Here is a 57,406-nt window from a genome sequence, read left to right as displayed (position 1 = left end):
TTTCGTTTTTAACAGCTTCTCTTTGCCAACTTCAAATTTTACCATCTGTAAATCAGCACCTGCCAGCTGAATATTACTTGGAACCAAATCAATAGGAGGAAAGTCTAATTTTTTTACGACATCTTTGACATGGAATTTCTCCATGATCAAATTATAAACAGAAAGCTTATTTCCCTTAGCACTGCCTCCCACTCCTTGAGTTGCATTTCCCTGTGGATCAAAATCAACCAGCAGCACTTTCTTTCCTAAATATCCCAAGCCTGCCGCTAGATTGATACTTGTCGTTGTTTTACCCACGCCGCCTTTCTGATTTGAAACTGCGATAATTTTTCCCATATGATCACCCTATTCCTTTGGAAAATGGATCGTCATCGTATATCCATCTTCATCTTCATACTCACTTAATTTAGCTTTGATCCCTGCCCGCTGAATCATAGCATAAGCCTGCCGTACAGTATTCAGCGCAATCTTAATTTCTCTTGTAAAACCTTTTAATTTTACTTTATCCTTTTTTTCCTGTTTGATCAGATTTTCAGTCTGTGAAACATTCAATCCTTTTTTTACGATCTTATCCAGCATTTCCTGCTGTTTCTTTTCATCCATGCCGACTAAAGAACGAGCATGACGTTCAGTAATGATTTTACTGCTGACGGCATTCTGAACATTTTCAGAAAGATTCAAAAGACGAATTTTATTAGCAATCGAACTTTGACTTTTCCCTAATTTCATAGCTAATTCACTCTGTGTACAGCCAGTGACCTTCATGATCTGTACAAAAGCCTTTGCCTCTTCAATCGCACTTAGATCTTCACGCTGGATATTTTCTACTAACGCCAAAGCGGCCATTTGTGATTCCTGCACATCCATGACATTCGCTGGAATCTCTGTCATGCCGATCATCTGACAAGCCCGATAACGCCGCTCTCCGGCAACAATTTCATAATAACCATCTTTTTCTTTTAATGTTACCGGCTGTATCAGACCATTTTCACGTATTGACTGTGCCAGATCCATCAGACTTTCTTCATTAAATTCAATTCTTGGCTGATATGGATTGGCTACGATCTTTTCAATAGGCACCATCAATATCTCTTTCATACTACTCACCTCTTAATGGATTCTTCTTCATTTTAGAAAATGTACGGGGATATTTTTTAGGTGTAGGTTTTACTTTTACACATTCAATATTGATACGGCTCATCCCCTCAAGTGAAGTTTCAAATATATTTTTTACTTCACAGCCTAAAAGAGTCAACGCTTTTTGACTTTCTTGTAATTCATCTCTGCCGTTAGCCCCTTTCATTACCACAAAGCTTCCCCCTAATTTAACTAATGGAATACAAAGTTCACATAATAAAGGCATATTAGCTACGGCCCTTGCTGTTACATAATCAAACGTTTCCCTCAATTCATGACATTCTTCTGCACGTGCATGAAGCAATACTGCTTCAATTCCTAAAGCATGACATAACTCATTTAAAAAAGTCACTCGTTTTCCTAATGTTTCTATAATTGTTACATCCAGTTCTGGATTCATGATCTTCAAAGGAATACTTGGAAAACCTGCACCGCTTCCAACATCACATAAACTTCCTTTAAAATTTATATCAAAACTTGGAATCAGTGAATCATAAAAATGTTTCATATAGATTCCTTCTTCATCTGTAATACTGGTTAAATTCATTTTTTGATTCCACTCAGTCAGCATAGAAGCATAAATTTCAAACTGTTTTCTCTGAATATCATTCAGGTTTATCTGATGTTCCTTTAATTTTTTCTCAAAGCGGTCAACTATTTCCATATATTCCTCCAGTCACCCTATTATACCAAAATTCCTACCACATCAAAATAGAAAAGTGATGATTTTACTGAAATCAAGTTTTTCTTCTTTTCATAAATATTTCATAAGAAACGTTATATTTCATAAAATATACGTTAAAATGAATTGATTTTTACAAAAAAACTGTTTATTTTACTTTTATTTTACATAATACTGATAACTATTTTAAATAAATTTGATAAAACATGACTGAAGGAATGATAAATTATGGATATATTTGACTTTTTAACAATGCTTGGAGGCTTGTCACTATTTTTATTTGGTATGAACATCATGGGACAGGCACTAGAGAGAAGAGCCGGAAGCAATCTTCGCTCACTTCTTGGAAAGCTGACTTCGAATCGAATCATCGGACTTTTGACAGGACTTGGTATTACTGCTGTCATTCAGAGTTCATCAGCAACCACTGTCATGGTCGTTGGTTTTGTCAATTCTGGTTTGATGACCTTAAAACAAGCGATCAATGTGATCATGGGAGCCAATATCGGTACAACGGTCACTGCATGGCTGTTAAGTCTTACTGGTATTGACAGTACTAATTTCTTTGTACAAATGCTGAAGCCTTCTTCATTTACACCTATTCTGGCTGTAATTGGTGTCATTTATTATATGTTCAGCAAAAATACGAAGAAAAATGATACCGGTCTGATCTTGCTTGGATTTGCGACACTTATGTTTGGTATGGAAACGATGTCTGGAGCCGTTAGCGGATTAGCAGATGTTGAAGCTTTCCGAAATCTGTTCATCGCTTTCCAAAATCCAATTTTAGGAATGCTGGCTGGGGCCATCCTGACAGGAATTATTCAATCCAGTTCTGCTTCAGTAGGTATACTACAAGCTTTAGCTGTTACCGGACAAGTTTCCTATGGAGCTGCTATTCCAATCATCATGGGACAGAATATCGGTACCTGCGTAACGGCACTGCTCTCTTCGGTTGGAACCAATAAGAATGCCAAACGAGCTGCTTTGGTTCACCTTTCCTTTAATGTTATCGGAACGATCGTATGGCTAAGTGTCTTCTGTATTATCAAGGTTTTATTCAACCCTGTATTGTTAAGTCAGCCGGCATCACTGGTAGGTATTGCCATAGCACATTCTGCTTTCAATATCTTATGTACGATGTTAATGCTGCCGTTATCTAGCTTCTTAGAAAAACTTGTCATTTTCCTTGTACCTGATTCTAAGGATGCCGAAGATGATCAGCTTGTTGAATTAGATGAACGTTTGCTTACTACGCCGCCTATCGCTTTGAAAAGATGCCGTGAAGTGGCTGCTGATATGTTTACATGCTCAGCGAAAGCATTAAAGAATAGTCTAAAGAGCTTAGATAAATACTCTTCAAAGCTTGCGGAAAATATACGTGAAAAAGAAGAACGTGTAGATTATTATAAAGATATTCTAAGTTCTTACTTAGTAAAGCTTAGCACCCATCAGATCAGCGAAGCTGACAGTGCAGAAGCCGCTAAGCTTCTCAAGATCATTAGCGATTTTGAACGTATTTCAAACCTGGCTGTCAATCTTTTAGAATCAGCAGAAGAATTAAAAAACAAAGATCTTCATCTTAGTAAATCTGCTGAGAACGAAATGAATCTTTTAATTCAGGCTATTGAAGAAATCTTAAATCTGACACAAACTGCATTCATGAAAAACGATCTCGACGCCGCTGAAATGGTTGAACCGCTGATGCAGGCAATCGATACACTTAAAGAAGAGCTGCGCACTCGTCATATCCAGCGTTTACAGCGTGAAGAATGCAGCATAGAAGCCGGTTTCGTCTGGACAGATGTTCTTACCAATCTAGAACGTATTTCCAGACACTGCTCAAGCATTGCCCGCAATGTGATTGATATTTCACTTGAAGATATCAACCTTCATGAATATCTACGCAATATGCGAAACAATAATGAAACTTTCAAAGAAAACTATCTTCTATATCTAAATAAATATTCCCCAGAAAGTGTAGAAACACAAACAGCTTAAAAGATATGTCAAACGACATATCTTTTTCATTTCATATATTATCCATAACTAACTATCAAAAGTTCCAATATAGAAAAAATGCATCTTTCGATGCATTTTCATTAAGCCTTGTCATTAGAACCAAATTCTACGATCTTAGCTTTTACTAATTCTTTGATTGCTTCAGTTCCTGGAGCTAACAATTTACGAGGGTCAAATCCTTTACCAACCTGATCCTTACCTTCTTCGATGTATTTACGAGTAGCTTCTGCGAAAGCGATCTGGCACTCTGTATTTACATTGATCTTGCTAACACCTAATGAAATAGCCTTAGCGATCTGATCAGCAGGAATACCAGAACCACCATGTAATACAAGTGGTTTACCATTTGTCTTAGCCTGAATCTGTGCTAACACATCAAAATTCAAACCAGCCCAGTTTGCAGGATATTTACCGTGGATATTTCCGATACCAGCAGCTAAGAAATCAACACCTAATGCCGCAATCTTAGCACATTCTTCTGGATCAGCAACTTCACCTGTTCCAATAACACCATCTTCTTCACCACCGATAGCACCTACTTCACACTCTACTGAGATACCTTTTGAGTGAGCTAATTCAATGATTTCTTTTGACTTAGCAACATTTTCTTCAAAATCATATTTTGATCCATCAAACATAACTGATGAGAAACCAGCTTCAATACAAGCCTTTGCACCATCAAATGAACCATGATCCAAGTGTAAAGCAACTGGAACTGTAATTCCTAAATAATCGATCAATTCTTTGACCATAGCAGCTACTGTCTTGTAACCACCCATGTATTTTCCAGCACCTTCACTTACACCTAAAATTACTGGTGAATTTGTTTCCTGTGCTGCCTGTAAGATTGCTTTTGTCCATTCAAGGTTATTAATATTGAATGCTCCTACAGCGTAATGACCAGCATGGGCCTTTTCTAACATTTCTGTTGCACTAACTAATGCCATAATTTCTTCCTCCTCTATTTTACGCACTTTTATTATACTCAATTTCCTTGCAAAGTTAAAGCAAGAAATTTAAAAAGTATCTTAATTTATAAGAAAATTGAAATATAGAATAAAGTGAATCACACTCATTCCAATATAAGTCATAAAATAACTTTGATTCTTTTTATATTGCTCAATGAATCGATAATATAAAAATGGTAATAAAAGATAAGACACCCTCAATAAACGTAATATCGTTCCCACGGTACTATCATTCGATACTTCACCAGATGCTATCAAAATAAATATAAATAAAATTATATTACATAAATAAAACAAAAAAACATTCTTTCTTTCAGTAAAATTACTCAATGCAATATAAGGATAAACAAGAATCACCAGCAATGATACCAAATAAATAAATAGATAAAATAATGCTCCAGCTTCACCATTAGCCATACCTTTCCTCCTTTCAATCAAACGATGATGACTTACTCTTAAAAATTATTTCATTATATTAAAGCTATCTTTTTACACACTTTCATTATACTCAATTTCCTTGCAAAGTTAAAGCAAGAAATAAGAAAAGCAGAGCTCTAACTACTCTGCTTATATACTTACTCATTAATATTTATCTTCTTCTTTTTCGTTTGTTTCTTCTTCCTCGTCATCTAAATCGAATTCATCTTCTTCATCGCTGTCATCATCCAAAAATTCTGCAGTATCAATGACCGTTTCACTAAAAGTATGACGACTTCTCAAATCCCATTTGTTTTCACCCATGTTTACGAAGCGGCTGTCTAAACATAAATCAGAATAGAACTGCGCAATCATATCTTCCTGTTGGGAAGGACTTAAAGCTTCGATCTGTGAAATCTCCTCCCATAGCTTTAAAAAAGGTGTGGGTTTCTTTTTCTTTGTCAGTAGGTTATACGCAATATCAAGCTTTGATGCTTTCATGTAAATCCTCCTCCCTTCCATTAACTTTTCTATATATACAACGCTTTACATGTGTTGTCAAGAGTTTCTTTTCGTAATAAGAATATGTGCCAAATTTCAAACTATACCACTTTTTTGATTTTAATGCTCATTCGATAAGATTCAATCACTTCTTCTTCATGCATGACATCATAAATCAACACGATCGATTCTTTTTTTTGATCATAATGACGAGTATAAAGATCAATCTCCATCATTCCATATTCACTTTCAATCTGTCCTTTTGTCTTTTGTTTTAAAACAAAATTCAATGTTGATTTATTCTCAGCATTACGGCTTATCGTACAGTTACTTTCATTTCCTTTTATTTCTACCTTACCATTAAATGGCTTTTTTTCTTCAAAAGAAAAATGAAAATCATACACATTTCTTTCCAGTTCCAGAATTTCATTACATAAAAGAGCCTCTTCTTTAGTATTTAAATTTTTTTGTTTCACTAAGACCTTATATTTCATGAATATCATTATAGCGATTCTTTTTCTGAATACAATATTTTTGATTAAGAATTTCTTTTTTTTCACATAATAATGATGAGGTGTTTTATGAAAAGAGCTATAAAATGGTTTTTGGGTGGATGCAGTTTTCTTTTTTTCATTCTTTTGTTATTTTTTTGCTGTGCTAAAATCATCCCTTTAGATCTAACATCTAAAAAAGAAAAGATTACGCTTTATGATATGAATCAGGAAGTATTTTATGAATCTAATTTTAATGAACAGTTAATATGGAAATCTTTGAATGATTTTCCTGATGAATTACTTGAATTTATTATCCAGATCGAAGATAAACGTTTCTACAGTCATTTAGGTTTCGATCCAATTCGCATTGCGAAAGCGATGATCACAAACTTAAAAGCCAATAAGATCATAGAAGGAGGAAGTTCTCTTTCTCAACAGATGGCAAAAAATCTTTTTCTAACGAATCAGCAGACATATTCAAGAAAGGTGCAAGAGCTTTTTTATGCTGCCCAGATGGAAATGCAGTATAGTAAAGAAGAAATATTGGAAAGCTATCTTAATACATTATACTTTGGGCATAGTATTTATGGTTTTCATGAAGCCAGTGAGTTTTATTTTAATCAGCCATTACAAGACTGTTCACAGGCCCAGATGGTCATGCTGATAGGAATTATCAATGGTCCATCCTTGTATTCACCGTTTATTGATTTAAAAGCTTCAACAGATAGAACCCATCTTTTATTAACTTATCTTAAAGATGAAGGAATTTTAAGCAAAGAAGAATATGAGAAAGCAATAAATGAAAAAATTGCATTAGCAGAAGAGAAATATGAAGATGAAGATGCCTCCTATTATATCCAGGCAGTCTTAGATGAAATGAATCATTTAAAAATCGATACTTCATCCGGTGTTGCTGTATATACTGCTTATGATCCTAAGGCACAGCAAGCACTCAGCACCTCTTTGCGTTTACATGCCAGCAATGATACCTGTGAGAGCAGTGGTATTATTTTAGATCCCGCAACAGGATCGATCGTAGCTATCAGTGGCGGTAAAAATTACACGACAAGCGAATATATCCGTCCTCTTTATTCGAAACGTCAAGTAGGTTCTACGATCAAACCATTATTGTATTACAATGCCCTTCGTGCCGGTTTTACACCCTCTACGCTTTTTATGTCATCACCGACGACCTTTCAAATTGATGAAAATACGACCTATGCTCCTATCAACTATGATAACCGATATCCTAATCGTGAAATTTCAATGATCAATGCAATTGCTGTTTCTGATAATATTTATGCGATGAAAACCCATTTATTCTTAGGAATGGATGTTCTAAGCGATTCTCTCAAAGCTTTTCATATTCAGGCAGAACCGCTTCCTTCATTAGCTCTGGGTACGGTTGAGATGTCCCTTATGGAACTAACATCTATTTATAATACCTTTGCTTCTATGGGATATTACACAAAGCCATCTTTTATTAAAGCTATTTATCAGGATCAAAACATATTGTATGAAAATGAATATACAAAATCGATCTATCTGGACAGTGATACCGTTCTTATTTTAAATCAGCTGTTAACAAGCACCTTTGATATAAAAAATAAAACGGTTACGATGCCAACACTTGTTAATACGGCACCGATGGTTAAAGTGGCTGCGAAATCAGGTACCAGTGATTTTGATAGTTTGATCGTTGGTTATAACCCCGACTATACGATTGGTATCTGGAGCGGTTTTGATGATGCACGTATATTAAAAGAGGAATATTTTCAAATATCAAAGAAAATATTCCAGAATACATTTAACGAACTTTATAAAGATGAAACAGTATCAGGCTGGTATCAAAAAAGCAAGAACATTGAAACTCGCACAGTAAATCCCATTACGGGTAAAGAATCACTTTTAGGAAGCGAATACTGGTATTTAAAATAGCCTTTATCTACATTCAAAGTCTATTTTCCCCTTTCCATCTTCTACCTGTAACTTCATGATAGCTCCATTGATCATCATCATTCTGGGACTTGTATGGCCAATATCACAATTTAATACATATGGGATATCTTCTAAGGCTAATTTCAAAGCATCCTGATAGCTCATACCTGTATGGCTGCTTTCAAAACAGGTCCGTCCGAATAAAACAGCTTTTGCATATTTAAAATAGTTTGCATATTTCATTTGAAGCAAAGTCAAATAAGTATCTTCAGCACTCATCCCATAGTTATCAAAATACCAGATAAAACCATCTTCTTTATATTTCTCTATGAAAGATGCAGTAGCATCATATTGCGTTCCTATAAGATTTTTAATAACTTCTAAACAGCCTCCGATACATCTTCCAAAAGTATGTATCTTATGTTCATGGATCCATGTAACCTTTTGATCAAAGATCAATTTATCTTCCTGGTAGTTTTTTTGTGACTGATACATCTCATAGCTTTTTTGTGTCTTTAGATGTCCTTGCATGATTTCCAGACATCTGTCTACATATTCATGATCGATATCAAAAGATGAACCATTCATACCATAGATACTTGCGATATCATATTTTGTCGTCAGGATATAAAGGATAGAAGTTGGATCAGAGTATCCTACATACCATTTTGGATGCCAAGAAATAAGATTCCAGTCAATATATGGCAATATTTCATAGAGAAAATCACCACCGCTCGCACAAAAGACCATCGATACTTCATCATCTGTAAACAGTGATTCCAGTTCCTGGGCTCGAATAGACGCTAAAGCTGATCGATAATCGCTATTACGTACACTGGAAGTTTCTTTAATCTTAAAAATTTTTGAAAGACGTTTTATAGATCTTTTATATTCATCCAGTTTTAATCCTGCGCCTTTGCTGGGAGCACTGATCCCGATGGTTTCATTTGGTTTTATAAATTTAGGATAGTACATAGATCCTCCTTTATTTTATCGGAAAGAAAGCTTTCTTATCCTCTTTTAGCTTTCCATGTACGATTGCCGAAACAATATCACTTACGACTGATAATTCCTTGATTTCACCATCTTCTTTTAAGATCCATATATTATGTCCTTCTCCGCTTTTATAAGGCTGATATGGGCGCTGTTTCGCCTCATCATGAATCACATAATATTCTGGATCATATCCAAGCTGGAGCACTCTTTTTTTGATTCTTTCCAAATCACTTTCATCAGATATCGTTTCATATTCAAATAAGTCACGATTTAATAGACGACGTGCTAAATCAGCTGCAATCGGATCATCTGATTCACTCAATAGTGTAAAGCCATATAAAGCTGCTGATTCATCCATCTTAAAATGATCTTCTACCGTATCCTGCTGTTTCAAAAAAGGCTGAAACATCCGAATATGATCTAATTTAAAAGGATCACGCTCATACAAATCTTTCAAACGTTTAAAAATGCTATGTAAGATAGCTTCATAACTCCGTGTTACCGGATGAAAATAAACCTGCCAGTACATATGATAGCGGGCCATGATATAATCTTCTACCGTATGAATACCACTCTCTTTCATTACGATCTTACTCTCTTTCACTCTCATGGTACGTAAGATTCTTTCTAAATCAAAATTACCATAGCTTGTACCTGTAAAATATGCATCTCTTAATAAATAATCCATACGATCTGCATCTAACTGTCCGCTAACGATCTGATTTAATAAATCATTGGGATGAGAATAATCAATGATTGAAGCAACTTTATTTGGGAAATCATTGGAAACATTACTTAATATACGATGTATTTGAGTATCCTCTAAAATGATCCTGCGTGTATAGGTTTCATGGGAAGTAGGCGTAATTGCCTCAAATGCATGAGAAAAGGGTCCGTGTCCCACATCATGAAGCAAAGCAGCACACATGACCGTTACCTTATCTTCTTCACTCAGCTCTTTCAATCCGCTGACCTCATTCACCATTCGTCTTGTAATCTCATAAACTCCTAAAGAATGAGCAAAACGTGAATGCTCTGCTGTATGATAAACCATATAGGTACCACCCAGCTGATGGATCCTTCTAAGACGCTGAAACTCTCTGGCATTGATACAATCCCATATCACTTGATACTCTACATGAATATATCCATGTACCGGATCACGCATAACTTTCACTTCATTTGTTTTCGCAAACATGACCTCACCTCACTTGAATATCTTCAATTGCCGCTTCGACACTTTCTACGATATGATCAGCTTCTTTTTTAATTGCTTCATTCGCACTTTCAACCGTATAACTTTCAAATTGACGAAGCATTCCTACATCATTATAAGAATCTCCTATGACAAATACCTCATCAGCCTGTGTATGTATGGCAATCACTTCAACTGCATGTTCTTTACTGGCGTGTTCTCCTACGATATCAATATAACTTTTATTAACATAAATACTACATCCAAGCTTCATTCCCTTAAGCTTTTCAGATAAAAGAAGAGCCTTTTCTTCACTTTCACAACTAATCGAACACATATAGATATCATCCTCAATTTCATGATAATCTTCTACTACGTTTCGTTTTAAAGAGCGATTATTCATCATATACAGCCAGTCATGAATATCAAAGTGAAAACTCTTATGAAATACCTTTGTTAAAGAAAGAATGCTCATTTGAGAAACATTTTCTTGTACCAGAGTTTCATATAGTCTATCTAAATCAATTTTTAAAGGGTCTTTATAAAGAAGCTGTCCTTTTGAATCAAGAACTCTTCCACCATTATAAACCGCTAAATAATCAGGCTGAAAACCAGTATTTTCAAATTTATGCATGACAGAGGCTGCATCTCTGCCCGTAACGATTGCAATAACATTCTTTTTTTGAAACGTACGTGCAGCTATTAAATTTTTTAAAAACAGCTTCCTATTTTTGAAATAAAATGTTCCATCAAAATCAGAGGCCAAAAGCTTCATGATCATACTCCTTTATTTTTCTACCAAAACACTGGCAATTGCCAAAACACCTTCTTCATGTCCGACAAATCCCATTTTTTCACCACGAGTCGCCTTAACACTGACACAATCCAGATCACATTCACAGACATGAGCAATATTCTCTCTCATCTTTTGAATATGTGGCGCCATTTTAGGTTTTTCAATATTAATCGTTGAATCAATATTCACCAAATGATACCCTTTCTCTTTCATCATTTCCACACACCCTTTTAAAATGAGCATAGAATCCATTCCTTCTGTACAGACAGCCGTATCAGGAAAATGTTTTCCAAGATCACCTAATGCTAAGGCACCTAAGATTGCTTCTGCTATTGCATGAAGCAAAGCATCAGCATCACTGTGCCCATAGCATCCTTTATCATGTTCAATTTCTACACCGCCTAAGATCAGCTTACGTCCTTCTGTCAATGGGTGTATATCCATCGCATTTCCTATTCTTATCATAAACTCTCCTCTTGAATGGTTTTATTATAACACTTTTTCTATTAAATTACTTTTTTTCGTATTTAACATTTTCAAATTAAAAAAAGAATATCAATTCAACTTTATGACTACTCTAATTGACATATTGTAAACTATATTTTCTTGCAAACAAATCTTACAAATTCTATACTACAAGTAGATGAAGGGAGCAATGATCTATGTCATTAGGAAAAAACATTTACACATTAAGAAAAGAAAAAGGCTATTCTCAAGAGGAACTTGCTCATAAATGCAACGTATCCCGTCAGGCTGTCAGCAAATGGGAAGCTGATGAAGTTATGCCAGACACCAATAATCTTTTAGCCCTCAGCAAGATCTTCCAGATCACAATTGATGAATTATTAGAAAATGAAGTTCATACGGCTAAACCTGATACATTTGATAAAAGTGTTCGTCTTGTCAGGAAACATTGGGCGAAAATTGGTTATTATTTAATATACACTGGTATTGGTGCTCTTGTTTTCTATTTTTTATCAAAAGCAATGATGTCATCATTCTTAGGACCCGAATTGATGTATGGTGACTTATTCGCAGATATCCCAAATCCGACATTAGATTTTTTTAACATTATGTCAGCCTTTGTACTTATCTTTGGTATCGGTTTGTTAGTAGCAGGATTCATTCTTGTTGTCTATGATTATCAAAAAAATAAAAAGAAATAGGGTAGAGGAATAAATTAAATTTATTGCCCCTCCCGTTGAACCGTACGTACGGGTCTCGTATACGGCTCTACATTTATATCGGTATCACAAACTCTTAAGATAGTAATCAAGGGGATGCACCAGACCAGGTCTATCCCCTTTCTTAATGTCTAGAACTTTTGGGGATAATGTGAAATTTACGACATTCATCGCACTTCTTCTATACCACCCTAATCTTGTGTTTGCGCATTTGAAGATATCCTCTTTACTAAATTTACACTTATATGTAATATTTAGATTCATTAGATTCTTATAAATCGTTTTTGGTTTCTTCCATTGTTTTATGATGACGCATCTTATCTTATGGCGTAACCATTGTCCGAACTTATCAAGGAATGTTTTAATGCTACCTATCTTGAAATAGTTGATCCATCCTCTCACAATCTGATTTACTTTCGTAAATGTTTTTGCTAACGGTCTGGAAACGGCATGTTTTCTTTTTAAAACCTTTTTGATTTTAGAATACAGTCGTTTCTTTCTATCTTCTGTAGGCTTACATTTCCATCTTTGTCCATTCTTATGAAAGGTAAATCCCAGGAATTGCCCTTTTGTTGGTCGGATTACTTTTGTTTTTGTTGCGCTAACTTTCAAGAATAATTTCCTCTCTAGCCATGATGTCACTGACTTCATCACTCGATTTGCACTCATCTCGCTTTTAACGAAAATGATGCAGTCATCTGCGTATCTTGCAAATCTGAGATTTCTAAGTTCCAGTTCTTTATCAAACTTATCTAGGTAGATATTGGTGTTCCTACCGTTGTGCTTTTGACTAGTCCATTATCTAATACTCCTGCTCTTAGATATGCCCGTACTAAATGCAGTGTTGTTGCGTCATTGACATTCTCTCTTAAGATTGAAATCAATTTATCATGATTTACCGTATCAAAGAACTTCTCGATATCTAAATCAATTATCCATTCATACCCTTCATTCAAGTTGTTTATTACTTCCTCCATTGCCATATGCGCACTTCGCTTTGGACGAAATCCATAGCTATGTTCACTGAATATTGGCTCATAGATTGTATTAAGAACCTGTGCCACGGCTTGCTGGATGACTCGGTCTACTACCGTCGGAATTCCCAAAGGTCTTTGTTTCCCATTCGGTTTTGGAATATAGACTCTTTTGACCGGCATGGGTCGATATTGCTTGTCCATTATCTTTGAAATCAGTTCTTCCCGATATTGTTCAAACCATTGCTCGACCTCCTGTACCGTCATTTTATCCACCCCAGGTGCTCCTTTGTTCTGTTTGACCTTCCTGATTGCCATTTCTAAATTCTCCTCACTGAGTATCTTTTCCATCAATTTCATTTGCTGCTCCTCCTCCATTCGTAAATTCATTTGGAACCATCCCCACTACCTTTGCCATCTATGGTTACGTTCCATAGTTCCAGACTATTCTCGTTTTCGGACTATCCAAACATTGCTTATAGCGATTCGCACTCTATAAACGTTTCAGCCCTTCGGTACTTCTACCTTAATACGGCTTCATCTGACTTCTTGTGGTAAACCTTTTAGAGAGTGGTACCATTGCTGATTTTAAAGCTTACCGGACTTCACCGTCCACAAGACCTCCCAGGGTAAGGCATATATCTTTCTCCTCATAACCTCCTGATTTACTGTCTTGGTTTTACGTTTACCTTTCGGACTTCGGTTTGTAATGCAACCTTATCCACCATTTAGCCTCATTAGGTTTCTATTCGTAGGCTCGTAAGATTTGCTACACCACTTCCTTCACCCATGGCATCACTGCCAACGGCTTGTGGTTCACTACACTTGGCGGTAACTACCCGTGACCGGACTCTCACCGGCTAGATATATGCCATACCTGGCACACACCTTAAAAATAGTGCCAGCTTTTTGCTGACACTATTTTTTATTCAACATTTATTTCTTTCGCATCTGAATCAATGACCATATCTTCAACTTTAGATTTAAATTCTTTTACCTTCTTATTTAAAATAAAAATCGTAATCAGATCACTGACACCGTTCACGATCAATGAGATACCTACAAACACGATTACTGACAAATAAACTGTAAATGGATAAAAAACCATCAAAAGTCCAAAAACAAGAGTAACCAATGCCCCTATCATCACAAGCCACCATCGATCATATCCCATTCTTTTTAAATCCCATGCATTTTGTATTTTCACAATACTATCGATCATGACCACAACACCTAATACTACCGGTAATGTTTCAATAAGTATCTCAGGTACTATGATTACATAGATACCAATTGCTAAACCAATGATCCCTTGTACTAGATCATAGCGATAAGTAACAAAGGGTGATTTTGTTCTTTGATATAAAACAAGATGAAAAATACCATATATAATGGTAAGTCCACCAATCAAATAACAGATGGCGTATCCGCTTCCTTCTGGAAAAAGCACAAGTATTATACCTAATATCAGATAAAACACGGCAAGCAAAATCATATTCTTCTTTAATTCCTTGATCATATCTAACATAGTATCACCTCTATTTTATTATATCCATTTTCTTTCATCTTTACCAATTTCTTTATACATTTTTACTGTTTTGGTGAAATAATGTTTTACATAAACTATAAAAAGAGATATTTCATTTGAAACGAATGAAATATCTCTTGCTTGTTTATCTTTATTTAGTTGCACCACAAATAGAACAGGTTTCAACTGTAATCGTTACAGTACGCATCTCAGTCTTCTCATAAGGCTCGCAAGGAACCTCTTCATACAGACCTGAAATAATGGAATGATCATTTAAATAAGTCGCATTACCATTACTGTCATATCCTTGAAAGAGCGGATTATCTTCAGGCCTATCATAAGGATTATAAAGTGGATACAGTTGTCCATCAGCACTGTGCGTCCATTCATTAAAACGGTTTGGATCTCGTGTTTCTTCCCATGTTTTTGTATTATACCAGTAGATACGATAAAGTGTATACTCCTTTGTTTCGGTACCCACGATTACAGTTACTGGTTCCTGTACAGTTTCAGTGTGACTGACCCATACATGTTCGTGAGAAGGTTTAGAACTGGAAGAACTGTTACTATTTGAATTGCCACTACTAGAATTATTAGTATTAGAATTACTGTTACTAGAAGAATTATTGTTAGTTTCACTTTGGTTTTCTTCTGACGTCTTATCTGTTGTGTCGTTTGTAGTAGTTTCGTCCCCTACTTCTGCTTCTTCTTCATTATCTGTAACAGTTACAACAGTACTGACTTTAATTATGATCGAATCTTTTTCCGTATCAAAAGGAACTTCTATATTTTCATCTTTTACAAACGTTTGTAGTTTTTCTTTATCAAATGTAATTGTGTAAATGACTTCATATTCTCCCTCTTTATTATAATCAACCTGACTATCATCAACATCAATACTTTTTACATAATCATCATTGAAAGAAACTAAATCTTTTAAATCAATTTCTGTACCTTTCACAACTTTCATATCTTGAATACCTGTAATGAGTCCGTTATCTTCAAGTATCCCAATGTCTTCAACCTTGACTTCCTGTTCTACAACATTATCTTCTGCATGTGGATTTGTTTTTGTAACTACAAAATAAATGCTTCCTGCAACAACTACTACAGCTAAAGCAGCAACAACCATTACAAGTATCTTATTCTTTTTAATAAAATCTTTTACTTTTGACATAATACTCAGCCCCTTTAAAAATCTTACTTATTGTATTCTATCACAATGTATTTTTATAAGCAAGAAGCCGGGTCTATCATAGTAATTCTACCAAAAACGTAATACATTAAATCTTACGATTGATATGAAAAGCTGAAAGTTTTATTTTACTTTCATCTTTTCATTAATCTCTACTGTTTTACCTATATTTAATGTAAATGTGAGCTGATCCGTATTCTCTACGGTTTCTTTACTAAAGTGGAATTCATTATAAACGATCTTTTCTTCCTTTGGATAATGGGTCATCCAATAAGTAGTGGTGCTATCATCTTCAGCAAAAAGTAATTGATTACTATCTTCTCTAGGAGTGATCTTCAAGTTAGCTGTGGAGATGGCGGTCATGATGAACGTGGTCGCAGCGAATAACAGCATCAATCCGGTGTCACTGGAACGACTGCGGGGAGAATGTGTCAAGGAAGTCAAAAGGCTGAATGGCTCCTTCTCTTTTGATGATGCGGTGAGCTGGCAGAAAGGATGGGAAGAAAACGAGTAGCAATTGAAAACGAATTGCAATCCCCGGTTCCTCTTGATATAATAATAGTTAGATATTACTAACTCGTTTGCATATTAGGAGGATAGATAGCCATGTCCGAATTTGGTATAGTAGAAGATACAATGTTTATTCCTATGGTGGGAAGGATTTACGCCACCGAAAAGTTTCCGGGTATTTTATATGATAAAAAAGCACTTTCATTAAAAGAAAAGTTGCCATCCGCACTGTTGGAAACAGGAAATCAAAGTCAATACACGCTTCTGGCTTCTGCATCCCGTTCCGCTAATATGGATCGGCATATCCAGAACTTCCTGAAACGTAAACCGGATGGTGTTGTTATACAGTTGGGCTGCGGACTGGAGACAACGTATGATCGCAATGAAAATGGACAAACCCAATGGTATGCTGTAGACCTGCCGAATGTAATCGAATACCGGCGCAGTTTGCTCCCGGAACCTGAGAAGGAAACTTATCTTTCAGGAGATGCTTTTTCAGACGGATGGCTCAGGCAGATCCGCAGGAACATGCCTGATACGCCTCTTCTGGTTACTGCAGGAGGTCTGTTCCATTACTTTCAAGAGGAAAAAGTTCTTGGCCTTTTGCAGATGCTGAAAGGTTTCGGGAATATAGAGCTTGTGTTTGATACGGTAAATAAAAGCGGCATGAAAATGTTGCAGAAGAAATATATGAAGCAGATGGGGCATGAAAATGCCCGAATGTTTTTTTATGTGAATTCGGCTGAAGATCTGGTTACCACCTTGGGTGGCGGTGTCAAAGTACTGGCGGATGAACCGTATTACAAGTTTATCAAACGAGATGGATTAAAAATCATTACAAAAATCAGTATGGATGTCTCAGATCGATTTGGAATGCTCAAAATGCTCCACCTGGAGTGGAGGTGAAGTGAATATGACGGTCATGATAGAAAGTTTAATCGGAATCCTGTTATTCACAATCCTGATTGTTCCGCTGACATTGAAGAATCCCCTTACCTCGGTGGGAGATTATCCCCCGGCCATACGGGAGAAATGTATGGAATTAGGATTGATCGAAAAAAGAGAGCAACGCTTTACCAGGGCAGATATCATCCGGAAGGGGATCGCCCTGCTTGTTTTTGTGTTCATCTTCGCTGTTATCCTGAAACGGTTTAATGGAGCGGATACATTCTGGAAAGGGTTTCGGGATTCCTACCTGATCTGGCTGATCATTGATTGGTATGATGCCCTTGTACTTGACTGCATCTGGTTTTGCCATTCGAAAAAAGTCAGGATACCAGGCACAGAGGATATGGAAGAATATAAGGATTACTGTTTTCATATTAAGCAGTCCTGTATTGGTATGCTTCTTGGCTTGCACGCCTGTCTTGCAGTGGGAGTGATTACAGCAATCCTCTGATCAGCCATCAAATGATATAAAACAGAATATGATTCGCATTCAGTAGGAAATCTCTTACTATGTCTCCTGCTCTTCCTTTACTCTAAAATGGAAGGAGGTTTCTCATGACCCGCCATGTCACTATCAAATGATTAACAGGTAAAAAATGAATTGCAATCCTGCATGTCTCCTGATATAATATTAGTTAGTTATGACTAACTTATTTGCGCATAGGAGGGTACATCCATGTTTACTGTTCGTCCATATAAGGAAAAAGATGCTGCGGCCTGCGGGGATTGCTTCTACGAAGGATTCTTTTCATGCTCTGTGGATCAGAACGATAAAATACTTTTGCGTGACTACGCACAGATCCTGATTGAAAAATGCAATTTCACCTATGTTGCGGAAACGGAGGATCATCAGGTCGTAGGATTCATCTGTGGAAAATATGATAAGCGTTTCAGCAAGGCTCTGGCAGCTCAGTATGAGACAAAAAAGCACTATGGCCGTTGGTGTAAAATGTTTCTCAAGTTCTATCTGAAAAGATATAAAATGTCAGCACCATTCCAGAAGCAGTTTGATGCCTTTTTCCGTCAGCTACAGGAAAGGGATAAGGAAACCGTTGGGAAATGCGATCTGGAACTCGTTGCCCTTTCGTCCAGAAGGAATTACAGAAAGGGGTTGGGAACCGCATTGGTCACACAATTTTTGAATCGGGCAAAAGCTGATGGAGCAGATCGTGTGCGGCTTTTTACGAACACTCTTGCATCGTGGGAGTTTTATGAAAAACGTGGATTTAAGAAAGTGGCAGAGAAGCCCTTTCAGGATGGCTCCGGCAATCAGTCCCTCGTTTATGAGTACGTTTTGAAGGAGCATGAATATGAAAAACACCATCTGTGAAAAACTGATGTGGTCAGCGATGACACCTGCTATTTTCAAATATATCGCAGCCAATTGCAAAAATACGGATACATTCAGGGTGAAGAAGAAATCACGTAAAAACTTTAAAGATATGTTGGCGAGGACACCCGACATAGGCGGTTTTACGAAAAATCCTCTGCGAATCTGTCTTTCCGGCGGAATTGTCTGGATGGCAGTTTATAAGGCAATGGATGGGGCGATGAGCCATGAGCAGTTCGGGGAAATGGTGACAGCCACGATGCAGGCGTCGCTCATTAAAAAAGCTTTCGGGAGTAAAAATCCATTTGATATGGAATATCAAAAAAAGAAAGTCAAGAAGGACAGAATTGCAAATGCCATATCCGACAGTGAATTCAACTGGATGACGGAGACGATTCCCGGAAGGGATGCAGACGAATACACCATCAACTATCACAGGTGCGGCCTGTGTGCGCTTGGAAAACAGGAGCATTTGGAAGAACTGATACCCTATATGTGTGCCATGGATTTTATTTCTGCTGATCTCATGGGCGGCGTGTTATACAGGACAGGTACACTTGCAGAGGGCGCAGAAAAGTGTGATTTCTATGTTTGCAAAAAGGACTCTAAATGGGATAAAGAAAGAAAATACGGACAGCAATCCAAGCTGCAAAAACAGGGAGAGTTGGGAAAGTGGAATATGTGACGGTTGCACAGGAGGGGTTCTATGGACTTTATCATGTCCCTGTTAAGGATCATGATCCCAAAAAGGTCGTCATCGTAGTAGGCGGCAGCGAAGGGAATGAAAATATCCCGATGAATGTGGGTGCTATGTTTGCCAGGTGCGGCATCGCCGCGTTAGGTATTTGTTACTGGAACGTAGACGGGCTGCCGAAAGAACTGGTTCGGGTGCCTGTCGATCCATTTGAAAAAGCGATCCTGTGGCTGAAAAACAAAGGATATGAAAAGATTATCATGTATGGCATTTCAAAAGGCGCTGAACTGGTATTGCTTTGCGCTTCTCTTATGCCGGATATCTGCGGCGTTGTTGCCCTCTCCCCGATCCACTGTATATGGGGAGGCATGTACGGGAATAAAAGCATGGCATCGAAAACTTTTTCATCTGCCTCCGAATTCACATACAGGGGAAAAGATTTTCCGTGTATGACAGCGCATCTGAAATATGGGCCGGCAATCCGGAACCTCATCCTCCATCAGCAGTTCGAGTTATCCTACATCTACGAAGAACCGCTGAAACATTTTGATGAGGATACAGCCATTCATGTGGAGAACATTCAGGGAAACATTTTATTTATTTACGCAAAGGAAGATCTCATGTGGCCCAGCAAAGAGGCAGTGGCATATATGGTAAACCGCCTGGAAAAACACCGGTTTGCTTTCCGGGTAGATGTCTTGGAATATGAAAAAGCAAGCCACATTCTTGTTCCATTAAATCCACCTAAGCTGAAAATGTTTAAAATTGAGAGACAATATCCGGAGGACTGCAGGCATAGCCGTGAAGACGCTTTTCATAAAACGATAAAATGGATATCGGAGGTGTAGCGAATATGGCGGTCATGATAGAAAGTCTGATTGGTATCTTATTATTCACAATCCTGATTGTTCCGCTGACACTGAAAAATCCCTTTGCCTCGGTAGGCGACTATCCTCCGGCCATAAGGGAGAAATGTATGGAATTAGGATTGATCGAAAAAAGAGAACAACGCTTCACCAGGGCAGATATCCTCCGAAAGGGGATTGCCCTGCTTGCTTTTGTGTTCACCTTCGCTGTTGTCCTGAAACATGCATTTTCTTAACTAGTTTAAATAAATTGCCAGTGAATTAAAACTATTTTATAAATAATTTAGAATGATCTCAATTAATCATCTACATGAATACTTAAACTTTTTATTTCTTATTATCAAAACATTATTTAGTGTTTTTCTAATTGAAATTATATCACATTTTATATATAAAAAGTCTAATTTTTTCTGTTTTATAGCTATAAAAATCTGCTCAAAATCTCGTTATTGTCTAAGTTATTTATTGAGAATAACCTTTTTTGTTGGAATGATTTTTAGGTTATTCAGTTCAAACACTTTTTTAAATATAGGACCAATTAGTGCGGATACACGATTTAGTGTTATGCTATGAAAATCATTGTCATACTTGTCAACTCTTCTTTTTCTTCCTTATGAAATGCATCATATCTTAATGATGCACTTCACTTATCCACACACTATTTCGAGTTACAAAAAAACTGAAAATAAAACTTATTGTTCTATCTTCAGCTTTTCATTTTCTTCATCATATTTACTTAAGATGACCTTGTGTTCTTTTAGTGATGCTTGTACATCAATAATACGCTGGTTCAATGATCCTTTGAATTTGAGCTGATAATGTTTTTGTTCATGAATAAAGCGTCCATCAACGAGTACATCTACATATTGAAGCAGTTCGAAACAATCTTTTTTTTCAAGCAATTCTTCATAAAGATAACCACTATAAGCCCAGATATTTAACTTCTTTTTCTTGGCTGCCTTGGCAATTTCTATAAGAGGCAAAGGCTGTTCAAAAGGTTCTCCTCCTGAAAAAGTGATTCCTTGTTGTAACTTAATATCATCTAATAACGCAATGATCGTTTCTATGTCTTCTTCAAAGCCACCCTTGTAATCATGGGTTTGTGGATTGTGACAAAAAGGACAGTGATGTGGACAACCCTGTGTCCAGACAACAATTCTTAATCCCGGTCCATCGACGATACTGTCGATATTACACTTGCTCGCTAATCTTATTTTCATCTTAGACATGTTTTACACGATCGTGTTCTTCCGCTTTTTTAGCGTCATTAAAGCGATCGATTGTTCCTACGAGATAGCCTGTAATACGACGAATCTTATCAAATTTTACTTCGCCCTTCGTTTCATCACGACCACATTTTGGACAGCGATGCCCTTCAATAACACCTGAATAACCACATACTGGATCACGATCCACCGGATGGTTGATGCTGCCATAACCTACACCGCTTTCCTTCATACAGCGCACAACTGCTTCAAAAGCTTCCAGATTATTGCATGGATCTCCATCCATTTCCACATAAGAGATGTGACCGCCATTGGTAAGTTCATGATATGGTGCTTCAATTTTAATCTTATCAAAAGCACTGATATGATAATAAACAGGCACATGGAAACTATTCGTATAATATTCACGATCCGTTACACCTTCAATGATACCAAAACGTTTTTTATCCATTCGTGTAAAACGTCCTGCCAGTCCTTCTGCAGGTGTCGCAATCAATGAGAAATTCAAATGATCGATATTCATCTGCTGATCCATACGTTCACGCATATGAGAGATGATCTTTAAGCCTAATTTCTGTGCTTCTTCACTTTCTCCATGGTGTACACCGATACAAGCTTTCAGACATTCCGCAAGACCAATAAAACCTAAAGTCAATGTTCCTTGTTTCACAACATCTTCTAAAGTATCATTCCAGCCTAGCTTATCTGAACCTCTCCATACACCTTGTCCCATAAGGAACGGAAAATTCTTGACTCTTTTATTTGACTGAATTACCAGTCTTTCTTTTAATTGCGCAATCACTGCATCAATTTTAGAATCTAATTCCGCAAAGAAACCTACTTCATCAAACTTTCCTAAAGTTACCACTCCATGCTTGATACCAATACGTGGCAAATTGATAGATGTAAAGGAACAATTTCCTCTGCCTGTAACGGTTGATTCACCATTGATATTACCCACAACTCGTGTACGGCATCCCATATAAGTAGCTTCTGAATCTACATTTCCTGGAATGTAATACTGTTTATTGAAAGGTGCATCTAAAAATGAGAAATTTGGGAAAAGACGTTTTGCGGAACAACGCATGCTTAACTTGAAAAGATCATAGTTAGGATCTTCTTCATTATAGCTGACACCTTCTTTTACTTTAAAGATAAGAATTGGGAAAATAGGTGTTTCACCATTTCCAAGTCCTGCTTCCTGTGCTAATATCAGATTTTTTGAAACCATTCTTCCTTCTTCTGAAGTATCTGTACCAAAATTAATGCTTGAAAAAGGTACCTGTGCACCAGCACGTGAATGCATCGTATTTAGATTATGAATAAAACCTTCCATTGACTGATAAGTCTTTCTATCTGTTTCACGATAGGTTTCATCATAAGCAAATTTTTCTATCTTTTTGATATCATCTTCAGATAACTGATATTTATTTCTTAATAATTCTTGTTGTTCATCCAAATATTCCTGAGGCATCTGGATCTTTGGATAAACACCCTTATTATTTTCAATTGCTTTTAGATCTTCTAAAACATTCACATCTAAGCCTTTCATCAGTTCAACGGCTTTTTTCATGTTTTGATAATATGTTTTCTTAAATGTTTTTTCAACACCTGGCGCTAAATAATAATCAAAAGCAGGAACACTTTGTCCACCGTGCTGGTCATTTTGATTGCTTTGAATCGCAATAGCCGCTAAGGCTCCATAAGACATGATATCCTGTGGTTCTCTTAAAAAACCATGTCCTGTAGAAAAACCTCCCTGGAAAAGCTTTGAAAGATCAATTTGACAACAAGTCAATGTTCCCATGTTCATAAAATCCATATCATGTACATGAATATCTCCATTTTCATGAAGCAGGGCATGTTCAGGATTCATCACCTGACTCATACAAAATTCTTTTGAAACCGCACTTCCATACTGAAGCATCGTTCCCATTGCAGTATTACCATCAATATTCGCATTATCACGCTTAAGATCGCTTTCGTTTGAATCAGAAAAAGTAATTTCCTTGATCGATCTCATCAGACGGGTTTTCATATTACGGATATTTGTTCTTTCGGCACGATACAAAATATATTTTTCACTCGTTTTCGCATGACCTGTTTCGATCAATACTTTTACGACTGCATCCTGTACTTGTTCTACAGAAGGAATCGCATCTTTGTATTCTCTATTTAAAAGAGATACAACTCGATCTGTCAGATATTCCGCAGTACTGTAATCTGCTTCTGTTCCTTCTTCTTTTGCCACCTGTGTAGCCGCTAAAAAAATGGCCCGTGTGATACGTTCAGGAATGAAATGATCTTCACGTCCATCTCTTTTTCTGATTTTAGTAATCATATTTAAAGCCTCCCAATTTCTTCCCTAAAATGTTCTTATCGATTTTATTATAGACTTTTTAAAAATCATTTACAATGTGTTTGACTATGAAAGTAGTTTACATTTCAATGGTCATTTTTTGATACTAAAAAAGACCGAAATTGGGGCACCCTCCGTAAGGAAGGTGCCCCAAGGTGGCTCTTGTATCTAAACTGAATAATTGATTTCGTTAAGCGGTGTAGCCATTGGCTATGCCGTTTTTGCTTTGCGTTCCGCCATATGCTTTTGGAACGCTTCTTCCATTTCTTCGGGAGTGAGTTCTCGGAGTATGCCAACGCCGCTGTAGTAAATATCAATGAGCTGAACTCTTTTGCCGTCAAGGTATCTTGGAGCGTGTACCACGATTTTATCAATGAACTCGTGTACCAACTCAGACGTTAGTTCCTTGATTTCGGTTATCCTCTTGACCTTATCAATAAACCTCTGTAAACTCTCGGCCTTGTCCGTTTCGGTTTCAAGATAGGTTTCCATATCAGGAAGTGCAGTTTTTAGTTCCCGTTGTTCTTCCTCGTAGGACATTGACAAGGTGGCATAGCGTTCATCGGATATTTTACCGATAGCGTTATCTTCGTAGAGTTTCTGTATAAGACCGTCAATCTCTGCGATACGCTTCTTTGCCTTGCTAAGCTCTCGGCGTTTCTCCACAAGTTCTCTTTTCTTATCCTCGCTGTAACATTCCATCTGTTTGCGGGCAAATTCCTTTTCAAAGGCTTGCACGTTCAGTAGGATACGTCGCATACTTTCCAATACATTTTCCATTACCACTTTTTCACGAATATAGTGGGCGGAACATTCATCGGAATTTTTGCGGAACGAGGAACAGAAGAAATATGCTTGCTCCCGTTTGTAATTATTTGTTACGCTGTAATACAATTTTTCTCCGCAATCTGCACAGTAGAGAAGTCCCGAAAACCAACTGACGATTCCGCTTTTAGTAGGTCTGCGGCGGTGCTGCCGAAGTTCCTGCACCAATTCAAACACTTCTCGGTCTACGATTGCCGGATGAGTGTTCGGGAAGATTTTCCATTCTTCCTGCAGTCTTTCAATCTTGGTTTTGTTCTTAAAGGACTTTGTTGTGCTTCGGAAATTGACCGTATCTCCGCAATACTCTTGCTTTGAAAGAATATTCGCAACGGTATCTGCACACCAATTATACGGAACGGCGGGCGGTTTACTGCAATTCCTGCCGATACTAATCCAATATTCCGTAGGTGTCAGCACCTTTGCGGCTTTGAGCCGCTTTGCGATCTGTGTCGGTCCAAGTCCTTCAACACATAGGGCGAAGATTTGTCTTACGGTCTTTGCCGCTTCTTCATCAACAATCCATTCCTTTGTATTTTCGGGATTTTTCATATACCCAAAAGGCGGATTTGTTGTAAGCGGTACACCCGCCATCCTCTGTATCATCGGTAAGCCTGCACAGATCGGGATGCATTTTAGCATAGGCGGTCAATCTGTTTTTGAGATCGGTATTGTACGTGCTTACCGTTATCCATCGGCTCGCTTCATCAAAGAATATCTCTGTTGTTTTCTGCGACTTTTAAGTCCTGTTTTCATCACTTCACGCTCCTTTCAAAAAATAGCTTAATTTTTCTTGTGTTTTCTAAGTAGGGCATTTTTTACCGATTTTTCACAGTTCAAGACTTGTGAAAAATACGGAATTTTTAATAGAAACACCCCGAACGATGCGGACATCGTCAAAACCTTTTCTGTTTGGAAAAGCACCGACTTTTACAGTTCAAGAGCCATTTTGCCGTTCTACCCGAATGTCGTTCCTGCCCCTGCGTTTTCAGCGGCGTTGTTTCGCTCATATCATCGCAAAATCATATCCCATTCGGACGGTTATTCAGTTGTTAAGTACAAGCGGCTTAATTTGCCCCTCAATAAGTAGCCAGCGAGAAGGGCTAAAAATCCAACCTTTTCAAAAACTTTTCTATCTAACGTCAAAAATCTTCGATTTTATGCATAGTTTTTTGAAAAAAGGCAAAACAAAAAAGCCACTACACAGACATCAAGAATCGGCGGGAGCTTTGCTCTCGCTTCAAAATGATGTTCTATGTAACGGCTTTGAAATTCAAAGACGGGACTGTTATCGCACCCATTCACTCGCTAACAGTACCAAAACGCATAGAGTGGTGGGTGACGGTATTTTCTCTTAGCATACCGACGGCATTGGGTGGCTTTGCTACATCTCAATCTTACATCGTATTCAATTGTAAACCCTCATTTAAAGGGATTATATTTTACTGTACGGAACGTATGTTTGTCAATGCTTTTTTGAAAAAACATCGAAATTAGTAAAGTGAAAAGTTAAATTCTACTTTAATATAGGAAGAGATGAATTTAATCTTTCACAAAATTCATGTTGAATTTACTCTTTCAATATGTCATATTGAAAATGACCGGAAGCAGCCAGAATCACAAAGAAAGGAGGCCCTTATGGCTGCCACAAATAAAAATAAACATATGACCGAAAATGAAAGAAAAATTATTGAATCAAGTATTCGTAATGGTGCCACCCATACGGCCATTGCACAAGTCATCGGTAAAGACAAGTCTACCATAGGAAAGGAAATCAGGCTTCATCGGGTCCTGACTTATAAATGCAATCTTCCTCTGGAATGTGTGAACCGATCCAAATGCTCTCATAATCACAGCTGTAAATTGGAATGCCCTGATTATATCCGGTTTAAATGCTCACGAAGAGACAGAAGTCCCGGGGCCTGCAATGGCTGTTCAAAATTTCATTCCTGCAGATTCAATAAATATGTCTATCAGCCCGAAACAGCTCACAGAGAGTACAGGAATACGCTTGTCGATTCAAGAGTGGGCGTGAACCTGACAACAGAGGAGGCAAAAAAGATGGGCGGAATTGTCAAACCGCTTCTTGATCAGGGCCAGTCCCCTTATCAAATCATTCAGGCTCATCCGGAATTAGGAATTACTGAAAGAACCCTCTATACTTATATCGAAACAGGCGTATTCAGTATTGTCGGAATCAGTGTTATGGACCTAAGACGCCAGGTATCCAGAAAAAAATTCAAGTCTAAGAAAGCCGCTTTAAAAAAGCGTGAAGACAGAAGATTCCTGAAAGGGAGAACCTATAAGGATTACTGTAACTATCTCTCCGAGAATGAGGACGCCAGAATCGTACAGATGGATACGGTATACAACGATATATCAAATGGTCCATTTATTCAGACATTCAAATTTGTGAAATACGGCTTCCTGTTCGGCATCCTTCACGAAGAGAAAACAGAGGAAGCGATGGTTTCAGGCGTGAATGCTTTAGAAAATCTTTTAGGCAGCGAACTTTTCCATGAAGAAGTTGAAATTCTTCTGACAGACCGCGGAAGCGAAATGGCCGATGCAGAAGGAATTGAAAAAAAAGAAAACGGAGCAAGAAGAACCCGTGTCTATTACTGTGATCCGATGCAGTCCACACAAAAGGCAACCCTGGAAAACAATCATATTGAACTGCGCTACATTTTTCCAAAAGAAACAGATTTAAGAGCTCTGGGGCTAACATCTCAGAAAGCCTTGAATACTGCACTGTCGCATATTAACTCGATGTCAAAAGAAAAGCTCAACGGAAAGTCACCCATTGAGCTGATGGAATTTCTTCATCCTGAACTCATGAAGAAATTCAACGATTTTGGAATTACCAGAATCGAAAAAGATAACATTATTCTAAAGCCCTACTTATTGAAAAAATAATGAATTAAAAACCAGCTGCTTCACGGTCTTTCAAACAAAACATAGTAGAATTTAGTCTTTCCAGCCAAAAAAATTTCTAAATTCTCCTATCCTTTATTGCGGCCTTTTTATGTTATCGTCAATAATATTATATACCTGAAACAGTAATTCCTACAATAACAAAAAGCAAATAACTATCCGTCTGTCCTGATAACTATTTCATTTTAGAAATGATGAACGACTAATTTCCACATTTTTTTGTCGCTTTTTAAAGTAGAATTTAACTTTTCACTTCACGAAACATCGAAATTTATTGAAAAATTGTTGACATTTACGTATAATGAGTATATAATAATACGATTTAGATTCAGTAAAATCTATTTGGGCGGCTTGGGATAAAAGGAGATATTATGATTATGCATGATTTCGAGTATGTTCCAAAAGAAGAATGGGAACCAATTAGAGATGAACTTTTGGAAATTATCCACAGATTACAGAAAGAAGTAAGAGATGATTTTACTTTTCAATATCATTTTGTGGGCAGTAGCAAACGAAAAATGATAACCCGTGACCAAAACTCTAACATTGGTTTTGATTTCGATGTGAATATTGAAGTAAATGACCCCGACGAAGACTATTCTGCCGAAGATATACGAAACATTCTTCATAAAGGTCTTGATAGAGTTACTAATCCCTATGGATATTCCATTTTCGGATATGATTACACCGAAGATTCCACTCGTGTTCTCACCATAAAAGTAAAGGATAGAGCCAACTCTTGTATATTGCATAGTTGTGACTTTTGCATTATATATGAATGCGGCGATGGACGGCAACAATATATTCGCTATAACAAAGAACAGCGCAGTTATTCGTGGGAATACCAGCCAAAAGGATATTATGATCTCCCTATCAAAATTGAGTGGATTAAAAAGCATAAACTGTGGCAGCAAGTCAGAGATAATTATATAGACAAAAAGAATACAAACACCGATGATAATAAAAAATCCAGATCAATTTTTGCTGAAACGATTCATCAAGTCTGTCAGCAAAATGGATATTATCGATAACAAAAGCGGAGAGTAAATTTTTATGTATTGTAAAAATTGTGGTAGAAATGTAGACGATACCTCATTATATTGTAATAACTGTGGGGCACGGATTGATAATAAGTCCGATGCAAATGTTTCTGAAGATAGTTCAAGTTTTGGGTTCGCTATCTTGGGATTTTTTATTCCGATTGTTGGTTTAATCCTCTTTCTCATATATGAAGGAAAGAAACCTAAACGAGCTAAATCGGCAGGCAAAGGTGCTTTGATTGGCTTTATAACCAAAATCGTTTTATCCATTATTCTTTTGATTCTGTATGTTGTTTTTGCTGCTACGCTTTTCACTAACATATCAGATGATATTGAATCTAATATACCTGCAATTGGTGATGTATTTAGAGAAGAAACGACAGACGAAATTTTAGAAAAATATGTTGATGTTTCTTTTGGAGAATTCAAGGTAACTAATAATGGATACTTCTCCGAAACGTCCCTTGATATCACAGTAAAAAACAAAGCTGAAAAACAATGCACTTATTACATAACGATTGAAGCAGTAGATACAAACGGTGCAAGAATTGAAACAGATATGATTTACGCTGATAGATTAGGTGCCGGACAAGAGATATATTTGAAAGCCTTTGAATATGTAGATCAAGAAAAATTAAATCAATTCAAAAATGCAACATTCAGAGTTTTAGAAATAAACAAATATGATTATTAATTTTTCAAGCGAGATACTATATGGGTAAGCATTTTTTTGATTTCGAGGACGGCGATTTTGCTCATTCTATCTCTGACAATATGGCAATAGATTCTGACGGAGATTTATTGATGAGGATGGGAGATAATATGGCAATCGACATGGATTCAGGCGAATTGCATATTATATCCGGTTGTTCTAATGATGAAGATGATGATGATCAAAACAGCGGCGGCAGAGAGGTATAAATCTCCCTGCCGCCGCACTTCGATTACTTATAAATTATATCATTATTTACGATTTCAGTAGCTCTACTGCGGATATTATTCATCCGAGCAACCCACTCCATTTGGTTGTCTGCTTTGAGTTGTTCGGTAACACCCTCACGCTCTGCCATTTGTTTTACAAGCCGAAAAAGCATATCTTCAGCTTGTTTATCAATGTCTGCAAGATAGGCGTTTAACTTACCGCTTGTCAGCAGATTAGTGTATCTCACCTTGTGGTGTTGCTTGATGTACCGTAGGTGTCGCTGCCCCCATACACCAATAGGTTGTTCTTCTTGTTCGGCAGGCAAGAGATTAGGTAAATAATAATCTCCAACCTTTGTATATGTACCGCCCATTTGCTCAAATATAGTCTTTTTCATAATCTTAATCCTCCGTATATCTAATCTTAAATCTCTTTTGTTTTGCGTTAATGACTTTTAGCAGGACTTCGGCAACTGCATCGGTATATCGCCCTTTTTTTATGAGAGCATTCCGTTTGTCATTAAGAGCGTTGATGATAATTCCTCTTTCGTATTCGTCAAATACTATGTAATATTTTTTCATTATCATCACTCCTTCAAGAGATCCTCGAACGGAGCATCCGTTCCGATAAAGGTGTCATATGTAAATTTCGCACCTAACCGAAAACCAATTATGAAGCTGTCTAATGTTGATTCGCCGTTTACGACACTCCAAGCGTTTGCAAAATCAAGAAATAACTTCTTATTTTCATCATCTAATGCAGCCGTCAGCTTTTCCTCGTTGTTCATCAGAATTTCCATCTGCTTCTGAACATCCTTGTTTTGCTTTGTGCTACGTGCCTGTGGATCAAGATTTCCGTAGAAAAATTCTTCAATAAAGTTTGCCATTGTGTAATCCTCCGTTATGAATTGAATTATCCTTACAATTCAATCATTCTGGCTGACTACAAAAGCCAAAGGGAGACAACTTCCTTACGAAGTGTCTCCCTTGATTCGATCTTCTTTATTTATATTCGATGAGCACTTCCTACGACCTGCATTTTTTCCATGACATATTGTTTCACATATTCACGGCCTCTTGCACCATATTTTTTAGGATCGATCGTATCTGGATTTTCTGCTAATACTTCTTTGACTCCTCTTGTATAAGCAATTCTTAAATCGGTTGCGTAATTGACTTTACAAATTCCACGTTGAACACATTCTTTCACGACTTTATCATCAACACCACTCGTACCATGAAGCACCAAAGGAATATCTACGACTTCACGTATTGCACTTAATCGGTTTAGATCAAGTTTTGGGGCATGCTTATACACACCATGAGCTGTTCCTATGGCGACAGCTAAGGAATCACAGCCACTGCGTTCTACAAATTCTTTTGCTTTTGATGGATCAGTATAACCACCTTCGCCATTATCTAAGCTGTCTTCTTTACCGCCTACGGTACCTAATTCTGCCTCTACACTAATATTAGCTGCATGTGCTGCTTTTATTACTGCTGATGTCAAAGCAATATTTTCTTCAAAAGGCTTTTGAGAGCCATCGATCATGATCGATGTATATCCACATCTGAATGTCTGCATTGCTAATTCAAAACTATTGCCATGATCCAGATGAATGGCTATCGGAACTTCAGCTTTATTTGCTAATGCCTTGACATTGGCTAGATATAACTCAGGACTTGCATACTTTAAAGTAGAGGGCGTCGTCTGAATGATGATCGGTGAGCGCATCTCTTCAGCGGCTGCAATAACAGCTTGTACCATTTCCATATTTTCAACATTGAAGGCACCAACTGCATAATGATTTTTTTGTGCTTCAAGAAGCATTTTTTTCGTTGTTACTAACATAACACCACTCCATTTCAGCTTTTATCAGCCGTTCTCATTATAACGCAGTCACTTCAATTGTTCAACGAAGATACTAAAAGGATTTATGCGGCCCCTTGAGCGCCATCAACTGCATAAACAGAACCGCTCACATAGCTTGCCTCATCGCTTGCTAGGAAAAGGGCAACATTTGCCACTTCATCAGGCTTTCCAAAACGTTTGAACGGTATACTTGATGCAATTCCTTCTTCATGCTTTTTCGCATCTTCTAAAGAAAGATTTGTTACATTCCAGATATCCGTACGAATTGCACCAGGAGCAATGGCATTCACACGCACTCCCTTTTCAGCTAGTTCTATCGCCCAAACACGTGTAAAGTTTTCAACTGCTGCTTTTGCACCTACATACATCGATAAATTGGCAGCACGATGAGTAGCTCCAACACTAGAAAGGTTTATGATGCTGCCTTTTGCTTCTATAATCATTGGTAAAGCATGAATCGTCATATTTACAAGCGCACGAACATCCAGACTAAAAGCTTTATCATAGTCTTCAATCGTAATTTCGGTAATTGGCTGAACCGGACACCATCCGGCATTATTGATCAAAATATCTAAATGACCATATTTCTCTTTTACAGTTTCCATTACATGTTCAACGACTTCATCTTTTGTAATATCCCCTGCTACATAGCTGATTTTGTCATCTAAAGCTGCTATTTCTTTTAAAACCGCTTCTCTTCTTCCAACAATTACAACATGAGCTCCTTCTTTCGCATAACGCACAGCGATAGCTTTTCCAATACCTGAACCGCCACCGGTAACAATTGCAACTTTTCCATCAAGTTTCATCTTTGCTCCTCCTCTCGATACTTAAATTATAAAAAGAAGGGAATATTCATAGAAGTTTCAATTTGTTATTCAGTGTATACCAATAAGTAAATAGTTTTTTTATCAAATAACAAAAAATGATATTGTAACCAAAATTATATGCGCTCCTTATCGGCATACCCGCTTGCCTACTCTCTACACGGTTCCACTGACACCTTCACATCTTCTTTTTTTGCTTCTCTTTGAATAGGACATTGGCGAAACGTTCCAATGTCGCTTTTCCCAGATTCTGATCACTTCTTTCCATTCCCTTTCATCCTCTGCCTATCAATCTAAAGTGAAATTTCCTAATATATAAAAAACTCAAGCTCCTGAATTTAAATTCAAGCTTGAGTTTTTTACATTCAACCACAATTTAATGATTATAATTTCATGAATTTTTCAACATCCAGCACGAAGATCGTAGCACCGCCCACCTGTACTTCAACAGGGAATGAAGCAAATCTTCCGATATCATAAGAAGAAGTTGCAGGTACGACTTCTGTTCTTCTTGATGAATATTCACCAATGACTTCAATGGCTTTATCCACTTTTTCATTTTCACAACCAATCAAAAGCGTTGTGTTGCCAGCTCTTAAAAATCCTCCTGTAGTTGCAAGACGAGTCACTGAGTACCCTTCTTTTGTCAAGGCGCTTGATGCAGTAGGTGCATCATCATTTGACATGATAGCTAAAATAAGTTTCATTATATCACCTCTCTATATATGTATTATATCATAATTTTCTTTTCACCATGTGAATAAATTGTCATTTGTCATACATTAAATCTAAAATGCATAACATCGCCATCTTGTACCAGATAGTCTTTTCCCTCTATTCTAAGCTTTCCAGCCTCTTTAATCGCAACTTCGCTTTCATAGTGATCAATATCTTCAAAACGATAAACTTCTGCCTTAATAAAGCCTCTTTGGAAATCACTATGAATGATTCCTGCACATTCCGGGGCACTCATTCCTTTTTTAAAGGTCCAAGCACGGCATTCATCTTCTCCGGCTGTTAAGAAGGTACATAAACCAAGAATGTTGTAAGCTGCCTTTACGACCTTATCCAAACCACTCTCTTCAATACCAAGATCCTGTAAGAACATTTCTTTGTCTTCTTTATCCATTCCAGAGAGTTCCTCTTCAATTTTAGCGCTGATCGGAATAACAAGATTGTTTTCACTTTTAGCGTATTCACATACCTTTTGATAATATGCATTACTTTCAGGATCACCAATTTCATCTTCGCTCATATTCGCAACATAAATCATTGGTTTTAAAGTTAATAAAGAAAAGTTTTTTACCAATAGATATTCATCGTTATCCAGCTCAACACTTCTTGCAGCCTTTCCTTCTAAAAGTACGGCCTGTAATTTCTTTAATACATCCAGTTCTGCCATAGCATCTTTATCTCGTGTCGTCAAAGCTTTTCTTTCTACCTTGCCAATACGATTTTCCACTGTCTGTAAATCAGCTAATGTTAGCTCAAGATTAATGATCTCAATATCACGAATAGGGTCTACACTGCCTTCTACATGCGTAATATCAGCATCATCAAAGCATCGTACTACATGAGCGATCGCATCACATGTACGAATGTTACTTAAAAACTGATTTCCCAGACCTTCTCCTTTACTAGCTCCCTTTACAAGACCAGCAATATCCGTAAATTCAAATGTTGTATAAATCTTCTTTTTCGGATGAAAGATTTCCGCAAGACGATCAATACGTGCATCCGGTACCTCTACGACACCGACATTTGGCTGAATCGTTGCGAAAGGATAATTCGCAGCTTCAACCTGACTTTTTGTAATTGCATTAAATAACGTAGACTTTCCCACATTTGGTAAGCCTACAATTCCCGCTGTTAACGGCATACTTCCTCACCTCAGATTTCTTCAATTAGTTTAATCGTTTCCTCTTCATTATTCAAGAGAACTTTGACTTCTTTGTACAACTTTCTTACATTTTTTCTCAAATTCACTTCTTGGAAATAACACACTTGCTCCACATCCCTGACATTTGATACGAATATCGGCACCCATGCGAATAATTTTCCAATACTTACTTTTATGACACGGATGTTCTTTTTTCATCTCTACAATATCATTTAAATCGTATTCCATGTTTACCCCTTTCTTTGATAAGCAAAAATTAGATTTCGCATTAACATTGAATTAGTGACTACACCCACACCTTTTGGCACAGGTGATATTTTACCGACTTGATCAATGACATCATCAAAATCAACATCACCGCACATCTTTCCATTTTCATCATAGTTGATACCTACATCAATAACTACAGCACCTTTTTTTAACCAATTCTTTTTAATCATCTTAGGAACACCTGCAGCCGCAATAACAACATCTGCATGGGAACATATCTTTTCAATATTCAAGCTTTTTGAATGTACTACCGTAACACTGGCATGCTCATTTAGACACAATTGAGCCACTGGTCTGCCAATCACATTACTGCGGCCCACTACGACTACTTCTTTACCATCCAGATTCATACCACTCTCATGAATAAATTCCATGGCGCTTAATGCTGTACATGGCACAAAAGCTTCCTGGCCTTGATAAAAAAGACCTGTATTCAACGGATGAAGACCATCTACATCTTTCAAAGGATCAATTTCTAAAACGATCTTTTCTCGATTCATATGTGATGGAAGCGGCATTTGTAACAGGATACCATCAATGCTGATCATTTTATTATAGCCATGAATCGTTCTTATCAATTCAAAATCACTGATAGAAGCATCTAAAACGACTGTTTCCAGTTCAACCTTGACTTTTTCACACTTTTTTCGAAGACCTTTCATATAAGCAACACTAGCCGGATGATTGCCAATGGCAATGCATACAAGTTTTGGAATCCTTCTGCCTTTATTGCGGCACTCTTCCACAAATTCAATGGTTCGCTGATCCAGTCTTTCCGCAATTTCTTTTCCATATATACATTTATTTTCCATTGAATAACACCTCACTGTCCAGCATGATCGTAATTGGACCATCATTCAATAACTCTATCTTCATATCTGCACCAAAGATTCCTTCTTCTACACGAAGCCCTCTTTTTCTCAATGCCTCATTAAAGAAGTCATATAAATCATTTGCTTTTTGCTTATCAGCACTCATCTCAAAACCGGGACGTCTTCCTTTCACACAATCCGCATACAAGGTAAACTGTGAAATAGATAGGATATCTCCATGTACATCATCAATGGATAGATTCATTTTTCCATTCTCATCATCATTGATTCGCAAATGATAAATTTTATCGGCCATTTTGTCCGCTATCTTTTCATCATCCGTATGGGTAATGCCAACAAGAAGCATATATCCTCGTTCAATTTTACCTGTTATCTGATTGTCTACCCGACAGCTTGCATAAGCCACTCTCTGTAACAATACTCTCATGATATCACCTTTATCATTATACATGAAATTAAGCTTGAAAGAAACCGCTCACTACTTAAAAAGATAGATAAATTGTGTTAGAATAAACGCATGGAACCTTTAGCATACAGAATGCGTCCTGAACACTTAGATGAAGTGATCGGACAAAAACATTTAATTGGGAAAAATGGAATTTTAAGAAAATGCGTTGAACATAAAAAACTGTTTTCAATGATCTTATATGGTCCTGCCGGTTGCGGCAAAACTACCTTAGCTCGTGTGATCGCTAACGAATGCGAGCTCCCTTTTCGTTTATTTAATGCAGTTACCGGCAATAAAAAAGAATTAGACCAGTTATTTGAAGAAAGCCGCTTTTTCCCAGGATTAGTCGTTATCATAGATGAAGTACATCGTTTAAATAAAGATAAACAGGATTTACTTCTTCCCCATGTGGAAAGTGGTGCCATCACACTCATTGGCGCTACAACAGGAAATCCCTTATTTGTCATCAATCCGGCCATTCGTTCACGCTGCCATCTTTTAGAAGTAAAAAGTAATTCCGAAGAAGATATCATCACCGCTATCCATCATGCCATCCAAAGTGAGAAAGGCTTAAAAAAAGAAGTCACAATCGATGATGAAGCAGCACATATCATTGCCCGTCATGTAAATGGTGATATCCGCTATGCTTTAAACATATTGGAAGTATGTGCCCTTGCTTGTGAGAATCATACGATTACCAGCGAAACGATCCAGCAATTTACGCAGATTCCTAATTTTGCGATCGATAAAAATGATGATGGTCATTATGATACTTTAAGTGCTTTTCAGAAATCAATCCGTGGCAGTGATGTCAACGCTGCCCTTTACTATCTTGGACGTCTTATATTAGCAAATGATATGGATTCGATAGAAAGAAGACTCATCACTACCGCTTATGAAGATATCGGACTTGGAAATCCTGCAGCTGTCGCCCGTTGTGTTACTGCTGTGGATGCCGCTAAAAGAGTCGGCTTTCCAGAAGCACGGATCATCTTAAGCCAGGCTGTGATCGATCTTACCTTATCACCAAAATCAAAATCTGCCGAAGCTGCGATTGACAGTGCCTTGGCTTCATTAAAGAAACAAACCTTGCCAATCCCGGATTATTTACGTTTCACCCCTGTTAACATGCATGAAGAAATGAAATATGATTATGGGCGCAGTGATATATGGCCAAAGTTGCAGTATCTGCCTGATAAAATCAAAGATGCAAAGTTTTATATACCTGAAAACACCAGTACTTATGAAAAAACATTGGCCTCTAATTATGAAAAAATAAATCAAACCAAACGTACAAATCGCATAGATTTATTAAAAAAGAAATAAAATAATTGAAGGAGTTATAGTTATGATTGTCAATATCGTTCATTCTAAAAACAGTTATAGCGTAGATGTAGAAAAAGGAATTCGTGCTGAACAGCTTTATCTTAGTTTAAACGAAAAAAGAGAAAATAAAGTTTTGCTTTGTAAAGTAGATAACAGTTATCGTGACTTAAATCATAAAATAAATCAATCCTGCAGCATCGAATTCCTTGATATGAGTGATAATTACGCTTGGCTTGTCTATCAAAACAGTCTGATCCTTCTTTATGAAAAAGCTGTTTATGATATTCTTGGAAATGTCCAAGTCAATGTATCAAACTCTTTAAATAAAGGTTTATATACAACTATCAAAGGAAATGTTTCAGCTGATGATATCGCTAAAATTGAAAAAAGAATGAAAGAGTTAGTTAACGCTCAATTACCTATTATAAAAGAGCGTATTCAGCGCAAGGAATTATTGAAGCTTTCAAGCTATTTCAACAGTAGAGATCGAAGCCGCTTAATTCTTTCTTCTGAAAGTATTCAAGCTGTGGAAGTTTATTCACTTGACTCTTATAAAGAACTTTTTTATGGGCTGCTTGTGCCAAATACTTCTTACTTACAATATTTTGAACTAAAAAAATATCGGAATGGCATTTTGCTTCGTTATCCACACATCAGCCAGCCAAATGAAATGCCTCCTTATGAAGATCAAAAGCTTCTCTATGATGCTTTTTCAGAAGCAACCATATGGGAAAAATTAATGAATGTCAGCTATGTAGCGGATTTGAACGAAAAAATCAAAAATAATGATTATCAAGATCTGATCATGCTTCAGGAAGCTCTCCATGAAAAGAAAATCTCTGATATTGCCAATCAGATCAAACAAGAAAACAAACGTATTATCCTCATATGTGGTCCTTCATCATCCGGAAAGACTTCTTTCGCAAAGCGCCTTTGTATCCAAATGAGAGTCATTGGTTTAAGACCACTTTATTTAGGAACAGATGATTACTTTGTAGAAAGAAGTGAAACTGTCTTAGATGAAAATGGAGAAAAAGATTATGAAAGTATTCGAGCTGTTGATATTGACCTTTTCAATCAACAAATCAATGAGCTTCTCAACGGTCAGAAAGTTGATATACCGACCTTTGATTTCATAAATGGTACGAAAGTTTTTGGACAACGAATCGTTTCTATCGATAAAAATCAGCCTATCGTCATCGAAGGGATCCATGCACTCAATCAGATATTAACAAGAGATATCGATGATGCCGAAAAATTTAAGATTTATATCAGTCCATTGACTTCACTCAATATTGATCATATCAACCGTATTCCTACAACCGATGCGAGAATGTTAAGAAGACTGGTCCGTGACCACCAATTTAGAGGTCGCCCAGCCAGTCAGACGATTTGTGATTGGCCAAAAGTACGTAAAGGTGAAGATCAGAACATCTTCCCTTTCATCGATCAGGCTGACATCTTCTTTAATACCAATTATATTTATGAACTGGCAGTTTTAAAAAAATATGCAGAACCTCTTTTAGAAAGTGTTCAACCTGAAGAAAAAGAATATGCAGAAGCTCAAAGAATGCTTTCTTTCTTAAGATTTTTTGAAAAGATCGAAGATGATTCCGCTATTGCCAATCAATCGATCTTACGAGAATTTATTGGTGGAAGTATTCTATTATCATAATAGCTATGCCTTACTGATTTCTCTTAATGTTGTAATCAAAAGAAGAAGCATAAGTAAAAGCAAAATATTAGTTAATGAAATATTAGCTAAGCTAGAAATCATCATAACCAATGAAAATAGCATACATTCACATTTGATAAGACTTAAAGAAAGCTGACCGATCTTTTTGTAGGAAATGTAAGTCAGCAACAAAAAAATGATGATTCCAGGCAGCAGAAAAAAAACTGCTGCATTTTTTTGTGGCTGAGCATAAGCAATCCCCGCCATTACAGCCAAAAGCACCCCGCTTATAGTTTCATATACCTCATTTCTTTTCATGATCTTCACTCCTTTTCAGCGTTTTTTTCATGACACCTAAAAAGCCTTTGCTCGTATAATCCAATACACCTCTTTGATAAACAAGAGGTCCTTTTGATAAGATCAGTGCCATAAAGATACAGGAAATCAATGCGGATAATGACAATTCAATAAAACTTACATTTTGAATTAATAAACGACACGGCATAAAAAGCATATTTAAAAATGGAAAAAACGATAGGATAAAGCCAATCCCCTCACTCATTTGGTAAGGTGTATTAACAGATAAAGCAAAATAATAAATTCCTAAAAGAATCAGATAAAAGGGTCCTTGAACATTGCCTGCTTCTTCTATATTGGCAATAAAACTAGAAATCACTACTAAAACCATTTGTAGAAGTAAAATTCCCATCATTAGAAAAAATAAGATAAACAGGATCTTTACAATAAAATCAAATTCAATGGGAATACTGCTTAAAAATTCTAAGATCGTCTCTTGTTCGATCATAAACAAACCTAACTGACGAATTAAAAGAATCAATCCTCTTCCCTCATCAAAAAGAATACGTAAAAAGCCACCAGAGATAATATAACTTCCTAAAAGGAAGGCCTGTATCAAAATTGCCAGCCACCCAACAGCCATCTTTGATAAAAAATGGGTTTTTGCACTCACACTCGTAAGTATAAGCTCTAATTGACGTGTGCTTTTTTCATAAATCACTTCATTAGCAACCGATGTTGAAAAGGAAAGCATCGTAAAATAAATAGAAGTAATAACCATAAATATTAAATTCTGTTTATCACTATTCATCTGAATGCTTTCATATTCAACAACATTCTCAATCATATAAGACTGATTCATAGCTTCCATTTCTTCAATGCTTAACGATTCACTAAGCATCAGATTACGATGAACATCACCAACTAATGATTCTACAAGAGCCATCATTTCTTGGGGTACCTCATACTGACTTGCTAATTTATACCCCTCTTCATAATATAAAACATACGCCTTTGAATCTTTATCCAAGATTTCTTCACTTGACCTATTATCTGCGATAAAATCAAGCCCGCTTTCCACATTCAATAAAGCATTCTCAATCTTTTCATCAACATTCAAATAAATTCTCTGAACATCCAGCAATGATGGATTTACAAGTTCTATCAGCTTATCTGCAAATAAAACACCACATACCACTAAGCACAGCAATACATTCAACAAGATAGCAGCACTATTCCAAAAGCGCCTTTTTAGTGAAAACTTAACGAGTTCTTTCATGTAATGCCTCCCGTATCATCATTTGTAGAGAAACCATTTCTAGTGAAAAGCTGCTCACCTTTTCTCTCATCAATTTACGTACATATTGATTGGCAACATTCTCATTCTCAAGTTTTATATGATATTGATGACCAATCTTTTCCACACTGATCACACCGTCATCTTTTTCATCTATGATATCTTCATCTAAAACTAAAATACGTTGTGGATATTTCTTTTTTAAGTTCTTTAAATTTCCTTTGAAACAAGTATCACCTCGATCAAGATATACAACATCATCTACCAGATCTTCAATATTATTGTACTGATGAGAACTAATAAGTATAATGCGGCCTTCTTTTTTTAATTTCTCACATAGTCTTTTAAATAATCCAACATTTTCAAGATCAAGTCCATTCAAAGGTTCATCGAAGATTAAGATCTTAGGCTGATGAATCAGGGCACATGCCAGCTGCACCAGCTGCATATTTCCCTTTGATAATGAGCGTACCTTCGCATTACGATAACGTTCGATATGTAAATACGCTAACCAGTAATCCATCTGTGCCTCAATTTCTTCATTACCTATTTTTTTCAATCTTGCCAGATATGAAATCTGATCCTTCACCTTCAGATCACGAAGCATACTTTTCTCTTCAGGAAGATAACCAAAAAGACATTTATCTGAAAAATCAAGTAAATTTCCTTCATAAGTAATCTTTCCTTCATCTTTCTCGATCAATCCCAAAAGAACACGAAAAGTTGTCGTCTTACCACTGCCATTACTTCCAAGAATACCAAGGATCCTGCCTTTCTTTATTTTAAAAGAAAGATCTTTCACTCCTACTTTAGTACCATAATATTTAGTTAAATGTTCAACGGCCAGCATGTTTTACTCCATGAATCGCATCTAATATCAAAGGCTGTAGAGGAAGATCATAAACGACATAATGCAATACTTCATCAATGATCTGATTTAAATACGGATCATTTTCTTTGATTTCATCAAACTTTTCTTTTTTTTCATCTCCTAAATAATCAGAATATACTTTATACAATGTTTGCCGGCATCTTCTTTTTAATATATTTTCTTGCAGCATTTTTTATCACCTCTACTCTTATATATCCACTAAAAGCCTAAATTTCCCACTTTTCGACAAATTTTTTTGATATAATTTGAAAATGAAAGATATTTATATTATTTTGTCCGCTACTAACGGACATATGGGAAAATTTATCCGTAAAATAACGAATACCCCTTATAATCATCTCTCATTTTCTTTTCATGAAGATCTCCATGAGGTGCTTTCTTTTGCACGCTATTATTATTCAACTCCTTTTTATGGCGGTTTTATTCATGAGAGTAAAGAAAGATATGATCATGCCAATATAAAATTGTATAAAATATCTATTGATGATAACTCCTATGAAAATATTCAACACTTTATCACGGAAATGGAGGAGCATCCTCATGACTATTATTACCATACGCTAAATGCTCTTTTAAGTCCTTTACATAAAAGTATCAATATAAAAAACGCTTATACCTGCCTGTCTTTTATCAATGCGATCCTCCAGCAAAGCAATCTGACTTTTTCCTTTAACGATGTTCAAGAGCTTATGAATCATTTACAGCCGTATGTAGTATTTGAAGGTACACTCGATACATTCAAGCTTCCTGCTGATTTGACTTATATCAAATTTATTCCTTTCCATCAGATTATCATACTTAGTTTTAAACAGAACTACAGAATTTTAGAAAGTCTTATAAAAAAAATATCCTAGGATGCTAGGATATTTAATCTTTATACAGAATATAACTGTAAATCATAAAGTTTCTTATAAATGCCATTATTTTGAAGCAATTGTTGATGCGTACCCATTTCACGAATCTTTCCTTTATGCATGACAATGATATTGTCTGCATGCTGGATCGTACTTAAACGGTGAGCCACCATGATCGTTGTTCTTCCTTCCATCAGTCTTTCTAAGGCTTGCTGGATCAATTGCTCAGTTTCAGTATCAATATTAGCTGTTGCTTCATCCATGACCAGAATCTTTGGATCAAACGCCAATGTTCTTGCGAAAGAAAGCAATTGCCGTTGTCCGCTTGAAAGTGTCGACCCTCTTTCACTAACAGGCTCATGATATCCTTCTGGAAGCTGTTCGATGAAATGTGCTGCATTGACTGTCTGAGCACTCTTGGCAATCGTTTCATCACTGATATCTTCATTTAATAAACGAACATTGCTGCTGATATCACCAGTAAAGATAAAGACATCCTGCTGCATCTGACCGATCGCATCACGAATCTGGGCAATACTTAAATCTTTGATATCAACATCATCAATCAAAATCTGTCCTTTTTGAATATCATAATATCGACCAATCAAATTTAATATCGATGATTTACCGGCACCTGTTGCTCCAACAAACGCCACCTTTTCTCCTGGATGGATCACAAAAGAAACATCTCTTAATACATAATCATCTTTTTCATAAGCAAACCATACATGCTTAAATTCGATTTTCCCTTTGATTTCATCCAAAACAACAGGATTTTCTTTTTCCAATATCGTATTCTTCTCATCAAGAATCGTGAATATTTTTTCTGCACTGGCAAAAGCATTCTGCAATGTTGAAAACTGCTCTGCAAGATCCTGTATCGGTTCAAAGAAATTAGAAATATAATTGATAAACACATACAGAACCCCAATCGTAAGCGTACTATCCAATACATTCATGCCACCCATATATAATACGATACCTAATGCTAATTGACTTAAAAAGTAAATCAAAGGTCTAAATATCGCAAATACACTCATCTGTTTGATATTTGCACGATATAATTCACTATTTTTATCTTTAAATTCTTCATATTTCATTTTTTCATTCGCAAATATTTGAATAAGACGCATACCTGAAATATTTTCAGATAAGAAAGTATTCAGCATACTGATCTTTGTACGAATTTCACGATGAATCTTTCTAGATAATCGCTTAAATATAACAGTCAAGACTGCAATGACTGGTACCAATATGAATGAATATAACGCTAAAGTCAAATTCATACTTAACATAACAACAGCCAAACCAATGATTTTTATTGAATTTCTAAACAGACGTATTAAAATGTTCGCATACATCTCATGTAATGATTCCACATCATTCGTTGCTCTTGTCACAATTCTTCCTACAGGATGTGTATCAAAGAAACGTAAAGGCAGTGAATGTACATGGTGGAAAATTTCCCGACGGATTTCATAGATAATATTCTGTCCAGTCAACTGTAATACCCATGTCTGAACAAAAGTACAAATAAGATTCAGCACCAGTATGATCGTATAAAGGATACCAATGCGAACTATACCGTGGAAATCATTGTTTCGCAGAACTTTTAATTCATCAGCATTTAGTTTTTCTCCACTGATTCCTGCAATCACCATCCCACTATCAGTAACACTCTCAGGGCGAACATTCCCTTGACTGATTTCATACATTTCTTGACTTTCTTGAGCATTTAAATCTTTAAAGAAATAATACTCATCTTCATACATGATCAGCTGAGCAAAACTATCTGCTCCTTCTAGATTCTTAGAAAGATATTCTCCTTGAAATAAAAGATCACTCTTATCTACGATTGCATATGGCTGATTATATCCTTCAATATAAGTATCAATCGCATCACCGATCAAAATAGGACGAAGCAGCTCAAATACTGTGATCAATAAAACCAATATGATGGAAAGAACCATTTGTTTTACATATGGCTTCATATAAGTCAATAGACGTTTTGTAATACTGCCGGAGTATTCGGATTCGACTTTTTCTTCTACCATTTCTGCCATGTTACCCTCCTTTACTCAGCACTTAGCTGCTTTTCCAGCTGCTGTTTATCATACATTTCCTTAAAGATACCGCCTAATGCCATCAGTTCATCAAAGGTTCCATATTCCGCTTTCTTTCCTTCCTCAAGAATTAAGATATGATCAGCATTTTTCACCGTTGAAATACGATGAGCAATCATGATCGTCGTTTTATCTTTTCTTTTCTTTTTCAAATTTTCCAATATCTGATCTTCTGTATCGGTATCAACTGCACTTAATGAATCATCTAAGATCAAGATCGGAGAATCCTTTAATAAAGCACGGGCAATGGCACAGCGCTGCTTCTGACCTCCAGAAAGCGTCACCCCACGTTCACCAACAACCGTCTCATAACCTTCTGGAAAATCAATGATATTATCATGCACACAAGCCATCTTACATACTTCCACTACTTCTTCATGAGTTGCGCTACGTTTTCCAAAAGAAATATTTCTTTCCAGCGTATCGCTGAATAAATAACTATCCTGCGGTACATAAGCAATACTGCTTCTTAATACGTGTAGTGGTATTTTCTTGATATCATGACCATCAAATAAAATTTCACCCTCACTGATATCATATAAACGTAAAAGCAAATTGACCAAAGTTGTCTTTCCATCACCTGTACGACCTAAGATCGCTAATGTTTCGCCACGTTTGATTTCAATGGATAAATCACTTAAAGCATCCTGAAATTCATCTCCATAGCTAAATGAAAGATGACGGATAGAGATATCGCCATATAATTCCTTTATATCCAATGGATGCTCATCATCCACGATATCCGGTATTTCATCAAATACTTGATTGATACGTCCTATAGCTGCTCTTCCTTGAGAAAAAGAAGTGATGCTGTCCCCAAGAGCAATCATCGGCCATATCAGCATTCCCAGATATTGATTAAATGCGACAAAACGTCCTAAAGTAATTTGTGCTGTCAAAGCCAGATATCCGCCATAAATGATCGTAATAACATAACTGATCCCAATGATAAAATCCATCAGCGGCATAAAAGTAGCCATCAGCTTTACAACTCGCATATTCATCTTTTTATTATAATCATTTACTTTTTGAAACGCCTTATCCTGCTTTTCTTCCTGAACAAAAGCTTTGATTACACGCTCACCTGTAATACTTTCCTGGACATGATCGCTGAGTTTCGCAAATGCATCTTGCTTTTTCGCAAAACGGCGTTCAAATTCTTCTCCAAAATAATAACCTCCGATCGCAATCAAAGACATGGGAATCAAAGTCAACAAGGTCAGCTTAAAATCAACATACACCATCATCTGATACAATACTAAAGCCGTCATCACGATCGCATCAAAACTACTGATAACTGCAGGCCCTATTGAATTTCGCAAAGCCTCCAGATCATTCGTGAAATGAGTCATCAGATCACCAGTTTTATGCGTATTGAAATACGTCTGTGATAATTCTTCCAGCTTTGAAAATAAATCATTTCGCAATTCATTTTCAATTTTTCGAGAAGTACCAAAAATAAAAACACGCCAAAAAACGCGTCCTAACGTAATCAGCAAAGCTACTCCCAAAAGTGAAAGAATCAGTTGAAAAACTCCATTCAAATCAAGGGTAAAGGAAGCCAACCCATCTGTGATCTCACCTGTAATTTGCGGTATGAATAAATTAACATAATCAACCATCAAAAGAGTCAACAGACCAAGTAAATAAGGGATCTTGTATTTCCATATATATGCTAACAAAACACCCTTTTTTTTCATATATTCACCCCCATAGCTGCAATGAGTATATTGTAATTCTAAATGAAGTTTTTTTCAAGTGTCATTGATATTTTAAATCACTAAAAAGAAAGTGTTTTCATCTTTATGTATAAAACACTCACATCTATATCTTTATTTACACTTCTCTTTATGTTAGAATTACTTTTCAAAGGAGACCTACTATGAATAAAGTTGAAATAATAAAAGCGGTTTCTGGTGATGAAAAAATATTGGCTTACATCCAAACTCAATCGTGGAAAACTGCATTTCATCACATTCTTTCTGCCGAAGAGCTTGAGAAAAGTACCAATATTGATAATGTGGAAGAAATGTATCGAAAAGTCTTATCTCATGGCATTGTTCATTTAGAAATTGAACTTGTAGATGAAAAACCTTATTGTATTGCCGGATGGAGCCAGAACAGAAATCAGCTTGGAAGCGAAACTGCGGAATTGATCTGTATCCACAGTCTGGAAAATCAAAGACGACAGGGATATGGCTCTGTAATGATGAAGCATCTTCTTCATGAAATAAAGCAAGCAGGATATTCTGAGGTTATCTTGTGGGTTTTTGAAAAAAATCAGATTGCTCGGAATTTTTATGAAAAACATGGATTTGTCTTAACAGATAAAACAAAGGAAGCTCAGGGTATTGTTGAACTTTTGTATTCAAAAAAGATATAAATGACGTGACCAGAATATAACCGGCCATATTTTTTTCACCATGAATGGTTTTTAATTATACCTGAAAAATTCATGAAGAAAAAGAGCCAAAGCTTTTATTCATTCTAACGAAAACATCCTTGTTCAGCTTAACTTGCACCATGGCGATAGTAAATAAGGATGAATACTTTTAGAAGCAAATATCAAAAATAGTGGTAAGAATCGTGAAACATACAAGGAAAATCGAGTACCATTTCAGCAGTGCATATCCAAGACAAGATATATTTCATCATTATATGAAAAAGTGATGTTAATTTAAAGAATTAATTCAATAGTAAACGATGCAGGTATGGATCTGCCGTTTTTTGTGCAAAACCTTGAGTTGATGATTCACGATTCACCTATTAATTTACTTTCATGAATCATTCAGGTTAAATATTTATAAATCTAAGCTATTATCATCTCTTAAAAATTCTCTGATACTCATAGTGGTTATACCTTTATCATCACGTTTTAATTTAATATAATTACCTACAATTACAATTTTCTTAAACGAATCATTAATACTTAATAAAGGCCTTTCTTCTTGAACTTTTTTTTCGTTGTCAGGAAGAAAAAAAGCTGATTGGAAGCTCCTAACACCGAAAATTAGGTATCGTTACCATATTTTCGTAATAAAAATCTTTTATTATCAGATATACTTTTGACTGAAATATCTAACTCTCCTGATAAAACAAAAGAATGCAATCAAAAATAATCATGGATTTGTATGAAGAAAAGAGGAGCGTAAACTTCATCGAAGACTAAACATTTAATTATTCTGATTTCATGAATCATTCAGGTATTATCATGCTTGAAGAAGTAGAGTAGATAGTCTTATAAAAAGAAGGGTAGGTAATTGCTATGATTCATGTAGGTTATTCATATAGCTGATGCATAGTTTAACATGAATAAATAAATCCCCTTATTTACGATAATATTTAACCCATTCCATCAGCAACATAAACCATGTCTGGACATGACATTCTCTTGTTCCTGTACACTCACGTGCCAATGATAAAGCATGACTGCCTTGTTCATAAAAATGAGCTTCCCATGGAATATTTTTATCTTGAAGCATCTTTGCGTAAACAAGTGATTGCCCAATTGGAACCAGTTCATCTTTTGTCGTATGCCAGATAAAAGTAGGGGGTGTATTCTCATTCACCGTATTCACAGGACTCCACTCATCCATCATCTCTTTATTAGGATCGATGGTATTATAAAATGCCTTATACATCTTGACTAAACCAGGCTGATTCTTTTTCAGCCATATGAGATATTCCTCATCAAGTTTTGTTACACCGTAACATACGACCTGAAACCAAGGTCGAATGCCTTTTGATAATCCCGCTTTTTTCAATAGCCACTCCTCATTCCACCAGTTTCCATAGACTGCACTCAAATGCCCTCCAGCGGAAAAACCAATCGTTGCGATTTTAGAAACATCGACATGTAACTCATCCGCATGATCAACGATCATTTTCAAAGCCATAGCCAATTCAATAAGCGAGTTAGGATAATTTGAAGAAACACGATCACAATCATAAATAAGTTTTTCTCCTTCATCAATTGCTTCTTCATATGTCCAATCCGGATTCTTTTTCATCAAATCAGAAGTAATCGTTGAATAAGAAAAGACAAAAGCCTGAAAGTCGTTCGCATAAAAGGCCTCTGCTACCGGTTCTCCTTCATTAGTTCCTACAAGCATGTAGGCACCACCAGGAATGACAACAATGGCAGGTCTATTATCATTTGATTCATGAAGATAGGCTGTTAAATAAGCGCTGTCTTTGATTTCATACTTTTTTTGAATCATAACATTCTCCTCTATTTATATTTTTTCTACAAAATATTATAACATATTTATCTTTGTTCAATATTTAAGAAAGCCCTGTATAAAGAAAAAGAGGTTTCACACCTCTTTTTCTCGTTATTTAATAATTGCCGGTAACCAGTGTTCCGGGAGTTTAACACCTTATCAAATTAATGATATTTAATATAAGGCTTAAAATAAGCTTTTTTTAATGAAATTTTGTCAATTTTTATGTTTTTATATGTAGTATTTTGTGGTATTCTGTGTTATAATATATCTGGTGATATTTTATGCGTGTCAGTATCAGTAAATCTACAAATGCAGAACAGGTTTATATTATCCATTCTTTCCGTGATAGGAATGGAAAAAGTACTTCTAAAATCTTTAAAAAGCTTGGTTCCATGGATCAATTGCTCCCTCTTCATGATAATGACAGGGATAAGGTCATTGCCTGGGCGAAACAGCAGGCTAAACTTGCTACCGATTCCTATAAAAAAGAAAACGAAACCATTTCTATCCCTTTTCATCCTAATATGCAGATCAAATTAAACGAGCAAAGAAATTTCAACTGCGGCTATCTCTTCCTTCAGTCGCTATGCTCTGATCTGCGTTTCGATAATATTTGCCGGAATATCAGGAATCGCCATGATTATGAATATCCTTTTCAGGATATCCTGCTTGATATGGTCTATGCCCGTATCCTTTATCCTGCCAGCAAGAAGAGCACTTATTCTTTTGCACAGACTCTTCTGGAACAGCCTGAGTATGATCTTCATCACATGTATCGTTCTCTTTCTGTCCTTGCAGGCGAGTCTGATTATATCCAGTCCGAACTCTATCGCAATAGTCATTTCGTACACAGCAGAAATACGAAGATTCTTTATTATGACTGTACTAACTATTATTTTGAAATTGAAGAATCCGATGAATTGAGGAAATATGGCAAGAGCAAAGAACATAGACCTAATCCTATCGTTGGAATGGGACTCTTTATGGATGCAGACGGTATTCCTCTTGCTTTTGATATTTATCCAGGCAGTCAGAATGAACAGAAAACTCTAAAACCTCTCGAACAGAAGGTCATCCGTGATTTCGAATGCTCTGAATTCATTTTCTGTTCAGATTCCGGACTCGCTTCTCAGGACAACAGGCTCTTCAATGACATGGGCGGAAGAGGCTATGTAGTTACCCAGTCACTGAAAAAGCTGAAACAGGAATACCGGGAAACTGCCTTAGATCCAAAACAGTTCAGAAAGCCGGGAAGTAACGAATGGATCGATATTTCTGCTCTGGATGAGACGAATCCTGAAGTATACGAAACCATCTACTATAAAGAAGTGCCGATCGAATCAAAAAAACTGTCAGAAACCATGATCGTTACCTATTCGCCAAAATACAGAGCTTATCAGAAAAAGATCAGAGAGCAGCAATTAGAACGAGCAAAGAAGCTGATCGAAAGTGGAGATAAATTGAAGAAGGAGAGAAGGAATCCGAACGATCCTGCTCGCTTTGTGAAGAAGACATCAGTTACGGAATATGGCGAGGTAGCAGATAAAGAAATATATGAACTCGATAAAGACATGATAGACAAAGAAACTATGTATGATGGTTTCTATGCAGTGGTAACCGATATAGAAGGAGATGCAGCACAGATCATAAACATTAATAAGCGCAGATGGCAGATTGAAGAATGTTTCAGGATCATGAAAACAGAATTCGATGCAAGACCTGTATATTTGCGTAGAGAAGACAGAATCAAAGCACACTTTCTGATCTGTTTCATTGCACTGATGATCTTTCGATTACTGGAGATCAGGCTGGAAAAAGAATATACAGCCGAACAGATCATCAGCACACTGAAGAAGATGGAAGTATGTAGGCTAGAAGAATATGGATATATTCCGACATACACAAGAACAGAATTAACGGATAAATTACACGAAGTATTCGGATTCAGAACTGATACAGAGATCATCAAGAAATCAAAGATGAGAAGCATCATTAAAAAAAGTAAGGAAAAGCAATAAAATACTACATATCTTTACAAAACCAAAACCTCAGGAATAACCCTTAATCTCGGTGTTTTCTTGAGGTTTCTTACTTTTTAACTGTCAAAGATGGGATATTATAACATATTTATCTTTGTTCAATATTTAAAAAAGCCCTGTATAAAGAAAAAGAGGTTTCACACCTCTTTTTCTCGTTATTTAATAATTGCCGGTAACCAGTGTTCATCTGGTTCAAGACCTAACAGTTTCGCAACTGTACTAGCGACATTCGCTAATCCAAAGTCACCCTCTGCGATTTCTACATCAGCACCATAAATGATAAATGGAACTTTGTTTAAAGTGTGAGATGTCTTTGCCTTTAAAGGAGCTCCTTCTTTCTTTGGCTTTTCATACATTTCATCAGCGTTTCCATGGTCAGCTGTAACGATCAAAATACCATTCACCTTATCTACGGCTTTCTTGATACGAGCAAGATTTAAATCAACGCTCTCTACACCGATCACAGTTGCTTCATAGTTACCTGTATGTCCTACCATATCACCATTTGGGAAGTTTGTACGCAAGAAATCATATTTGCCGGATTCAATAGCTTCTACCAGCTGATCTGTAATTTCTGCACTCTTCATCCAAGGTCTTTCTTCAAATGGCACAACATCGCTCTTTACTTCTACCCAGTCTTCCAGTTCTTCTGAGAATTTCTGAGAGTTATTTCCATTCCAGAAATAAGTCACATGACCATATTTCTGTGTTTCACTGATTGCATAAGATCTGATTCCATGTTTCACCATAAATTCACTCATCGTATGCTTGATCTTTGGTGGATAAACAAGGAAGTTGTTAGGGATCTTCAAATCACCATCATACTGCAGCATACCTGCATACATAACATCTGGTTTTCTTACACGATCAAATTTATCAAAGTTTTCTTCATCGAATGCTAAAGAAATTTCCTGAGCACGGTCGCCTCTGAAGTTATATAATACGACACTGTCACCATCTTCGATCGTTCCAACCGGCTTGCCATCTTTCGCAATGACAAATGCCGGAAGATCCTGATCGATCACACCTAATTCCTTACGATAAGTTTCAATAGCCTCAGTAGTGCTTGCAAACTGTCTTCCTTCACCTAATACGTGTGTCTTCCAGCCGGCTTCTACCATGCCCCAGTTTGCCATATAACGGTCCATCGTGATCTTCATACGTCCACCACCACTAGCAATACATGCATGGAAGTGATCATCATTCAAGCCATTCATGAAATTTTCAATATCATCAACATAAGTTAAGGCACTTGTTTCCGGAACATCACGTCCATCTAAAAGAGCATGGACTCTTACTTCTTTTACACCATCTTCCTTTGCTCTTTCGATCAAAGCCTTTAAATGGTTGATATGGGAATGCACATTACCATCTGAAAGCAAACCGATGAAATGCATCTTACCATGATCCTTACATTTATTGATCAACTGTTTCCATGTATCTGTTTCAAAGATATCCTTTGTTTCAATAGATTCATTTACCAATTTGGCACCCTGAGAATAGATCTGACCGCATCCTAATGCGTTATGTCCTACTTCTGAGTTACCCATATCGCCATCGCTTGGTAAGCCGACAGCTAATCCGTGAGCCTTGATGGCTGTATACGGACAAGTATTCATTAATTCATCTAAGTTAGGCGTATAAGCATTTGCAACAGCATTTCCAAGCTTGTTGTCACTTAAACCAACGCCATCCATTACAACTAAAACTACAGGTCTTTTTGACATATATTCTCCTCCATATTTCCTTTACATAATATATCACTTTTTTTAAAAATTAGCACCTGATTTACTATTTTTTTCACATTTTTTCATAATTCATATTTGAATTGAATACACTTGATTGAAAAAGGAGTGAAATTATGTGTGGTATAGCTGGAATCCTAGATGAAAATCATCATCTTGAAAACCAAAAAATTATTTTTAAAGACATGATCCAATCAATGAAACACCGTGGTCCTACCAGTGATGGACTTTATTTAGAAGATCACATTGCTTTGATGCATACCCGTCTAGCAATCGTTGATGTGGAAAAAGGTTTACAGCCGATGCATATCGGCGACTATACGATCATTTATAACGGAGAGTGTTACAATACAGAAGAATTACGTTGTGATTTAGAAGAAAAGGGTATTGTTTTTCATACATCCTGTGATACAGAAGTCATTCTAAATGCTTATATTTATTATAAGGAAAACTGTCTTCATATGATCAACGGTATTTTTGCCTTTGCCATTTATAACTCAAAAGACAAATGTTTATTTCTAGCACGAGATCCTATGGGCGTTAAACCTTTATTTTATACATTTGTAAATCAAATATTGGTTTTTGCCAGTGAAATCAAAACATTACTGACCTATCCGCTTGTAAAACCGATCATTGATGAACATTCTATTCATCAAATTGCCTATCTTGGTCCTGGAAGAATTAGCGGCAATGGTGTTTTTAAGAATATTTATGAGATCAAAGGCGGTGAATATGCGACATATTCATCCTCTTCTTTTCAAATACATTCTTATTTCGAATTAAAAGCAGAGCCACATATTGATAGTTATGAAGAAACTGTTGAAAAAGTAAGATCTCTTGTCTTTGATTCCATTGAAAGACAATTAGTTAGTGATGTGAAAATTGGCGCATTCTTATCCGGAGGTCTTGATTCCTCTATCATTTGTGCTGTTGCAGCCAACCATTATAAAAAAGAAGGAAAACAGCTATCAACGTTCTCATTAGAGTTTGAAGAAAATGATCTTTATTTTATTCCAAATCATTTTCAGCCAACCAGTGATATTCCTTATATCGACTTGATGGTCAGTACATTTGAAACCAAACACACAAAAATCAAGCTGAAAAGCTCTGATTTGATCAATGCCCTCTATAAAGCCGTGGATGCCAGAGATCTACCAGGCATGGCAGATGTAGATACAGCCCTTTTATGTTTCTGTGAAGAAGTTAAAAAGCATGTCGATGTTGTCTTATCTGGTGAGTGTGCTGATGAAATTTTTGGAGGTTATCCTTGGTTTCAAGATCAAAACCTTTCTTACTTTCCATGGACTCAAAATCTTGAATATCGTCATTCCCTCCTTTTAAATCAATATCAAATCGACTATCATCACTATGTTGGCTCACTTTATCACAATTCAATTCAAAAAGCACCACTTCTTAAAAATGCTTCTACAGAAGATCTTGCCATCCAGCAAATGACCTATCTCAACATTCACTGGTTCATGCAGACACTATTAGATAGAAAAGATCGCATGAGCATGGCTAGCGGACTTGAAGCACGTGTTCCTTTCTGTGATACCCGTATCTTAAATTATGTCTATTCGATTCCTTGGGAATATAAAAATCATAACCAAAAAGAAAAAGGACTTTTAAGAGAAGCCATGAAAAATCTTTTACCTAAAGAGATCAGTGAACGTAAGAAAAGCCCTTTTCCTAAAACCCATCATCCTGAATATCTAAGAATTTTACGTCAGGAGCTTATTAAAATTTCTAAAGTGGATGAACCATTATGGAAAATTTTTAATAAAGAAGAAATATTAAAGCTTTGTGATGAAGAAAGCAGCATACCATGGTATGGTCAGCTCATGACAACACCACAGACGATTGCTTATCTCTTACAAATTAACTATTGGATAAAAAAGTATAAAATTCAGATTCAATAAGTCAGAAAAACGTGTATAATGAACATGGGTGATGACCATGGACATAAAGAAACAAGCGATAAGAATCGCTAAAAAGAAAGTGATGAAAAATAAGACTGCAAGAAAAACTGTAAAAGCTGCAAGAATCAGCGGATATCTTTTAGGAGGAAGCTTTCTAACATATATGCTTGCTTCTTATGGAAAAAAGCTTTCTGAGCAAGAAAACAATCTTAAATAAATGAAGGAGCATTCGCTCCTTTTTTCATTGCAATCTGTATAAAACCCTATATAATAAGGAGCGGTGATAATTATGAAATACTTTTTAGTATTCCTTTCAGGGGTTCTTTTAGCTTGTATGCAAAGCTTCAATGGACAGTTAAGCACTGTCATCGGTATTTATGGTACCAGTTTTCTTGTACATCTTATTGGTGCTATCCTGATGATTCTTTATATCAAAGTCATTAAAAAAGAAAAAATACGATTAGGTCCTATGCCTATCTATATCTATAGTGGCGGCTTATGTGGATTATTGCTTGTCAGCTTTACTTCACTGGCGATTTCTCATATCGGTAATGTGCTGACCACCTGTCTTTCAATTGCAGGACAAATCTTTCTTTCCATTCTATTAGATCATTTTGGTCTTTTTGGTGTTGTTCAAAATTCTTTCAACGTGAAAAGAGTTCCTGCTTTATTACTTATCATCTTTGGTATCTTACTTATTAATTTTGGAGGTTAACATGGAAATATTCTATATACTATTAGCTTTGCTTCTTGGCTGTCTTAATGTAATAAACCGTACTGTTAACTTTCAGGCAACCAAACATCTTGGAAATAATAGCGGCTGTTTAATGAATTATCTTATAGGTAGTATCGCATCTTTATGTGTCGTTTTAGCTTATCCGGAAGCAAAAACAGGTATGACACAGTTAACACAAGCTCCTTTCTGGCTTTATTTGGGTGGAGTATTCGGGGTCATTGCCTTCTTTTTAAATATTACATCATTGAATAAAATGAATCTCTTTCAATCAGCCATCATTATTTTGATTGGACAATTGATTGCTTCATTTCTATTAGATCTTGCATTTGGATATTCTTTCTCATTTATAAAAGTTATCGGTATTGTCATTATGACGATTGGAGTTATTTGGGATCGAAAAGTATCACTGACATAATAAAAGATGCGCACGCATCTTTTATTATAATTCTTTCCTAACCATGATGATACTATCATTTCTAAAGACTTCATAAAAGCCCTCTTTTAAAAACATCGATACCGAAGGATTATCAATCGCAATATCATCACAAATCGATCGATAACCCATCTTGCTCGCTTGATCACACAACAGACGTAATCCTGCTTTTCCATAACCATGATGACGATAGGCATCATCAATAATCACCGAAGCAATCATCTCATCATAACTTTCATCATAATGATAACTGATTTCCCCTACATAATCTTTCTCTTCTTCAGAATATAAATAAGCATAGAATTTTCTATCAGGATTTATAATCCAGCGCTCATACCACGATTCCCATTTTTCTTTGGGAAAAGGAATCGTTCCTCCCCATTTTTGATTATAAGCCATTGTTTTTTCATCAGTCAGCCATTTCTGACGATAGCTTAACTCATCAAATTTCGGTTTTACACAGATCAGCATAATTCCTTTAATTTTTCTATCAGCAAATCAACATTTTCTTTTGTCGTTGCCCAGCTTGTGCAAAGGCGAATTACATTCATGTCGCCTTTTCTTTCAATATGAGATACGACAAATTTCTCTTCTAGTTTCTTTACCTGCTCATCATTCAATAATACAAACTGCTGATTCGTAAATGATTCATAAGCCAGTTCAATATGATTCTCCATACAAGCCTGTTTAATCTTCATTGCCAGATCGATCGCATGCTTAGAAATATCAAAGTACAAATTATTTTCGAAAAGTTCATCAAACTGGATACCTAAAAGTCTTCCTTTTGCTAGCATACCGCCTTTTTGTTTGATCATATACCTGAAATCTTTCTTTAGATTATTATTTATAATTACTACGGCTTCCCCAAATAAAGCGCCTACTTTTGTACCGCCAATATAGAAAACATCACTATATTTCGCAATATCTTTTAAAGTACAGTCATTTTCAGGGCTCATCAATCCATAACCTAAACGTGCCCCATCAATAAATAACGGCAAATGATAGTGAGAACAAACCTTATATAACTCTTTTAATTGTTTTTTTGTATACAAAGTACCATTCTCTGTAGGAAATGAAATGTAAACCATTCCCGGCTGTACTGTATGTTCACGAGAAGAATCATGAAGATGACGTTCCATATATTCTCTAACCTGTTCTGCATGAATCGTACCATCTTCACTATCAAGTGCCAAAACCTTATGACCGCAAGCTTCCACAGCTCCTGTTTCATGAACGTTGATATGACCACTCACTGCACTCAATACACCCTGATATGGTCGTAAAACCGCATCAATGACTGTCAGATTGGCCTGTGTACCCCCTACTAAAAAGTGTACATCAGCTTTTTGATTTCCGATTGCCTTTTTTATTTTATTACGGGCGTTTTCACAGATCTCATCTTCACCATAACCGCATGTCTGCATCATATTCGTTTCTGTTAAACGTTTGATAATATTTGGATGAGCTCCTTCTGTGTAATCACACTCAAAATGAATCATTTTCCTTCCTCCTTCATTTTATCCATTGAGTCCTGTTTCACTCTTTCTCTTAATTTTTTAGTATATTCAAAAGTTTCACATTCTTCAATACCGTAAGTCAATTGAAGCTCTCTTTCTAAATCAAGCCATGTATCAAGACTCGCTTCATTATGCTGGATCAAAGCTTCTAGTTTATCTAAGCATTTATAAAGCTTCGCTTCCTTTGTTTTCATTTCATTGATTTCATGAAATAAGGCTTTCAATTCTTCATGAAACTCACCACTCACACAATTTATGAGCTGATTTTGTGCCTCTACTTCAACTGCTTCATCTTTATCTGTCTTTTCAAAAGAAGGAATATCACTTGTAATGCTCTCTCCTAAATCATGAACCAGACACATCTTGATTACCCGATTCATATCTAATTCCTTAAATTCATCACTTACCATCATAGCCATCAATGCCACACGCCAGCTATGTGCCGCAACATCTTCATGACGACCTTTGCTTGTCCAGCTATGACGGGTCACCTGTTTTA

Annotated in this window: 62 protein-coding genes (2 of these 62 running past the window's edge); 22 read left to right on the top strand and 40 right to left on the bottom strand. The window is 36.4% G+C overall.

Annotated elements, in window-relative coordinates:
- The 3 genes in view from BQ5367_RS03260 to rsmG are tightly spaced (at most 9 nt apart) and all read right to left on the bottom strand, a layout consistent with a single transcriptional unit that may run on beyond the window.
- Positions 1–336, bottom strand: partial view of a ParA family protein gene (locus BQ5367_RS03260; protein ID WP_071441131.1) — the beginning only. The gene continues 441 nt to the left of window position 1, outside the view; the window shows 336 of its 777 coding nt (coding positions 1–336); its start codon is at positions 334–336; its stop codon lies beyond the left edge, outside the window.
- A 9-nt stretch (positions 337–345) separates the two neighbouring features.
- Positions 346–1,098, bottom strand: coding sequence for a ParB/RepB/Spo0J family partition protein (locus BQ5367_RS03255; protein WP_071441130.1), 753 nt, complete (start codon positions 1,096–1,098; stop codon positions 346–348).
- Between the two features lies 1 nt (position 1,099).
- Complete coding sequence (rsmG, locus tag BQ5367_RS03250) at positions 1,100–1,801, bottom strand: 16S rRNA (guanine(527)-N(7))-methyltransferase RsmG (RefSeq protein WP_071441129.1); 702 nt, start codon at positions 1,799–1,801, stop codon at positions 1,100–1,102.
- Positions 1,802–2,047: 246 nt separating this feature from the next.
- Between rsmG and BQ5367_RS03245 the strand changes: the two genes are divergently transcribed.
- On the top strand, positions 2,048–3,820 hold the full coding sequence (locus BQ5367_RS03245; RefSeq protein WP_071441128.1) for a Na/Pi cotransporter family protein: 1,773 nt from the start codon (positions 2,048–2,050) through the stop codon (positions 3,818–3,820).
- Positions 3,821–3,921: 101 nt separating this feature from the next.
- Here BQ5367_RS03245 and fba (BQ5367_RS03240) read toward each other — a convergent pair whose 3' ends face one another.
- The 4 genes from fba (BQ5367_RS03240) to BQ5367_RS03225 all read right to left on the bottom strand — a co-directional run bounded on the left by fba (BQ5367_RS03240) (position 3,922) and on the right by BQ5367_RS03225 (position 6,203).
- Entirely contained in the window at positions 3,922–4,788 is an 867-nt protein-coding gene (gene fba / locus BQ5367_RS03240; RefSeq protein ID WP_071441127.1) for a class II fructose-1,6-bisphosphate aldolase, read from the bottom strand.
- A gap of 81 nt (positions 4,789–4,869) precedes the next feature.
- Positions 4,870–5,226 carry a hypothetical protein gene (locus tag BQ5367_RS03235; protein ID WP_071441126.1) on the bottom strand — a complete coding sequence of 119 codons (357 nt, stop codon included), beginning with the start codon at positions 5,224–5,226 and terminating at the stop codon, positions 4,870–4,872.
- 165 nt (positions 5,227–5,391) lie between these two features.
- On the bottom strand, positions 5,392–5,727 hold the full coding sequence (gene rpoE, locus BQ5367_RS03230) for a DNA-directed RNA polymerase subunit delta (RefSeq protein ID WP_071441125.1): 336 nt from the start codon (positions 5,725–5,727) through the stop codon (positions 5,392–5,394).
- Between the two features lie 101 nt (positions 5,728–5,828).
- Positions 5,829–6,203, bottom strand: a complete 375-nt coding sequence (locus tag BQ5367_RS03225; protein WP_161940465.1) for a DUF1934 family protein — start codon at positions 6,201–6,203, stop codon at positions 5,829–5,831.
- 105 nt (positions 6,204–6,308) lie between these two features.
- Between BQ5367_RS03225 and BQ5367_RS03220 the strand changes: the two genes are divergently transcribed.
- Positions 6,309–8,159 (top strand): transglycosylase domain-containing protein, encoded by a 1,851-nt coding sequence (locus BQ5367_RS03220; protein WP_071441123.1) that lies wholly within the window; start codon positions 6,309–6,311, stop codon positions 8,157–8,159.
- A 3-nt stretch (positions 8,160–8,162) separates the two neighbouring features.
- On the opposite strand, the gene BQ5367_RS03215 is transcribed toward BQ5367_RS03220, so the two are convergent.
- From BQ5367_RS03215 to ispF, 4 genes are read right to left on the bottom strand one after another with little or no spacing between them, the layout of a single operon-like run.
- Positions 8,163–9,134, bottom strand: coding sequence for a S66 family peptidase (locus BQ5367_RS03215; RefSeq protein ID WP_071441122.1), 972 nt, complete (start codon positions 9,132–9,134; stop codon positions 8,163–8,165).
- A gap of 10 nt (positions 9,135–9,144) precedes the next feature.
- The gene (locus tag BQ5367_RS03210; protein ID WP_071441121.1) at positions 9,145–10,353 is read right to left on the bottom strand and encodes an HD domain-containing protein; all 1,209 of its coding nucleotides are present in this window, start codon (positions 10,351–10,353) and stop codon (positions 9,145–9,147) included.
- Positions 10,354–10,357: 4 nt separating this feature from the next.
- Positions 10,358–11,125, bottom strand: coding sequence for an HAD-IIB family hydrolase (locus BQ5367_RS03205; RefSeq protein WP_071441120.1), 768 nt, complete (start codon positions 11,123–11,125; stop codon positions 10,358–10,360).
- A gap of 12 nt (positions 11,126–11,137) precedes the next feature.
- Positions 11,138–11,611 carry a 2-C-methyl-D-erythritol 2,4-cyclodiphosphate synthase gene (gene ispF / locus BQ5367_RS03200; protein WP_071441119.1) on the bottom strand — a complete coding sequence of 158 codons (474 nt, stop codon included), beginning with the start codon at positions 11,609–11,611 and terminating at the stop codon, positions 11,138–11,140.
- Between the two features lie 197 nt (positions 11,612–11,808).
- Between ispF and BQ5367_RS03195 the strand changes: the two genes are divergently transcribed.
- Entirely contained in the window at positions 11,809–12,312 is a 504-nt protein-coding gene (locus BQ5367_RS03195) for a helix-turn-helix domain-containing protein (protein WP_071441118.1), read from the top strand.
- Positions 12,313–12,396: 84 nt separating this feature from the next.
- Here BQ5367_RS03195 and BQ5367_RS13780 read toward each other — a convergent pair whose 3' ends face one another.
- From BQ5367_RS13780 to BQ5367_RS03175, 5 genes are all read right to left on the bottom strand, one after another.
- On the bottom strand, positions 12,397–13,065 hold the full coding sequence (locus BQ5367_RS13780; protein ID WP_268874432.1) for a group II intron maturase-specific domain-containing protein: 669 nt from the start codon (positions 13,063–13,065) through the stop codon (positions 12,397–12,399).
- A gap of 17 nt (positions 13,066–13,082) precedes the next feature.
- Positions 13,083–13,664: a reverse transcriptase domain-containing protein gene (locus BQ5367_RS13775; protein WP_268874429.1), complete on the bottom strand. Its 582-nt coding sequence runs from the start codon at positions 13,662–13,664 to the stop codon at positions 13,083–13,085.
- A gap of 565 nt (positions 13,665–14,229) precedes the next feature.
- Positions 14,230–14,832 carry an HdeD family acid-resistance protein gene (locus BQ5367_RS03185; protein WP_071441117.1) on the bottom strand — a complete coding sequence of 201 codons (603 nt, stop codon included), beginning with the start codon at positions 14,830–14,832 and terminating at the stop codon, positions 14,230–14,232.
- A 151-nt stretch (positions 14,833–14,983) separates the two neighbouring features.
- Complete coding sequence (locus tag BQ5367_RS03180; protein WP_071441116.1) at positions 14,984–16,009, bottom strand: hypothetical protein; 1,026 nt, start codon at positions 16,007–16,009, stop codon at positions 14,984–14,986.
- Positions 16,010–16,150: 141 nt separating this feature from the next.
- Positions 16,151–16,471, bottom strand: a complete 321-nt coding sequence (locus BQ5367_RS03175; RefSeq protein ID WP_143052338.1) for a hypothetical protein — start codon at positions 16,469–16,471, stop codon at positions 16,151–16,153.
- A 162-nt stretch (positions 16,472–16,633) separates the two neighbouring features.
- On the opposite strand from BQ5367_RS03175, the gene BQ5367_RS03170 reads away from it, so the two are divergent.
- From BQ5367_RS03170 to BQ5367_RS03145, 6 genes are all read left to right on the top strand, one after another.
- Positions 16,634–17,443 carry a class I SAM-dependent methyltransferase gene (locus BQ5367_RS03170; RefSeq protein ID WP_071441114.1) on the top strand — a complete coding sequence of 270 codons (810 nt, stop codon included), beginning with the start codon at positions 16,634–16,636 and terminating at the stop codon, positions 17,441–17,443.
- 130 nt (positions 17,444–17,573) lie between these two features.
- Positions 17,574–17,936, top strand: coding sequence for a hypothetical protein (locus BQ5367_RS03165; RefSeq protein ID WP_202615255.1), 363 nt, complete (start codon positions 17,574–17,576; stop codon positions 17,934–17,936).
- Between the two features lie 225 nt (positions 17,937–18,161).
- Complete coding sequence (locus BQ5367_RS03160; protein WP_071441112.1) at positions 18,162–18,815, top strand: GNAT family N-acetyltransferase; 654 nt, start codon at positions 18,162–18,164, stop codon at positions 18,813–18,815.
- Positions 18,796–19,500, top strand: coding sequence for an L-2-amino-thiazoline-4-carboxylic acid hydrolase (locus BQ5367_RS03155; RefSeq protein WP_022789868.1), 705 nt, complete (start codon positions 18,796–18,798; stop codon positions 19,498–19,500). The genes BQ5367_RS03160 and BQ5367_RS03155 overlap by 20 nt, the downstream gene beginning before the upstream one ends.
- Positions 19,488–20,357, top strand: coding sequence for an acyl-CoA thioester hydrolase/BAAT C-terminal domain-containing protein (locus BQ5367_RS03150; protein WP_071441111.1), 870 nt, complete (start codon positions 19,488–19,490; stop codon positions 20,355–20,357). The genes BQ5367_RS03155 and BQ5367_RS03150 overlap by 13 nt, the downstream gene beginning before the upstream one ends.
- 5 nt (positions 20,358–20,362) lie before the next feature.
- Complete coding sequence (locus BQ5367_RS03145; protein WP_071441110.1) at positions 20,363–20,611, top strand: hypothetical protein; 249 nt, start codon at positions 20,363–20,365, stop codon at positions 20,609–20,611.
- A 456-nt stretch (positions 20,612–21,067) separates the two neighbouring features.
- On the opposite strand, the gene nrdG is transcribed toward BQ5367_RS03145, so the two are convergent.
- The 3 genes from nrdG to BQ5367_RS03130 form a co-directional block, all read right to left on the bottom strand.
- Positions 21,068–21,595 (bottom strand): anaerobic ribonucleoside-triphosphate reductase activating protein, encoded by a 528-nt coding sequence (nrdG, locus tag BQ5367_RS03140; protein ID WP_143052337.1) that lies wholly within the window; start codon positions 21,593–21,595, stop codon positions 21,068–21,070.
- A 1-nt stretch (position 21,596) separates the two neighbouring features.
- Positions 21,597–23,942, bottom strand: coding sequence for an anaerobic ribonucleoside triphosphate reductase (locus tag BQ5367_RS03135; protein WP_071441108.1), 2,346 nt, complete (start codon positions 23,940–23,942; stop codon positions 21,597–21,599).
- A gap of 228 nt (positions 23,943–24,170) precedes the next feature.
- Entirely contained in the window at positions 24,171–25,388 is a 1,218-nt protein-coding gene (locus BQ5367_RS03130; RefSeq protein WP_071441107.1) for a DUF4368 domain-containing protein, read from the bottom strand.
- Between the two features lie 1,032 nt (positions 25,389–26,420).
- Here BQ5367_RS03130 and BQ5367_RS03125 point away from each other — a divergent pair.
- From BQ5367_RS03125 to BQ5367_RS03110, 4 genes are all read left to right on the top strand, one after another.
- Positions 26,421–27,698, top strand: coding sequence for a helix-turn-helix domain-containing protein (locus BQ5367_RS03125; RefSeq protein ID WP_071440651.1), 1,278 nt, complete (start codon positions 26,421–26,423; stop codon positions 27,696–27,698).
- 389 nt (positions 27,699–28,087) lie between these two features.
- Positions 28,088–28,747, top strand: a complete 660-nt coding sequence (locus BQ5367_RS03120) for a hypothetical protein (protein ID WP_202615254.1) — start codon at positions 28,088–28,090, stop codon at positions 28,745–28,747.
- Between the two features lie 22 nt (positions 28,748–28,769).
- Positions 28,770–29,450 (top strand): zinc-ribbon domain-containing protein, encoded by a 681-nt coding sequence (locus BQ5367_RS13335; RefSeq protein ID WP_071441106.1) that lies wholly within the window; start codon positions 28,770–28,772, stop codon positions 29,448–29,450.
- Between the two features lie 20 nt (positions 29,451–29,470).
- On the top strand, positions 29,471–29,677 hold the full coding sequence (locus BQ5367_RS03110; RefSeq protein WP_071441105.1) for a hypothetical protein: 207 nt from the start codon (positions 29,471–29,473) through the stop codon (positions 29,675–29,677).
- A gap of 23 nt (positions 29,678–29,700) precedes the next feature.
- Here the strand turns inward: BQ5367_RS03110 and BQ5367_RS03105 are convergent, their stop codons facing one another.
- From BQ5367_RS03105 to dtd, 10 genes are all read right to left on the bottom strand, one after another.
- Positions 29,701–30,075, bottom strand: a complete 375-nt coding sequence (locus BQ5367_RS03105; RefSeq protein ID WP_071441104.1) for a TnpV protein — start codon at positions 30,073–30,075, stop codon at positions 29,701–29,703.
- Positions 30,076–30,079: 4 nt separating this feature from the next.
- Entirely contained in the window at positions 30,080–30,259 is a 180-nt protein-coding gene (locus BQ5367_RS03100) for a hypothetical protein (protein WP_235858722.1), read from the bottom strand.
- 5 nt (positions 30,260–30,264) lie between these two features.
- Positions 30,265–30,564 carry a DUF6809 family protein gene (locus BQ5367_RS03095; protein ID WP_071441102.1) on the bottom strand — a complete coding sequence of 100 codons (300 nt, stop codon included), beginning with the start codon at positions 30,562–30,564 and terminating at the stop codon, positions 30,265–30,267.
- A gap of 119 nt (positions 30,565–30,683) precedes the next feature.
- A complete protein-coding gene (fba, locus tag BQ5367_RS03090) occupies positions 30,684–31,529 on the bottom strand; it encodes a class II fructose-1,6-bisphosphate aldolase (protein ID WP_071441101.1) in 846 nt (281 codons plus the stop codon).
- 83 nt (positions 31,530–31,612) lie between these two features.
- On the bottom strand, positions 31,613–32,359 hold the full coding sequence (locus BQ5367_RS03085; RefSeq protein ID WP_071441100.1) for an SDR family NAD(P)-dependent oxidoreductase: 747 nt from the start codon (positions 32,357–32,359) through the stop codon (positions 31,613–31,615).
- Between the two features lie 401 nt (positions 32,360–32,760).
- A complete protein-coding gene (locus BQ5367_RS03080; RefSeq protein WP_071441099.1) occupies positions 32,761–33,084 on the bottom strand; it encodes a cyclic-di-AMP receptor in 324 nt (107 codons plus the stop codon).
- Between the two features lie 68 nt (positions 33,085–33,152).
- Entirely contained in the window at positions 33,153–34,256 is a 1,104-nt protein-coding gene (ychF, locus tag BQ5367_RS03075) for a redox-regulated ATPase YchF (RefSeq protein WP_071441098.1), read from the bottom strand.
- Positions 34,257–34,304: 48 nt separating this feature from the next.
- Positions 34,305–34,505 carry a DUF951 domain-containing protein gene (locus tag BQ5367_RS03070; protein ID WP_071441097.1) on the bottom strand — a complete coding sequence of 67 codons (201 nt, stop codon included), beginning with the start codon at positions 34,503–34,505 and terminating at the stop codon, positions 34,305–34,307.
- 2 nt (positions 34,506–34,507) lie between these two features.
- Positions 34,508–35,359, bottom strand: a complete 852-nt coding sequence (locus tag BQ5367_RS03065; RefSeq protein WP_071441096.1) for a bifunctional 5,10-methylenetetrahydrofolate dehydrogenase/5,10-methenyltetrahydrofolate cyclohydrolase — start codon at positions 35,357–35,359, stop codon at positions 34,508–34,510.
- On the bottom strand, positions 35,349–35,807 hold the full coding sequence (gene dtd, locus BQ5367_RS03060) for a D-aminoacyl-tRNA deacylase (RefSeq protein ID WP_071441095.1): 459 nt from the start codon (positions 35,805–35,807) through the stop codon (positions 35,349–35,351). Before dtd ends, BQ5367_RS03065 begins: the two co-directional genes overlap by 11 nt.
- Before the next feature lie 90 nt (positions 35,808–35,897).
- Between dtd and BQ5367_RS03055 the strand changes: the two genes are divergently transcribed.
- Both BQ5367_RS03055 and BQ5367_RS03050 read left to right on the top strand, forming a co-directional pair.
- On the top strand, positions 35,898–37,154 hold the full coding sequence (locus BQ5367_RS03055) for a replication-associated recombination protein A (protein ID WP_071441094.1): 1,257 nt from the start codon (positions 35,898–35,900) through the stop codon (positions 37,152–37,154).
- A 22-nt stretch (positions 37,155–37,176) separates the two neighbouring features.
- Positions 37,177–38,829, top strand: coding sequence for a nucleoside kinase (locus BQ5367_RS03050; protein ID WP_083383140.1), 1,653 nt, complete (start codon positions 37,177–37,179; stop codon positions 38,827–38,829).
- Positions 38,830–38,832: 3 nt separating this feature from the next.
- Here BQ5367_RS03050 and BQ5367_RS03045 read toward each other — a convergent pair whose 3' ends face one another.
- Genes BQ5367_RS03045 through BQ5367_RS03030 form a run of 4 tightly spaced genes read right to left on the bottom strand, consistent with a single transcriptional unit; the run spans position 38,833 to position 41,484 of the window.
- The gene (locus BQ5367_RS03045) at positions 38,833–39,147 is read right to left on the bottom strand and encodes a hypothetical protein (protein WP_071441092.1); all 315 of its coding nucleotides are present in this window, start codon (positions 39,145–39,147) and stop codon (positions 38,833–38,835) included.
- On the bottom strand, positions 39,134–40,405 hold the full coding sequence (locus tag BQ5367_RS03040) for an ABC transporter permease (protein ID WP_071441091.1): 1,272 nt from the start codon (positions 40,403–40,405) through the stop codon (positions 39,134–39,136). Before BQ5367_RS03040 ends, BQ5367_RS03045 begins: the two co-directional genes overlap by 14 nt.
- Positions 40,389–41,273 (bottom strand): ABC transporter ATP-binding protein, encoded by an 885-nt coding sequence (locus BQ5367_RS03035; protein ID WP_071441090.1) that lies wholly within the window; start codon positions 41,271–41,273, stop codon positions 40,389–40,391. The genes BQ5367_RS03040 and BQ5367_RS03035 overlap by 17 nt, the downstream gene beginning before the upstream one ends.
- Positions 41,260–41,484 (bottom strand): hypothetical protein, encoded by a 225-nt coding sequence (locus BQ5367_RS03030; protein ID WP_071441089.1) that lies wholly within the window; start codon positions 41,482–41,484, stop codon positions 41,260–41,262. The genes BQ5367_RS03035 and BQ5367_RS03030 overlap by 14 nt, the downstream gene beginning before the upstream one ends.
- Before the next feature lie 82 nt (positions 41,485–41,566).
- Between BQ5367_RS03030 and BQ5367_RS03025 the strand changes: the two genes are divergently transcribed.
- Positions 41,567–42,169 carry a BAR domain-containing protein gene (locus BQ5367_RS03025; protein WP_143052336.1) on the top strand — a complete coding sequence of 201 codons (603 nt, stop codon included), beginning with the start codon at positions 41,567–41,569 and terminating at the stop codon, positions 42,167–42,169.
- Between the two features lie 20 nt (positions 42,170–42,189).
- On the opposite strand, the gene BQ5367_RS03020 is transcribed toward BQ5367_RS03025, so the two are convergent.
- Both BQ5367_RS03020 and BQ5367_RS03015 read right to left on the bottom strand, forming a co-directional pair.
- Positions 42,190–44,232, bottom strand: a complete 2,043-nt coding sequence (locus BQ5367_RS03020; protein ID WP_071441087.1) for an ABC transporter ATP-binding protein — start codon at positions 44,230–44,232, stop codon at positions 42,190–42,192.
- A gap of 11 nt (positions 44,233–44,243) precedes the next feature.
- Positions 44,244–45,992 carry an ABC transporter ATP-binding protein gene (locus tag BQ5367_RS03015; RefSeq protein WP_071441086.1) on the bottom strand — a complete coding sequence of 583 codons (1,749 nt, stop codon included), beginning with the start codon at positions 45,990–45,992 and terminating at the stop codon, positions 44,244–44,246.
- Between the two features lie 182 nt (positions 45,993–46,174).
- Here BQ5367_RS03015 and BQ5367_RS03010 point away from each other — a divergent pair, with 182 nt between their 5' ends.
- Positions 46,175–46,675, top strand: a complete 501-nt coding sequence (locus tag BQ5367_RS03010) for a GNAT family N-acetyltransferase (RefSeq protein ID WP_071441085.1) — start codon at positions 46,175–46,177, stop codon at positions 46,673–46,675.
- A gap of 943 nt (positions 46,676–47,618) precedes the next feature.
- On the opposite strand, the gene BQ5367_RS03005 is transcribed toward BQ5367_RS03010, so the two are convergent.
- On the bottom strand, positions 47,619–48,512 hold the full coding sequence (locus tag BQ5367_RS03005; protein ID WP_071441084.1) for an alpha/beta hydrolase: 894 nt from the start codon (positions 48,510–48,512) through the stop codon (positions 47,619–47,621).
- Positions 48,513–48,799: 287 nt separating this feature from the next.
- On the opposite strand from BQ5367_RS03005, the gene BQ5367_RS03000 reads away from it, so the two are divergent.
- Positions 48,800–50,536, top strand: a complete 1,737-nt coding sequence (locus BQ5367_RS03000) for an IS1634 family transposase (RefSeq protein ID WP_071441083.1) — start codon at positions 48,800–48,802, stop codon at positions 50,534–50,536.
- A 176-nt stretch (positions 50,537–50,712) separates the two neighbouring features.
- Here the strand turns inward: BQ5367_RS03000 and gpmI are convergent, their stop codons facing one another.
- Complete coding sequence (gene gpmI, locus BQ5367_RS02995; RefSeq protein ID WP_071441082.1) at positions 50,713–52,284, bottom strand: 2,3-bisphosphoglycerate-independent phosphoglycerate mutase; 1,572 nt, start codon at positions 52,282–52,284, stop codon at positions 50,713–50,715.
- A 134-nt stretch (positions 52,285–52,418) separates the two neighbouring features.
- Here gpmI and asnB point away from each other — a divergent pair, with 134 nt between their 5' ends.
- From asnB to BQ5367_RS02975, 4 genes are all read left to right on the top strand, one after another.
- Positions 52,419–54,221 carry an asparagine synthase (glutamine-hydrolyzing) gene (gene asnB, locus BQ5367_RS02990; RefSeq protein WP_071441081.1) on the top strand — a complete coding sequence of 601 codons (1,803 nt, stop codon included), beginning with the start codon at positions 52,419–52,421 and terminating at the stop codon, positions 54,219–54,221.
- Between the two features lie 37 nt (positions 54,222–54,258).
- Entirely contained in the window at positions 54,259–54,438 is a 180-nt protein-coding gene (locus BQ5367_RS02985) for a hypothetical protein (RefSeq protein ID WP_071441080.1), read from the top strand.
- 72 nt (positions 54,439–54,510) lie between these two features.
- Complete coding sequence (locus BQ5367_RS02980) at positions 54,511–54,936, top strand: DMT family transporter (protein WP_071441079.1); 426 nt, start codon at positions 54,511–54,513, stop codon at positions 54,934–54,936.
- A gap of 1 nt (position 54,937) precedes the next feature.
- The gene (locus BQ5367_RS02975; protein WP_071441078.1) at positions 54,938–55,372 is read left to right on the top strand and encodes a DMT family transporter; all 435 of its coding nucleotides are present in this window, start codon (positions 54,938–54,940) and stop codon (positions 55,370–55,372) included.
- Between the two features lie 24 nt (positions 55,373–55,396).
- Here BQ5367_RS02975 and BQ5367_RS02970 read toward each other — a convergent pair whose 3' ends face one another.
- The 3 genes in view from BQ5367_RS02970 to BQ5367_RS02960 are tightly spaced (each overlapping or abutting the next) and all read right to left on the bottom strand, a layout consistent with a single transcriptional unit that may run on beyond the window.
- Positions 55,397–55,861 carry a GNAT family N-acetyltransferase gene (locus tag BQ5367_RS02970; RefSeq protein ID WP_071441077.1) on the bottom strand — a complete coding sequence of 155 codons (465 nt, stop codon included), beginning with the start codon at positions 55,859–55,861 and terminating at the stop codon, positions 55,397–55,399.
- On the bottom strand, positions 55,855–56,889 hold the full coding sequence (locus BQ5367_RS02965) for a threonine aldolase family protein (RefSeq protein WP_071441076.1): 1,035 nt from the start codon (positions 56,887–56,889) through the stop codon (positions 55,855–55,857). Before BQ5367_RS02965 ends, BQ5367_RS02970 begins: the two co-directional genes overlap by 7 nt.
- Positions 56,886–57,406: the 3' portion of an HD domain-containing protein gene (locus BQ5367_RS02960; protein WP_071441075.1), read on the bottom strand. The gene runs 46 nt beyond the window's last position; the window shows 521 of its 567 coding nt (coding positions 47–567); the start codon falls outside the window, past its right edge; its stop codon occupies positions 56,886–56,888. The genes BQ5367_RS02965 and BQ5367_RS02960 overlap by 4 nt, the downstream gene beginning before the upstream one ends.

It is taken from the genome of Traorella massiliensis, assembly GCF_900104665.1.
GTDB classification, from domain to species: Bacteria; Bacillota_I; Bacilli_A; order Erysipelotrichales; family Erysipelotrichaceae; genus Traorella; species Traorella massiliensis.
The sequence above is the reverse complement of the archived record's forward strand: the minus strand, read 5'-3'. Positions and strand labels throughout refer to the sequence as shown.

What these genes read in the sequence shown, in the direction of transcription:
- BQ5367_RS03080 (WP_071441099.1), bottom strand. Translation starts at nt 33,084, where the DNA reads ATGAAACTTATTTTAGCTATCATGTCAAATGATGATGCACCTACTGCA.
- BQ5367_RS03215 (WP_071441122.1), bottom strand. Translation starts at nt 9,134, where the DNA reads ATGTACTATCCTAAATTTATAAAACCAAATGAAACCATCGGGATCAGT.
- BQ5367_RS03005 (WP_071441084.1), bottom strand. Translation starts at nt 48,512, where the DNA reads ATGATTCAAAAAAAGTATGAAATCAAAGACAGCGCTTATTTAACAGCC.
- ychF (WP_071441098.1), bottom strand. Translation starts at nt 34,256, where the DNA reads ATGCCGTTAACAGCGGGAATTGTAGGCTTACCAAATGTGGGAAAGTCT.
- BQ5367_RS03185 (WP_071441117.1), bottom strand. Translation starts at nt 14,832, where the DNA reads ATGTTAGATATGATCAAGGAATTAAAGAAGAATATGATTTTGCTTGCC.
- BQ5367_RS03125 (WP_071440651.1), top strand. Translation starts at nt 26,421, where the DNA reads ATGGCTGCCACAAATAAAAATAAACATATGACCGAAAATGAAAGAAAA.
- BQ5367_RS03100 (WP_235858722.1), bottom strand. Translation starts at nt 30,259, where the DNA reads ATGAAAAAATATTACATAGTATTTGACGAATACGAAAGAGGAATTATC.
- BQ5367_RS03105 (WP_071441104.1), bottom strand. Translation starts at nt 30,075, where the DNA reads ATGAAAAAGACTATATTTGAGCAAATGGGCGGTACATATACAAAGGTT.
- BQ5367_RS03010 (WP_071441085.1), top strand. Translation starts at nt 46,175, where the DNA reads ATGAATAAAGTTGAAATAATAAAAGCGGTTTCTGGTGATGAAAAAATA.
- BQ5367_RS03055 (WP_071441094.1), top strand. Translation starts at nt 35,898, where the DNA reads ATGGAACCTTTAGCATACAGAATGCGTCCTGAACACTTAGATGAAGTG.
- gpmI (WP_071441082.1), bottom strand. Translation starts at nt 52,284, where the DNA reads ATGTCAAAAAGACCTGTAGTTTTAGTTGTAATGGATGGCGTTGGTTTA.
- BQ5367_RS03180 (WP_071441116.1), bottom strand. Translation starts at nt 16,009, where the DNA reads ATGTCAAAAGTAAAAGATTTTATTAAAAAGAATAAGATACTTGTAATG.
- BQ5367_RS03235 (WP_071441126.1), bottom strand. Translation starts at nt 5,226, where the DNA reads ATGGCTAATGGTGAAGCTGGAGCATTATTTTATCTATTTATTTATTTG.
- BQ5367_RS03195 (WP_071441118.1), top strand. Translation starts at nt 11,809, where the DNA reads ATGTCATTAGGAAAAAACATTTACACATTAAGAAAAGAAAAAGGCTAT.
- rsmG (WP_071441129.1), bottom strand. Translation starts at nt 1,801, where the DNA reads ATGGAAATAGTTGACCGCTTTGAGAAAAAATTAAAGGAACATCAGATA.
- fba (WP_071441101.1), bottom strand. Translation starts at nt 31,529, where the DNA reads ATGTTAGTAACAACGAAAAAAATGCTTCTTGAAGCACAAAAAAATCAT.
- BQ5367_RS03205 (WP_071441120.1), bottom strand. Translation starts at nt 11,125, where the DNA reads ATGAAGCTTTTGGCCTCTGATTTTGATGGAACATTTTATTTCAAAAAT.
- nrdG (WP_143052337.1), bottom strand. Translation starts at nt 21,595, where the DNA reads ATGAAAATAAGATTAGCGAGCAAGTGTAATATCGACAGTATCGTCGAT.
- BQ5367_RS03165 (WP_202615255.1), top strand. Translation starts at nt 17,574, where the DNA reads ATGGAATTAGGATTGATCGAAAAAAGAGAGCAACGCTTTACCAGGGCA.
- BQ5367_RS03070 (WP_071441097.1), bottom strand. Translation starts at nt 34,505, where the DNA reads ATGGAATACGATTTAAATGATATTGTAGAGATGAAAAAAGAACATCCG.
- BQ5367_RS03110 (WP_071441105.1), top strand. Translation starts at nt 29,471, where the DNA reads ATGGGTAAGCATTTTTTTGATTTCGAGGACGGCGATTTTGCTCATTCT.
- BQ5367_RS03145 (WP_071441110.1), top strand. Translation starts at nt 20,363, where the DNA reads ATGGCGGTCATGATAGAAAGTCTGATTGGTATCTTATTATTCACAATC.
- BQ5367_RS03050 (WP_083383140.1), top strand. Translation starts at nt 37,177, where the DNA reads ATGATTGTCAATATCGTTCATTCTAAAAACAGTTATAGCGTAGATGTA.
- BQ5367_RS03015 (WP_071441086.1), bottom strand. Translation starts at nt 45,992, where the DNA reads ATGAAAAAAAAGGGTGTTTTGTTAGCATATATATGGAAATACAAGATC.
- BQ5367_RS03255 (WP_071441130.1), bottom strand. Translation starts at nt 1,098, where the DNA reads ATGAAAGAGATATTGATGGTGCCTATTGAAAAGATCGTAGCCAATCCA.
- BQ5367_RS03045 (WP_071441092.1), bottom strand. Translation starts at nt 39,147, where the DNA reads ATGAAAAGAAATGAGGTATATGAAACTATAAGCGGGGTGCTTTTGGCT.
- BQ5367_RS02980 (WP_071441079.1), top strand. Translation starts at nt 54,511, where the DNA reads ATGAAATACTTTTTAGTATTCCTTTCAGGGGTTCTTTTAGCTTGTATG.
- BQ5367_RS03120 (WP_202615254.1), top strand. Translation starts at nt 28,088, where the DNA reads ATGATTATGCATGATTTCGAGTATGTTCCAAAAGAAGAATGGGAACCA.
- BQ5367_RS03030 (WP_071441089.1), bottom strand. Translation starts at nt 41,484, where the DNA reads ATGCTGCAAGAAAATATATTAAAAAGAAGATGCCGGCAAACATTGTAT.
- BQ5367_RS03245 (WP_071441128.1), top strand. Translation starts at nt 2,048, where the DNA reads ATGGATATATTTGACTTTTTAACAATGCTTGGAGGCTTGTCACTATTT.
- BQ5367_RS13335 (WP_071441106.1), top strand. Translation starts at nt 28,770, where the DNA reads ATGTATTGTAAAAATTGTGGTAGAAATGTAGACGATACCTCATTATAT.
- BQ5367_RS03040 (WP_071441091.1), bottom strand. Translation starts at nt 40,405, where the DNA reads ATGAAAGAACTCGTTAAGTTTTCACTAAAAAGGCGCTTTTGGAATAGT.
- BQ5367_RS03035 (WP_071441090.1), bottom strand. Translation starts at nt 41,273, where the DNA reads ATGCTGGCCGTTGAACATTTAACTAAATATTATGGTACTAAAGTAGGA.
- BQ5367_RS02985 (WP_071441080.1), top strand. Translation starts at nt 54,259, where the DNA reads ATGGACATAAAGAAACAAGCGATAAGAATCGCTAAAAAGAAAGTGATG.
- BQ5367_RS03155 (WP_022789868.1), top strand. Translation starts at nt 18,796, where the DNA reads ATGAAAAACACCATCTGTGAAAAACTGATGTGGTCAGCGATGACACCT.
- BQ5367_RS02975 (WP_071441078.1), top strand. Translation starts at nt 54,938, where the DNA reads ATGGAAATATTCTATATACTATTAGCTTTGCTTCTTGGCTGTCTTAAT.
- BQ5367_RS02965 (WP_071441076.1), bottom strand. Translation starts at nt 56,889, where the DNA reads ATGATTCATTTTGAGTGTGATTACACAGAAGGAGCTCATCCAAATATT.
- BQ5367_RS03000 (WP_071441083.1), top strand. Translation starts at nt 48,800, where the DNA reads ATGCGTGTCAGTATCAGTAAATCTACAAATGCAGAACAGGTTTATATT.
- BQ5367_RS03170 (WP_071441114.1), top strand. Translation starts at nt 16,634, where the DNA reads ATGTCCGAATTTGGTATAGTAGAAGATACAATGTTTATTCCTATGGTG.
- fba (WP_071441127.1), bottom strand. Translation starts at nt 4,788, where the DNA reads ATGGCATTAGTTAGTGCAACAGAAATGTTAGAAAAGGCCCATGCTGGT.
- BQ5367_RS03095 (WP_071441102.1), bottom strand. Translation starts at nt 30,564, where the DNA reads ATGGCAAACTTTATTGAAGAATTTTTCTACGGAAATCTTGATCCACAG.
- BQ5367_RS03160 (WP_071441112.1), top strand. Translation starts at nt 18,162, where the DNA reads ATGTTTACTGTTCGTCCATATAAGGAAAAAGATGCTGCGGCCTGCGGG.
- BQ5367_RS03130 (WP_071441107.1), bottom strand. Translation starts at nt 25,388, where the DNA reads ATGATACAGAGGATGGCGGGTGTACCGCTTACAACAAATCCGCCTTTT.
- BQ5367_RS02970 (WP_071441077.1), bottom strand. Translation starts at nt 55,861, where the DNA reads ATGCTGATCTGTGTAAAACCGAAATTTGATGAGTTAAGCTATCGTCAG.
- BQ5367_RS03065 (WP_071441096.1), bottom strand. Translation starts at nt 35,359, where the DNA reads ATGGAAAATAAATGTATATATGGAAAAGAAATTGCGGAAAGACTGGAT.
- ispF (WP_071441119.1), bottom strand. Translation starts at nt 11,611, where the DNA reads ATGATAAGAATAGGAAATGCGATGGATATACACCCATTGACAGAAGGA.
- BQ5367_RS03020 (WP_071441087.1), bottom strand. Translation starts at nt 44,232, where the DNA reads ATGGCAGAAATGGTAGAAGAAAAAGTCGAATCCGAATACTCCGGCAGT.
- BQ5367_RS03220 (WP_071441123.1), top strand. Translation starts at nt 6,309, where the DNA reads ATGAAAAGAGCTATAAAATGGTTTTTGGGTGGATGCAGTTTTCTTTTT.
- BQ5367_RS13775 (WP_268874429.1), bottom strand. Translation starts at nt 13,664, where the DNA reads ATGAAATTGATGGAAAAGATACTCAGTGAGGAGAATTTAGAAATGGCA.
- BQ5367_RS03085 (WP_071441100.1), bottom strand. Translation starts at nt 32,359, where the DNA reads ATGAAACTTGATGGAAAAGTTGCAATTGTTACCGGTGGCGGTTCAGGT.
- rpoE (WP_071441125.1), bottom strand. Translation starts at nt 5,727, where the DNA reads ATGAAAGCATCAAAGCTTGATATTGCGTATAACCTACTGACAAAGAAA.
- BQ5367_RS03210 (WP_071441121.1), bottom strand. Translation starts at nt 10,353, where the DNA reads ATGTTTGCGAAAACAAATGAAGTGAAAGTTATGCGTGATCCGGTACAT.
- dtd (WP_071441095.1), bottom strand. Translation starts at nt 35,807, where the DNA reads ATGAGAGTATTGTTACAGAGAGTGGCTTATGCAAGCTGTCGGGTAGAC.
- BQ5367_RS03025 (WP_143052336.1), top strand. Translation starts at nt 41,567, where the DNA reads ATGAAAGATATTTATATTATTTTGTCCGCTACTAACGGACATATGGGA.
- asnB (WP_071441081.1), top strand. Translation starts at nt 52,419, where the DNA reads ATGTGTGGTATAGCTGGAATCCTAGATGAAAATCATCATCTTGAAAAC.
- BQ5367_RS03135 (WP_071441108.1), bottom strand. Translation starts at nt 23,942, where the DNA reads ATGATTACTAAAATCAGAAAAAGAGATGGACGTGAAGATCATTTCATT.